This is a genomic window from Streptomyces sp. CY-1 (assembly GCF_047218265.1).
GTDB classification, from domain to species: domain Bacteria; phylum Actinomycetota; class Actinomycetes; order Streptomycetales; family Streptomycetaceae; genus Streptomyces; species Streptomyces niphimycinicus.
The window spans coordinates 9,592,651-9,647,008 of sequence record NZ_CP178393.1 but is presented as its reverse complement, the minus strand read 5'-3'; the positions used below and the strand labels follow the sequence as shown (position 1 = coordinate 9,647,008).

Sequence of the window (54,358 nt, the reverse complement as noted above, 5' to 3'; positions counted from 1 at the left end):
CACCACCCCGTCGTTGAACTTCAGGGCGTGGTCGACGGCGGCGGTGAGCCGGCGGTACTCGGGGATCGTGTAGTTGTTGGAGTCCTTGTTGCCGAACTGCTGGGTGGTCACATCGGCGATCCGGTTCACCTCGGGCCTGAGGTCGTTGACCAGCCGGGACACCCGGAGCTTGCCCGCCTCGTAGTCGTCGAAGGACACCTTGGACCTGCTGACGCCCGCGATGGTGCCTCCGGTGCCGATGACCGCGACCTTGGGGGTGGGCCTGGGGTGCGGCGGCTCCGCGGCACCGGCGAGGGAGGCCGTGGTCCCCAGGGCTACGGCCACCAGGGCGGTCACTACGGTGAAGCGGCGGGCGAGCTGAGCCATCGGGACGTCGTTTCATCGATGGGGTGGGTGATGTGTCGGCCCTTCTTCAGCCACCTTCCACGGTAACCACGGACGTCTCCGGCAGGCGAGGGCGGCGCAGCCGGGCCAGCAGCAGGGCCACATCGTCGTCCGGCGCCCCGTGCAGCGCGGCCAGCACCTGGTCGCAGATCCGCTCCAGCGGGCCCTGGTGGCGGCGCAGCAACTGGACCAGGGTGTGCAGTCCGACGTCGAGGGACTGATGGCGCTTTTCCACCAGGCCGTCGGTGAACAGGGCCAGCAGCGCCCCCTCGGCCAGCTCCCGCTCCACCGAGGCGAAGGGGACGCCGCCGACGCCCAGTGGCGCGCCGGTGGGGATGTCGATCAGCTCGGCCTCGCCGCCGGGCTGCACCAGCACCGGTGGCAGATGGCCGGCGGTGGACATCTCGCACCGCCCGGTGCGCGGATCGCAGACCGCGTAGAGGCAGGTGGCGATGGACTCCCCCAGGCTGGGCGTGATCTCGTCGAGATGGCACAGCACCTGGGCCGGGGGCAGATCGAGCCGGGAGAAGGCCCGGGTGGCGGTGCGCAACTGGCCCATGATCGCCGCGGCGTGGATGCCCTTGCCCATGACGTCGCCGACCACCAGCCCGACCCGGCCGTCCGGGAGCGGCAGCACATCGAACCAGTCGCCGCCGGCGGCGCTGACCGCGGGCAGATACCGGGAGGCGATCTCCAGGCCGTCCAGGTCGCGTGGCTGCTGGGAGAGCAAGCTGCGCTGGAGGGTGAGCGCGGCGTCGCGTTCGCGGGCGTAGAGCCGGGCGTTGTCGATGCACAGGGCGGCGCGGATGGCCAGTTCGCAGGCGAGGGTGAGGTCCTCCTCGTCGAACGGCCGGGGGTTGATGGTGCGGTGCAGGCTGAGGGTGCCGAGCACACTGCCGCGGGCGATCAGCGGGGCGGCGATGTACGAGTGCACGCCCTCGCGCAGCAGCACCCGGGCGGCGTCGTCGTTCCGGGCGATCCGGCGTACGTCCTGCTCGGTCACGTGCGGCACCAGGATCGGCCGCGCCTCGCGGACGCACTGGGTGATCAGCCGGGTGGGTTCGTAGCGGGCGATCTCGCCGACCGGGTCCGCCGCGTGGACGGCGTCGGTGGGGTAGCCGGCGGCGACGGCGAGCGCCCGGAAGCGGGCGGAGCCGTCGGCCCACACCCGGGGCGTGGCCTCGCGGTGCACCACGGAGTCCAGGACGTCGACGGCCGCGAGGTCGGCGAGCCGGGGCACGGTCACATCGGCGAGTTCCTGGGCGGTCTGCCGCAGATCCAGCGTGGTGCCGATGCGGACGCTGGCATCGGCGATCACGGCCAGCCGCTCGCGCGCCTCGGAGATCTCGCTGGTCTCCCGGTGGCGCCGGGAGATGTCCATGATGGAGACGGCGACGCCCAGGATCCGGCCGCTGGGGTCCTCCAGCCGGTAGTACGACTCCGACCAGGCGTGGTCATGGTCGGGGTCGGCGGGGGTCCGGCCGATGCTCTGCTGGTCCAGCAGCGGTTCGCCGGACTCCAGCACATGCCGCATGGCGGCCTCGATGGCCTCGACGTCGAGCCCGGGCAGCACCTCCCCGACGCGGTGGCCGCGCACCTGGGGCTCGGTGATGGAGTTCATCTGCTGGAGGGCCGGGTTGGCGCGCAGCCAGCGCAGCTCGGTGTCGAACACCGCGAGCCCCACGGGCGACTGTCCGATCAGGAAGCCGGATACGGCCAGATCGGTCTCCAGCCGCCGTACGGTCCCCTCGTCGGCGGCCAGCCCTAGCGCGTAGCCCTCGCCGTGGGCGTCGCGCAGGCCCATGGTGTGGAACTCCACCTTCAGGGTGGAGCCGTCCGGGCGGCGGACCGGGAAGACGCCGGCCCAGGTGTCACCGGCCCGTACGCGTGCGAACAGCTCCACGGCCGCCCGCCGGTCCTTCGGGTGGACCAGCAGCTTGTCCGCGCGGCGACCCAGCGCCTCGGCCGCGCGATAACCGAACAGTTGCTCGGCCTCCGGGCTCCACAGCGCGATCCGTCCCTCGACGTCCAGCGCCACGGCGGCGACCCGCAGCAGATCGAGCACACCTCCCGGGGCGGTCGCCATGCTGCCGATACCCGCCTCGTCCTCCTGGTCAACACGGTCATGCGTGGTCATACCGGCACCTCACCGGCTCGCCGTGCCCTCCTACTGTCATACCTCGCTCGGCGGGTCGCCGCACACGGGTATGACGCGGGCACGCTACGGATCCCGGTTCAGATGGTGAAGGGCCGCTGCCGGGCGAATGCGGAGTTCGGCGCACCCACCTGGAAGAGGTGGGGCGTCTGGTCGGGCGGCATCCGCTTGACGATCTCCCGGTGCAGTCCGCGGTAGCTGCCCGCGAAGGCACCTCCCCGCCAGACCTCGAGCAGGGTGGCGGTGAACAGGCCGTTGACGATCCCGTCGGCGGAGGTCTGGTTGTCCTGGCAGCCGGAGATCCGCAGCACGCTGGCGTCGATCTTGGCGCGGTCCTTGGCGGTACGGGTGTTCTGGATGCGGTCGTAGGCGTCCCGGTCGCGCCGGTAGACGGCGGACTGCACCGACTGGGGCATGGCCCGGATCCTGCGGCCGACCTCCGCGGGATCGGCGGTGCTGAACCGCCGGTCCAGCTCCTGGGCGCTGAGCATCTCGGGCAGCCGCCGGGCCACGGTGCCGCTGTGGCAACTGTCGGAGAGCAGCCAGATCCGCACCCCCCTGGCGAACTTCCCGAACAGCTCGAACAGCTCGTCGTCGACCAATTGCCGGTCGTGGAGCACCCAGGTCTCGTCGAGCCGGTCCCCGGTCTCGTCGTGGTTGAGGTCGGGCACCTGACCGCCGTGGCCCGAGTAGGTGAGGAAGAGGATGTCCCCCTCGGCCAGCCGCCCGGCCGCGGCCTCCAGGGTGGCGGTGACCGTCTCCGCGGTGGCGGCCGGGCCCAGCAGCGGGTCGGTCACATCGAACCCCGCGGCGTCGGCGATCCCGGCCATGTCGACGGCGTCCTGCTCACAGGCGCCCAGCTCACCGCTCCAGCCGTCGTACGCGGCGGGGTCGACCTGGTTGAGTCCGATGTGGACGGAGAGGCCGGTAGACATGGGGGCTCCTAGGGTCGAGGACGCGCGGCGGCTCACCACCGCTCGTCACTAAGCGATGATGCGCGGCCGCGCACCGCCATGCCCTGTTCTCCGGCCCATCCGGAGGAGGAGTCCGGTGGAGAGGAGCCCCGTCGAGGTGGCGCCCCGCCACCTTGGCGTCCCGTACACCCTTCGGCCCCGCCCCGGCCGTCACTCCCCGCGCGGCGCCGTCACTCCCCGCGCGGCCGGGCGTCCAGGGCCCGCAGCGCCATATCGGCGGCGCGCTCGAAGTAGCCGGGCTCCAGGACCGCCCCACGGGCCGAGACGCGCCAGTAGACCAGCCCGCCGAGCAGATCGAGCGCCAGCTCGCGGTCGAGGTCCCGCGGCAGCTCACCGCGCTCGGTCGCCCGGTCCAGCATGCCGATGGCGCGGGCGCGCCGCGGCTCGCCGATGCAGCGGGCCAGGGCCTGGAACAGCTCCTCGTCCCGCTGCGCCTCGGCGATCAGGTCCGGCAGGATCCGCGAGAACCGCGGATGGGTCAGCCAGTCGGCGACCGCGTGCAGTGCGGCCAGCACATCGCCGCGCAGGGATCCGGTGTCGGGCTCCTCGACCAGGGCGACGCTCAGCTCCGACACGACCGCGATGACCATCCGCTGCTTGGAAGGCCACCGCCGGTACAGGGCGCTCTTGCCCACTCCGGCCCGTTTGGCCACGGCCTCCATCGACAGCCGGCCGTATCCGTGCTCCGCCAGCTCGTCCAGAACGGCCTCGGCGATGGCGGCGGTCTTGTCCGCGCGCAGGGTGGCGGCGCCGCTCGGGGGGCGCCGGTTGGTGTCCGACATGGCTTCAAGGTTAACAGATGGACAGGACGATACCGTCTCGTTCTATGATGCACGAACGGGACGGTACCGTTCCGTCCGTTGGTTGTGGCATCACCCTGTGAGAAGGAAGTACGTCATGGATGACCGCATCAAGGTGTTCGAGCGGGCGAAGGAACTGCTGCTCGACCACGACATGATGGGATTCGCGGATCTGTGGGCCGTCGACGGCACCATGGAGTTCCCCTTCGCCCCGGCCGACCGGCCGCGGCTGCTGGAAGGGCGTGAGGCCGTACGCGAGTACGTGCGGGACTACGCCGACCACATCGATCTGCGCGCCGTCGCGCATCAGGTCATCCATCGCACCGAGGACCCGGAGGTGCTGATCGTGGAGTTCTCGATGGACGCCGTGGCCGTCTCGTCCGGCCGCCCGCTCCGCCCCTCGTACATCGCCGTCATCACCGTCCGGAACGGCGAGATCGCCTCGTACCGCGACTACTGGAACCCGCTGATGCTGAGCGAGGTCGGCTTCGGCGCCGAGGAGGACCGGACCAATGGCTGAACCCACCGTTCTGGTCCTCGGTGCCACCGGGAACACCGGCTCCAAGGTGCTGCGGATGGTGCGTGCGGAGGGCGCGCGGGCGCTGGCCGCCACCCGGCGGCCCGAGGCGGCGGCAGCGGCCGGGGTCGGCGAGGCCGTCCGGTTCGACTGGCACGACCCGGCCGGCCATGCGGCGGCGCTGGAGGGCGTGGAGCGGATCTATCTCGTCTCGCCCCTGGGGGTGGCCGAGCCGCGGCCCGTGGTCGAGCCGTTCCTGAACACCGCTGTCGCCCAGGGCGTACGACGGGTGGTGCTGCTGAGCTCCTCCGCGGTCGCCGACGCGCCCACGGGCCTCGGCGCGCTGCACGCGCTGGTGAAGGAGACCGTTCCGGAGTGGGCGGTGCTGCGGCCCTCGTGGTTCATGCAGAACTTCACCGGTGACCATGCGGTGGCCCATGCCATCCGCGGCGACGGCCAGATCGTCACCGCCACCGGGGACGGCAAGGTGGCCTTCGTCGACGCGACGGACATCGCCGCCGTCGCCACCCGCGCCCTGCTGGACGAGCGCCCGCACAACACGGACCACGTCATCACCGGCCCCGAGGCGCTCGGCTACGCGGAGGCGGCGCGCATCGTGGCAGAGGTCTCCGGACGGCCGGCCCGCCATGTCGCGGTGGAGCCCGGGGAGTTGCGGGAGAGGCTGACGGCGATGGGGATCCCGTCGGAGTTCGCCGCGGTGCTCGCCGGGCTCGACGAGGACATCCGGCACGGCGCGGAGGACCGGACGACCGACACCGTCCAGCGGGTCACCGGGCGCGCTCCGCGCTCCTTCCGCGCCTTCGCCGAGGCACACCGCGCCGCCTTCGCCCCGGCGCCCGCGGCCTAGGCCCGCCCCCCTGTCCGGCGGACCGTCACGGGTGTCCGGCGGACCGTCACGGGCCCGCGGCGCCCACCGCTGATGGCGAGGCGCCGAGGTCCACCGGACAGGGCCTGAGCAGGCCGGAGGAAGTCCGCTACGGTTCGGGCAGCGCCCCGAAGGGGCGCGGGGCTGTGTCGATATGCGGCTCCGCTGCGGCTGTGTCGATGTGCGGCTCCGCCGCGTGGCCAGCCACGACGACGCCGCAGTCGGCCGACAACGCATCGCGACACGCCCAGCGGAGCGCTCAGCGGAACAGCGCATCCGGGAGGCCGGGCCGGTCGATGGCCTCCTCCAGGGCGGCGCGCAGGGTACGGCTGTCGGTGAGCGGGCCGCCGGGCCGGATCAGCCAGACATGGCCCTGCCGGACGCAGCCGGGCCTGGGGCAGCGCAGCACCCGCCCCGGCCCCGCCGCGGCCACCGCGCGGCGGCGGGCGTACGCCGTCCCGGCCAGCCAGCCCTTCCACTCGGCCGCCGATCCGGGCGGCACGAGGAAGGACGCCACATGGCTGGCGGTGGCGAGCATCACCGGCCCCGCCGCATCGCGCCGCCGCAGCGCCTGGATCACCGCGGTGCCGATGTCGTCGCACATCCGCACCAGGTCGAAGACGGGGCCCACCGGCAGATCGGCGAGGCCGGTGCCGCTGGCCCACTGGAGCCGTACCCGCCCGGGGTCGTCGCTCGCGGCCAGCAGCCATTCGGCCGCGTCGGTCTCCACCGTGACCCGCATCCGGCGGTCTCCGCGCGCCCACGCGTTCATGAGGTGGCCACCAGCGGCAGGGTGAACCACACCTTCTTCCCGCGGGCTCCGGGGTCGGGCGGCTCGGTGCCCCAGTCGAGGGCCAGGTCCTCGACGATGGCCAGCCCTCGTCCGGACTCCTCGGTCGGCTCCGGCTTGCGGACGACCGGGATCACGGGCGAGCCGTCGGCCACTTCCACGCGCAGCTCACGGCCGAAGCGTTCCAGCGAGACGGTTATGGTGACGGTGTCGGCGGGGCCGGAGCTGCCGTGCTCCACGGCGTTGGCGAACAGCTCGTTGGTGGCGAGGACGACATGGTCCACGATCCCGCCGAGCCGCCAGTCGCGCAGATGCCCGGCGACCATCCGGCGTACGGCGGCGGCGCGGTCGGGAAGGGCGGGGAACTCCGCCCGGAAGAGCCGGCGGGTGTCCAGCGGGATCACCGTCCTCTCCCCTCCGGAACCGGGGACGGGGATCGCCGGGGCGGCCGGCGCGGTGACCGGATCGGCTCCCGGCGCGGTGACCGGATCGGTTCGGGGCCCGGTAAGCGGATCAGTTCGCGACCCGGTAACCGGATCGGTTCGCGGGCGGTCCGTGGAGACCGCGATGCCATGGCTCGCGCCCATCGTCTCGCTCTCCTCATCGGCCGACGCCGGCCTGTGCGACAGTCCTGGAAAGGATCGGCTCACGGTGTCGGTCCTCACGCTCCTCGTCGGTCTGTGGGCTGTGGTGGCATACGGGCCCATGGGGTGATTGATGCTCCGATGAGCGGGTAAGCGCATTCTGGCGACCGACCGCCTGGCATCTGAGCTGGTGACAGGTGGTGCGCACACCCCACCCGACCCGCCTGGACCGGCTGCCACGGACGGAGACGGCCCGGTCGCGGTGAGTGCCGGATACCGGCATGGTTCCTCCTTCGAAGGCAGCGCAAAGCGCCGTCGGTCGCCGTTCATGTAGACAAACGGTTGGACCGGCCGGTGGGCGAGAGGGCATGGGGGTTGTCCGGTTGTACGGGCGTAGTGGTTCGGGCTGTACGGTCCGGACGTGGCAAGCGTGAGCGACGACCGCGAGGGGCGGCTCGGCCCGGGGCAGCGGTCCGGTGTGGACGCCAAACGGGTCCTGGTGACCGGGGGCTCCCGGGGGCTGGGTGAACAGATCGTACGGCTACTGGCCGCCGGTGGGGCGCGATTGGCCACGTGTGCGCGGACGCCGGAGGATCTGCGGTCCCTCACGGCGTCCCTGAGCGCCGAGGGCCACGGGGAGTTGTTCACCCGTGCGCTGGACGTCACCGAGCCGGGATCGCTGGAGGAATTCGTCGAGGCGGCGGGGATACGTTTCAGCGGTCTTGACGGCGTGGTGGCCTGCGCCGGTGGCGCCCGCGGCCGCGGCATCGAGGACGCCGGTCCCCAGGACTGGTCGCTGACCTGGGAGATGAACGTGGGTCATACGGCACGGCTGGTGAAGGCCGCGGTGCCGCATCTGCGCCGCGCGGGCGGCGGCTCCGTGGTGGTGATCGCCTCCATCTCCGGCTGGAAGCCCGGACCCCAGGCGCAGTACGGGGCGGCCAAGGCGGCCCAGATCCATCTCGCGGCCTCGCTCGCCCGTGAGCTGGGCCCGGACGGGATCCGGGTGAACGCCGTCTCCCCGGGGTCCATGCTGATCCCCGGGAAGCGGTGGGACCGGATGCGCACCGAAGAGCCCGCGGCATACGCCCGGTTCGCGGCCGAGCTGCCGCGCGGTGAACTGGTCACCCCGCGGGAGGTCGCCCAGGTCGTGGCGTTCCTGCTCTCGGACGCCTCGAGCGGGGTCTCCGGTGCGCATCTGCCCGTCGACCGAGCCCAGAACGCCCCCACGCCGGGAGGGTATTGACCCCCCGGCGCTCCCCCGAGCGGAGGCGCTCCGGACACGTCACCGGCCGCTCACACGGAGCGGCCGGAGACTTCGCCGGGGCACCGGGCGGGGCGGAGCCCCGGGCCCGGAGCCTCAGGCGGCCACGCCGAGCACCGTCCGGGAGCGCTGTTCGAACTCCCGGACCATGGGCTCCCCGCGGTGCGGCCGCAGCCGGGTGCGGAAGTCGCGCAGCGCCTGGATCGAGCGCTCGCTGTGCACCCCGCTGAGCGTGTCCAGCGCCTCGCCCGCGGTGCCGACGGCCTCGTCCAGCCGGTTCTGCTGGAGATAGGACGTCGCCAGCACGGATCTGCTGATGGCCTGGCGCCGGCGCCGGTCGGCGTTGGCGCGCACGGATTCGGTGGCGGCGTGCTCGGCCTCGGTGGCGTTGCCCAGGTCGCGGAAGCACAGCGCGGCCTCGGCAGCCAGATAGTGGTGGTCGAGGAAGCGCACCCAGGGCGACTCCTGCTCGGGGCCCTGGCTGGCCTCCAGTTGGGCGTCGGCCGCGCGCAGCGACTTGGACGCCTCCCGGGGCTGGTCCAGGGCGGCGTAGCCCCGGGCGGCCATGGCGTGCAGCCGCATCAGCCCGAGCGGGCTTCCGGCGTGCTTGGCCGTGGCGACACCGACCCGGGCCAACTCGACCCCCGCCTCGGGCTGGCCCAGGTTGGTCGCCAGATGGGACAGGCCGGCCAGGATCTGACCGCCCAGGACCCGGTCGCCGCCCTCGGCGCACAGCCGCAGCGCCTGGGTCATATAGCGCTGGGCCAGGCCGTATTCGGCGTTGTCATAGCTGCTCCAGCCGGCCATGGCGGCCAGCTTGGCGGCGGCGGTGAACAACTGGCGCCGCTCCTGAGGGGGCGCGCCGCGCTGCTGGAGCATGGGGACGACCTCGGTCGACAGATAGAGGACGATGCTGGCGCGGACCTGGCCGCCGCCGAAGCGATTGTCCATCTCGTCGAACATGTTGATCGCCGCGTGGACCTGTTCGACGCGGCCGCCTTCGGTCGCGGCCGCGAGCCGGGCGGTGTCCTGGTTCTCGACCAGCCACAGCAGCCATTCGCGCTGCGGGGTCACCAGTGCGCCGGCGACGAAGGGCACCGCACCCAGCAGGCTGCGGCGGGATATGTCGGTGGAGCCGAGTTCGGCGAGCGTGTGCAAGGTTTCTGCTACGTCCTCCCGGTAGGCCAGCGCGCGGGCCACGACCGGGCGCTGTCGGTCGGAGATGAATCCCAGCTCGGCGGGGGCCACGGGCCTGCCGAGCCGGTGGGAGAGCACGGCGGCGATCAGCTCCGGCGTGGTGCCACGCGGCTGTCCGCCTTGCAGCCAGCGGGTGACGGACGCCTTGTCGTAGTTCGACTCGCGCCCCTGCCTACGGCCCAGTTCATTGACCCGCAGGGCCAATGAGGCGTAGGAGCACCCGGATTCCTTCAGAGCCGCGGCCAACCCGACGTTGGCCACGGCGCCTTGGCGCCCGCTTACCGGCTGTGCGTGATGCGTCACCGTGACCGTCCCCGTTCTGAGCCACGGCGGTCTGCGGGTTCCCCATCGCGCGGCGCCGACCATCTGGCCGGGCACCTCAACGACGTTGTGGACATGGGTAGTTGGGAGCCCTCGCCATAGAGGGTGAGATGGGTCACGTGCTCACTATGCGTGGTGAAGCCATCACCCCGCAACCTTCGTTCTGATAATTTCAAACCGATCGACTCGCTCTGTCAGTGTCATCCATCGCGTGGCACACTGTGCAGGCATATGACAGCCATTCCTCCGGGAGGCGGGACGTGAGCGAGGCACGGCCGGCCGGCGCCGCCCCCACCGTCTTGCGCAGAGTTCTCGGCAAGCGTCTGCGGCATCTGCGCGAGCGGGCGAAGGTGTCGTTCGAGGAAGCCGCGAAAGCCATCGAGGTCACCCCGTTGACCGTGCGCAGGATGGAAAAGGCGGAAGTCGGTCTCAAGATTCCGTACCTCAAGGAGCTGCTGCGGAACTACGGCGTCCGCGGCCCGGAGATGGAGGACTTCCTCACCCTGGCACGGGAGGCCAACCAGCCGGGCTGGTGGCATCAGTTCCGCGATGTGCTTCCGGACTGGTTCAGTGCTTACGTAAGTCTGGAGAGTGAGGCCACCGTCATTCGCGCGTACGAGCCCCACTACGTCCCCGGGCTGCTCCAGACTGAGGATTACGCCCGAGCGGTACTGCGCATGGGCTTTCCCCGGGACACCGAGGAGGAGCTGGAGCGCCGGATCGCCCTGCGCGTCCAGCGCCAGGACCTGCTCACCAAGCCGGACGCGCCGACCATCTGGGCCATCCTCGACGAAACGGTGCTGCGCCGCCCCGTGGGCGGCTCACAGGTGATGCGCGACCAGATCGACCACTTGATCGACACCTTGGAGATTCCCAAGGTCAGGCTGCAAATCATGCGGTTCGCGGCGGGGCCGCACCCCGGGGCCTTCGGCCCCTTCCACTACTTCCGCTTCGGATTCTCCGAACTGCCGGACGTCGTCTACACCGAGAGCCTCACCGGGGCGGTCTATGTGGACAAGCCGGCCGAAGTCGTCGCCTATCTCGAGGTCCTGGACCGGATGGCGGTCCAGGCCGAGCGGATCGGCGACTCCAGCACCATCCTGGCCGAACTGCGTAAGGAGCACTGAGATGCACGACCCCGTCTACAGCGGAATGCCGGCCACGGACCTGGGCACGGAGGGCTGGGAGAAGCCCTGGAGCGGGTCCAACGGCGGCACCTGCATCGAGGCCAAGCGACTGCCGGACGGGCGGGTCGCGCTGCGCCAGTCCACCGACCCGGCCGGACCCGCGCTGATCTACACCCGCTCGGAGGTGGCGTCCTTCCTGGAGGCGGCGAAGTCCGGCGAAGCGGACTTCCTCATCGCCTAAGCGCTCCGCTGGAAGTGTCACGATGCGTCGTCGGCCGACTGCGGCGTCGTCGTGGCTGGTCCCACGCGGCGGAGCCGCACATCGACACAGCCACGGCGGAGCCGCACATCGACACAGCCCCGCGCCCCTTCGGGGCGCTGCCCGAACCGTAGCGGACTTCCTCCGACCTGCTCAGCGGGGCCACGCACGGCTGGCCCCTCGAAAACCACTACGCCCGCACAACCGCACAACCCCGCACCGCACTCCCGCCCCTGCCGTCCCGCCACGCACACTGAAGACGCCGTGGCGGGCGGCGGCGTCGTCCCCCTCGCAGAGCTGAGAGCTATATGGGACCGACAGGATGCCGGAAATGAACCTCGACCATGCGGTGGCACAGCACCGCACACTGATCGTCGAGGGCTGCGACGGGGTCGGCAGGGACGCGCTGCTGGCCGGACTCGCCCGCCGGCACGGCTATACCGTCGCCCGCGCCTCCCCCGACCTCCCCCATGTGGACCCGGTCCGGCCGTACCGCGAACTCCTGCTGCACGGCGGGGCGCTCGCGGTCGACGCCGGACTGGTCGGCGAGCTCGTCTACGGACCGCTGCGCCGTGGCCACTCCCGGGTGACCTGGATTCAGGCGTTCGACTTCGCCGACGCGGTGGCCGAGCGCCATGGCGCCTTCGTCCATGTGACGGCCCCGGTCCAGGTGCTGGAGGACCGGCTCGCCGCGGGCGGCGCCTCGGCGGCGGCCCTCGCGGAGATCGGCGCCGCGGTGACCGGCTATGACCACGCCTTCTCCACTCTCGCCGAGCACGCCCCGGTGCTCACCATCGAGGAGCGGCCGGCCTCCGGCGGCGGCCCGGATCCGGATCCGGGCCGCGGCGAGGCGGCGCCCGAGCCGGTGTCCTCGTTCGCCCGGCCCCTCCCGCGCATCCGCTCCCCCGTGCCGTTCTGCGCCCAGCGTCGCTGAACTCCCCCGCACCGGGCTTACGTTGGTGCCCCGCGAACCCCACACGCACGGCAGGAGATGGCTCCATGACCGACCGCTCGTCCACCCCGGACCAGCAGGCCCTGAACAAGATCGACACCACGGTGCCGCATTCGGCCCGGATCTGGAACTACTGGATGGGCGGCAAGGACAACTACGAGATCGACCGGATCGCCGGTGACGAGTACCGCGAGGTCGCCCCGAACATCGAGACCATGGCCCGGGCCTCGCGCGCGTACCTCATCCGTACCGTCACCCATGTGGCGGGCGAGTGCGGGATCCGGCAGTTCCTGGACATCGGCACCGGGCTGCCCACCTATGACAACACCCACCAGGTCGCCCAGCGGGTGGCGCCCGAGGCCCGCATCGTCTACGTGGACAACGACCCCCTGGTGCTCCGGCACGCCCAGGCGCTGCTCACCAGCACCCGGGAAGGGGTGACCGACTACATCGACGCCGATCTGCACGAGCCCGAGCGGATCCTTCAGGCCGCGGCGAAGACGCTCGACTTCGACCGGCCCATCGCCCTGATGCTGATGGGCATCCTCGGCCATATCCAGAACTACGACGAGGCGGTGTCGGTCGTGCGGCGGCTCCAGGCCGCCTTACCGTCCGGCAGCTACTTCGTGCACTACGACAGCACCGACACCGACCAGGCGCTCAAGGAGGCACAGCAGGGCTACGACGACACCGGCGCCGTTCCCTATGTGCTGCGCAGCGTCGCGCAGATCAGCCGCTTCTACGAGGGTCTGGAGCTGATCGAGCCCGGTATCGTGTCGTGTCCGCTGTGGCGGCCGGGCCCCTCCGAGACGGACATCGAGACCACCGATGTCCATGGGGGCGTGGCCCGCAAGCCGTGACGGCCGTGACGACCAAACGAATGGTTCGGCCACCGGGGAGGTAACCCCCGCCCCCGTCGCGTCGTCAGACACGGCGCCGGGAAGCTAGGCGGAGGGACGGGTGGGTGTTCGAGGTCGGAGCCTGGAGAGTGCCCTCCGTCAAGCGGCTGCTGCGGGCGTCGATCGCCGGTGCGCCAGCCGTCGTACGGCAACGCCGCGGCCCCCAGGACGAGTCACCGGGGCGGCCGCGGCATCTGGCCATCATCATGGACGGCAACGGCCGCTGGGCCGCCCTGCGCGGCCTCTCCCGCACCCGGGGCCATCAGGCGGGGGTGCTGGCGCTGCCGCGGGTGGTGGACACGGCCCTGGAAGAGGGCATCGAACATCTGTCGCTGTTCTTCTTCTCCACCGAGAACTGGAACCGCCCGCGCGGTGAGGTGGCCGCCCTGATGCGGCTCACCGCCCAGTTGGCGGACGTCTTCCGGGGCTACGGCGAGCGGGGGGTGCGGCTGCGCTGGCTGGGCTCGGAGGCCCGGCTCCCCCGGGCCACGCTGGCCGCGCTGCGCCGCGCGGAGGCCGATACGTGCGACAACCGCGCGATGACGCTGGCCTTCTGCTTCAACCACGGCGGCCGGGAGGAGATCGCCCACGTCGCCACCGCTCTGGCCCGCGCCTCGGCGGACGGCGCGCTGGACCCCGGGCTCATCGACGAGGCCCTGTTCACCCGCCATCTGCCGCATGCCGATCTGCCGGACATCGACATGCTGGTGCGCACCTCCGGGGAGCAGCGCATCTCCAACTTCATGCTCTGGCGGGCGGCCTACGCGGAGCTCTTCTTCGTCGACACCCTGTGGCCCGACTTCACCGGTGAGGAGCTCCGCGCGCTGCTGGCCGCGTTCGCCTCCCGGAAGCGGCGCTTTGGCGCGGGCGTCGGCCCCGTCTGACGCGCCCGCCGCTCCGCAGTCGGCCGACGACGCATCGCGACACTTCCAGCGGAGCGCTCAGCGGATCTGGACGCCGGAGAGGGTGCGGGCGATGACCAGGCGCTGGATCTCGCTGGTGCCCTCGAAAATCGTGTAGATCGCGGCGTCGCGGTGCATCCGCTCGACCGGGTACTCGCGGGTGAAGCCGTTGCCGCCGAGGATCTGCACCGCCTGGGCGGTGACCTGCTTGGCCGTCTCGCTGGCGAACAGCTTGGACATGGAGCCCTCGGCCGAGTCGAAGGGCTTGCCGGTCACGGCCATCCACGAGGCGCGCCACACCATCAGACGGGCGGCGTCGATCCGCGTGCGCATGTCGGCGAGCTGGAAGGCGACGCCCTGGTTGTCGATGATGGGGCGGCCGAACTGCTGCCGGGTCTTGGCGTAGTCGAGCGCGACCTCGTACGCGGCGCGGGCGGTGCCGACCGCCATGGCGCCGACGGCCGGGCGGGACGCCTCGAAGGTGGCCATGGCGGCGTTCTTCAGACGCTCCCCGCCCGCCTTGGCCTTCTCCCGGGCGCGCGCGAGGCGTTCGTCCAGCTTCTCCTTGCCCCCGAGCAGGCAGTTGGCGGGCACCCGCACCTGGTCGAGGACCACCTCGGCGGTGTGCGAGGCGCGGATGCCGTGCTTCTTGAACTTCTGGCCCTGGGACAGACCGGGGGTGCCCGGCGGGACGATGAACGACGCATGGCCCTTGGAGCCGATTTCGGGGTCGACGACCGCGACCACCACATGGACATTGGCGATACCGCCGTTGGTGGCCCACGTCTTGGTGCCGTTGAGCACCCATTCGTCCTTGGCCTCGTCGTAGACGGCGCGGGTGCGCATCGAGCCGACGTCGGAGCCCGCGTCGGGCTCGGAGGAGCAGAAGGCGGCCACCTTCACGTCGTCCGCGTCGCCGTACATCTGCGGGATCCAGGTGCCGATCTGCTCCTCGGTGCCGTTGGCGAGGACGCCGACGGCGGCCAGGCCGGTGCCGACGATGGACAGCGCGATGCCCGCGTCGCCCCAGAACAGCTCTTCCATGGTCATGGGGATGCCGAGGCCGGTGGGGTCGAAGTACTGCTGGGCGTAGAAGTCCAGGGAGTACAGGCCGATCTTGGCGGCCTCCTGGATAATCGGCCAGGGGGTCTCCTCGCGCTCGTCCCATTCGGCGGCGGCCGGGCGCATGACGTCCGCGGCGAAGCCGTGGATCCAGTCGCGCACCGCCTTCTGATCGTCGTCGAGCTCGAACGAGAACTCCGCCATGACCCCTCCACGTGCTTATTACCTGCGGTAACCGCAGTCTGTTACCGACCAGTAGACGATGTCAACTCCCCCGGGCACGCGGGCCCCGCGACCCCCGCGGGTGTTACGTTGCGCAGAGCGCGGAGCGCGATCGCGCCGGGAAACGCGAGGCGCGAGAGCGCGAGTACGACATCGGGGGCGGGGAGGCAACGCATGCGGACCGGGACCAGCCAGCGGGACGACCAGCGGACGACGGCCCAGCAGCGGCGCAAGGAGCTGCTGGAGGCCGCGGACCGGGTGGTGCTGCGCGACGGACCAGAAGCCTCGATGAACGCCATCGCCGCCGAAGCGGGCATCACCAAGCCCATTCTCTACCGCCACTTCGGCGACAAGGGCGGCCTGTACCGCGCGCTCGCCAAGCGCCACACCGACGCCCTGCTCGCCTCGCTGCGCGCGGCCCTGGACGCGCCCGCCGAGGACCGCCGGCACCGCGTGGAGGCCACGCTGGACACCTATCTGGCGGCGATCGAGGCGCGGCCCCAGGTGTACCGCTTCCTGATGCATCCGGCCGACCACGGCCAGCAGGAGCCCGAGCAGGGCTTCGACGTCGGCCACCACTCCGCCCCGCTGCTGCGCAGGCTCGGCGAGGAGCTGGCCACGGTGATCGCCGAGCGGCTGGAGCTGGGACCCGGCGGCGACGAGGTGGCCCGGGTCTGGGGCCACGGGATCGTCGGGATGATGCACGCGGCCGGTGACTGGTGGCTGCGCGACCGCCCGTGCGAGCGCGGCCAGTTGGTGCACCATCTCACCGATCTGCTGTGGGGACGGCTGTCGCTGTCGGACGACCGGGTCGGCGCACCGGGCTTCTGAGCCCCCGGCTTCCGCTCGCACCCCGCCGCGATCCGGCCGGAGCGGCCCTACGCCCCGGAGCGGGCCTACGCCCCCGCGCCGCTCGACTCCGCCCAGGGCGCCCGGCGGACCGCCCGCAGCACCCTGCGCCGCCGCAGCCCGGAGAGCCGGTCGAGGAACAGCCCGCCGTCCAGGTGGTCGCATTCGTGCTGGAGACAGCGCGCGAAGAAGCCCGTGCCGTCGATCCGCACCGGCTCCCCGGTCATCGTCACACCCTCGATCACCGCACGGTCGTAGCGCGGGGTGCCCGCCTCGATGCCCGGCAGCGACAGACAGCCCTCCGGCCCGCGCACGCTCACCCCGTCGGCCGCGGCCAGCCGGGGGTTGACGACATGGCCCAGATGGCGGTGGTCCTCGTCGTCCGGGCAGTCGAAGACGAAGACCCTCAGCCCCACACCGATCTGATTGGCGGCGAGCCCCACCCCGTGCGCCGCGTACATCGTGGCGTACATGTCCTCGATCAGCCGGGCCAGCTCGGCGTCGAACGCCGTGACCTCCGCGCACGGCGCGCGCAGCCCCGGATCGCCGAGGAACCGCATGGGCCGCACCGCTCCGCGGCTGCCCGGTATCACGCCATGTCGCATGGCAGCCAAGCCTACGGGGCCGGGGAAGTGTCCCGCGCGGGTGACGGAATTCGGGACAGCCGCCGGATCTCGATAGGCTGCTACCCGACCGTGGCCTCCCGGCTGGCGATGCGGCGCGGAGGGGGCGTACCACCGGCGCCTCGGGGGGCAGGTGCGGCGCCGGTATGCGAGGAGGATCGAGAGACGATGGCAGGCAACTCAGAGCCGCTGTCGCCACGTGCCAAGCTGGCCGTGACGGCGGGCAGGGCCGCGGCGGCGGTGTCGAAGGCCGCGGGCCGCGGCAGCGGATCGGTGATCGGCGGCAAGGTGGCCCTGCGCCTCGACCCCGATCTGCTCAGCAGGCTGGCACAGCACCTGGACGTGATCCTGGTGTCGGCGACCAACGGCAAGACCACGACCACCCGGCTGATCGCCGAGGCGCTGCGGGCGGCCGGCCCGGTCGTCTCCAACGCGCTGGGCGCCAATATGCCGGCCGGTATCACCTCGGCCCTGGCCGGCGGCTCCGACGCCCGGTACGGCGTCATCGAGGTCGACGAGAAGTACCTCGCCGGTGTGGCGCGCGACACCGAGCCCAAGGCCATCGCGCTGCTCAACCTCTCCCGTGACCAGCTCGACCGCGCCGCCGAGACCCGGATGCTCGCCGAGAAGTGGCGCGAGGGCCTGACCGGCACCAAGGCGATCGTGATCGCCAACGCCGACGACCCGCTGATCGTCTGGGCCGCCTCCTCCAGCCCCAATGTGGTGTGGGTCGCCGCCGGGCAGGAGTGGAAGGACGACGCCTGGTCCTGCCCGTCCTGCGGCGGGGTGCTCCAGCGCCCGGGCGACGACTGGGTCTGCGCGGAGTGCGGCTTCCGCCGCCCGCTCCCGAGCTGGGCGCTGAACGGCGACTACGTCCTGGACCCGCACGGCGCGGCCTGGCCGATCCACCTCCAGCTTCCCGGCCGTGCCAACAAGGCCAACGCGGCCACCTCGGCCGCCGTCGCCGCCGCCTTCGGGGTGCCCCCGCAGGTCGCGCTGGAGCGGATGTACCAGGTCCAGGCCGTGGCCGGCCGGTATGACGTGGTCACCTTCCTGGAGCGCCAGATGCGGCTGCTGCTGGCGAAGAACCCGGCCGGCTGGCTGGAGACCTTCTCGCTGATCGACCCGCCGCCCACCCCGGTGATCCTCTCGGTGAACGCCCGCGGCGCCGACGGCACCGACACCTCCTGGCTGTGGGACGTGGACTACACCCGGCTCGCCGGGCACCCGATCTGCGTGATCGGCGACCGTAAGCTGGACCTCGCGGTGCGCCTGGAGGTCGCCGGGCTGGACTTCCGGGTCTGCGCCGACGCGGACGAGGCGGTGCGGATCTCACCGCCCGGCCGCATCGAGGTGATCGCCAACTACACCGCGTTCCAGGACCTGCGCCGCCGGGTCGGCAACTGACCCCCCGTACGAGAGGCACGAAGATGCGAAGCATGAGCCAGAACGGCCTGCGTCTGGTGTGGGTCTACCCCGACCTGCTGAGCACGTACGGCGACCAGGGCAACGTCCTGGTGGTGGAGCGCCGGGCGCGGCAGCGCGGGCTGGAGGTCTCCCGGCTGGACGTCCGCTCCGACCAGCAGATCCCCACCTCCGGGGACGTCTATCTGATCGGCGGCGGCGAGGACCGCCCGCAGCGGCTCGCCGCCGAGCGGCTGATCCGGGACGGCGGGCTGAGCCGCGCGGTCGCCAACGGGGCGATCGTCTTCTCGGTGTGCGCCGGGTACCAGATCCTCGGCCATGAGTTCATCAACGACCTCGGGCAGCGCCAGCAGGGTCTGGGGCTGCTGGACGTGGTCAGCACCCGTGGCGAGGGCGCCCGGTGCGTCGGGGACGTGCTGGCCGACATCGACGAGCGGCTCGGGCTGCCGCCGCTGACCGGCTTCGAGAACCACCAGGGCGTCACCCACCTCGGCCCGACCGCCCGTCCCTTCGCCCGGGTCCGGTTCGGCAACGGCAACGGCACGGGCGACGGCTTCGAGGGCGCCTACCACGACACCGTTTTCGGGACGTACATGCACGGCCCGGTGATGGCCCGCAACCCGCATATCGCGGACCATCTGCTGAAGCTGGCCCTCGATGTGAACGCGCTGCCGCCGGTCAACGACCAGTGGTACGAGGCGCTGCGCAACGAGCGGATCGCGGCGGCGTCCCAGCCCGCCTGAGCCACGGCCCGCTCGCCCGAGCGTCACCCGGACGCCGCTCGGGCGCCACTTCGCCGCCACTGGGGAGAAGGGTGCCCGCATGGCGGACATCCGACGGACGACAGCGCCCCCGCCGCCCGGCCGCTTGTAGGGTGGCGGGGTCCCGCCGGACGACGCGGTCCGGCCGTCGGCCCCCAGCTCAGACAGAGGTATGCGTGCCATGCGCATTGGTGTGCTCACGTCCGGCGGCGACTGCCCCGGCCTGAACGCGGTCATCAGGTCAATCGTCCACCGCGCCACCGTCGACCACGGCGATGAGGTGATCGGCTTCCACGACGGCTGGAAGGGTCTGCTGGAGGCCGACTACCGCAAGCTCGACCTGGACGCCGTGGGCGGCATCCTGGCCCTCGGCGGCACCATCCTCGGCTCCACCCGGGTGCGCCCCGAGCATCTGCGGGACGGCGTGGAGCGCGCCAAGGGGCATGTGGCGGAGCTCGGCCTGGACGCGGTCATCCCCATCGGCGGTGAGGGCACGCTGAAGGCTGCCCGGCTGCTCTCGGACGCCGGGCTGCCGATCGTCGGCGTGCCCAAGACCATCGACAACGACATCGCCTCCACCGATGTGACCTTCGGCTTCGACACCGCGGTCGGCGTCGCCACCGAGGCCCTGGACCGGCTCAAGACCACCGCCGAGTCCCATCAGCGGGTGCTGATCGTCGAGGTCATGGGGCGGCACACCGGCTGGATCGCGCTGCACTCGGGCATGGCCGCGGGCGCCCACGCCATCGTGGTCCCGGAGCGCCCGTTCGACATCGAGGAGCTCACCAAGACCGTCGGGGCGCGGTTCGAGGCGGGCAAGAAGTTCGCGATCGTGGTGGTGGCGGAGGGCGCCAAGCCGCTCGAGGGCACGATGGACTACGAGGCCGGCGGCAAGGACGTCTACGGCCATGAGCGCTTCGCGGGCATCGCCCGCCACCTCTCCGTCGAACTGGAGCGGCGGCTCGGCAAGGAGGCGCGGGCGGTCATCCTGGGCCATGTGCAGCGCGGTGGCACCCCGACCGCGTACGACAGGGTGCTGGCCACCCGCTTCGGCTGGCACGCCGTCGAGGCGGCCCACCTCGGCGCCTTCGGCACGATCACGGCGCTGCGCGGCACGGACATCGACCTGGTGCCGCTCGCGACGGCCGTGGAGCGGCTGAAGACGGTCCCCGCCGAGCGGTACGCCGAGGCCGAGTGCGTGCTGTGATCGATGCGGTTCTAGGCTGGTGCGAGCACATTTCGTGCGCACTGGGAGGAGCACCGGATGGATCACGGCGGGCACGGCATGATGATGGATTTGCCGCCGTTCACGCTGTCGCGCGGGTTGGAATTCGGCGGCGATCCGTTCTTCCTGGTCGGCTGTGTGCTGGCGCTCGGGCTGTACGGCTGGGGCGCCGCGCGGCTGTGGCGGCGCGGTGACGCCTGGCCGGTGGGACGCCTGGTCTCCTTCGTGCTCGGGGTGCTGACCATCGCGGTGGCGATGTGCACCAAGCTGAACGACTACGGCATGGTCATGTTCAGCGTCCATATGGTGCAGCACATGATCATCAGCATGGTCTCGCCGATCCTGCTGCTGCTGGGCGCGCCGGTCACGCTGACCCTGCGGGCCCTCCCGGCGGCCGGGCGCGGCCGCAAGGGGCCCCGGGAGCTGCTGGTCGCGCTGTTGCACAGCCGCTATATGCGGATCATCAGCCATCCGGCGTTCACGATCCCGCTGTTCATCGCGAGCCTGTACGCGCTGTACTTCACCTCGCTCTTCGACTTCCTGATGGAGAGCAAGGCCGGGCATATCGCGATGATGGTCCACTTCCTCGCGGTGGGCCTGGTCTTCTTCTGGCCGATCATGGGCGTGGACCCGGGCCCGCACCGGCCCGGCTATGTGATGCGGATGCTGGAGCTGTTCGCGGGCATGCCGTTCCACGCGTTCTTCGGCATCGCGCTGATGATGGCGTCCGAGCCCATGGTCGGCGTGTACGACCATCCGCCCGCCCGGCTCGGCATCGACGCGCTGTCGGACCAGACCTGGGCGGGCGGGATCGCCTGGGCCTTCAGCGAGATCCCGTCGGTGATCGTCCTGGTGGCGCTGGTCTACCAGTGGTACAAGTCCGAGCAGCGCCAGGCTCGGCGCATCGACCGCACCGCGGACCGGGACGGCGACCAGGAGCTGGCGGCGTACAACGCCTATCTGGCCTCGCTCCAGTCCCGGAGCCGGTGAGGGCGGGGCCCGCGGCCTGCTAGCGGCAGGGACCCCGACCGCGAGACCATGGACCCGGGCCTGAGCGGCCCGGGTCCTGGCGAAGGGGCGTCAGGACCGCCGTGAGGAGGTCGGGGATGCCCGGATCCGCGAAGACGATGACGGTGGCCACGGTGGGCGGCCTGGTGCTGGTGACGGCCTACACCGTGGCCCTGGGGGGAAACGGCTGGCTGTGGTTCACCTGGGTGGTGCTCGGACTGCTGACCGTGGGGGTCGTGGTGGCCCGGGGCTGAGCGGCGGGGCCGCCGCCATCCCTACGGAGCGGATCCCGAGGGCCTGCCCAGCAGCCACCGCCATAACGCCACCCACCACGGGACGCGCCCGGGAGCCGTCGCCTCGGACCCCTCGGTGGCCGCTTCCGGGGCCTCCTCGGGCAGCCATTGTGGCCGAGGGGCGAAGAGGGTCGCGGAGGGGTCCTCCATGCTCTCCGGCTCGGGGCGGCGGGGCATGAACTCCACCGGCAGCGCCACGAGATGGCGGGAGATCCAGGACGAGAGCCAGGTCAGCTCGGACTCGTCGACGGCCAGCCGCAGATCGGGCAGCCGCAGCAGCAGGGTGTCGATGGCGGTGTCCGTGATGGCGCGGCCGATGTCCTGCCCCGGGCATTCATGGGGGCCGCCGCTGAAGGCGAGATGGGACCGGTTGCCGTACATCGGCGCGGCGATGTCGGGGCGGATGGCCGGGTCGACGTTTCCGGCGGCCAGCCCCAGCAGCAGCATGTCCCCGGCCTTGATCCGCTGACCGCCCAGCTCGGTGTCGCCGGTGGCCCAGCGGCCTGGGATGACCGTGAGCGGGGGCTCGTTCCACAGCACATGCTCGATGGCGTCCGGCAAGGTCATATGGCCACCGGCCAGGGAGGCGCGGAAGCGCGGGTCGGTGAGGACCATGCGCAGCGTGTTGGCCATCAGGTTGGTGGTGGTCTCATTGCCGGTGAGCAGCACCAGCCGCAGATGCTGGACCACCTCCTCCTCGGTGAGGCCGGAGGGGTGGGCCAGCAGCCAGGACGCCAGATCCTCGCCGGGGTCGGCGCGTCTGCGGTCCACCAGGCTCTGGAGGGCGCCGGTGACATACGCGTCGCTGCGCAGGGCCGTCTCGGTGCCCTTCATCAGGTCCCGGGTGGCCTCGACCAGCCGCGGGCCGTACTCGTCGGGCATGCCCAGCAGTTGGGTGAGGACGAGCATGGGCAGTTGCTGGGCGAAGGCGGTGACCAGTTCGGCGCCCCCGTCGGCGCAGAAGTCGTTGACCAGTTGATGGGTGAAGCGGGTGACGTGGCGGCGGATCCCCCGGCGGTCCAGGCGCCCCATGGACTCGGTGAGCGCGGCCCGCAGCCGCTCGTGCTCGTCGCCGTCGGCGAAGGTGCACATGGGCTGCCATCCGACCACCGGCAGCAGCGGTGAGTCGGCGGTGATCCTCCCGTCCTTCCAGGCGTGCCAGTGGCGGGAGTCGCGGGAGAAGCGGGAGGGGGTGCGGGACACCTCCAGGTTCTCGCGGTAGCCCAGCAGCAGCCAGGCCGGTATGCCACCGTCGAGCACGATCGGGGCCACCGGGCCGTGCTCGGCGCGCAGCCGCTCGTACAGGCTCATCGGGTCCTTCTCGTTCTCGGGCCCGAGGAGGTCCACCAGGCCGGCGTCGGACGGCGCGGGGTGGACGGGGCACCGGGTGGGCGGCAGATCGGCCGTCCCGGTGCCGGGGTCGTCGGGATGAGAGGTCACGGTGTCTCCGGGGTCACGGTGTGGAGGGATTGCAGATGACTCACGAGGGTGAGGAGGGTGTCGCGGCTGGAGGCCCGGTCGCGGGCATCGCAGTCGATCATCGGTACGGAGTCGGGCAGATCCATGGCGGCGCGCAGCTCCGCCATGGGGTGGACGGGGGCCTCGGGGAACACATTGACCGCGACCACGAAGGGCACACCGCGCTCCTCCAGCCGCCCGACCGCGTCGAAGCTGACCTCCAGACGGCGGGTGTCGATCAGGACCACGGCACCGAGGGCGCCCTCGAAGAGGCCGTTCCACAGAAACCAGAACCGCTCCTGGCCGGGGGTGCCGAACAGATAGAGCACCAGCCGTTCGTTGAGGCTGATCCGGCCGAAGTCCATCGCGACGGTGGTCTCGGTCTTGCGCTCGATCCCGGCGATGTCGTCGACGCCGACCCCGGCCTGGGTCATGGTCTCCTCGGTGGTCAGCGGGCGGATCTCGCTCACCGAGCCGACCATGGTCGTCTTGCCGACCCCGAAGCCTCCGACGATCACCACCTTGACGGCGGCGGCCGCGGAGGCCGGGAGGGTGTCCTCGCTGCGCGGTCCGACGAATGCCCCGGCTTCCCCGGCCGCCGCGGCTTCCTCGGACACCTCAGAGTTTCTGTAGTCCATGCATCACCGCCTGGAGCAGTTCGGGGTCGGGCAGCACGGCTGCCGGGACCGGCGCCCTGGACTCCACCCGGCCGTCCCCCAGCAGCTCCGCGAGGATCACGGTGACGGTGGAGACGGGCAGGACCAGATACGCGGAGATCTCGGCCACCGAAAGGGGGAACGGGCACATTCGCAGCACGGCGGCGGCCTCGGGGGCCATCCCCGGCTCCGGTTCGGCGCGGGCCACGATCAGGCTGACGAGTTCGACGGGCCGCTGCCGGGGTTCGTGCGGGGCGCGGCCCCGGCTGACGGTGTAGAGCCGCTCGGGCCCGCCCTCCTCCCACGCCTTGCCGGGCTCGCTCATGTCACCCGTCCGTCGACGCGCGGCGGGCTGCTGAGGTGTTCGCCGAGCCGTGCGACCAGGTCTCTCATGCACTGGCCCATCAGCCCGGCGTCCACGCTGTCCTCGGCGAGCACCGCCAGATACGAGCTGACGCCGGCCGCCATCAGATAGAAGAAGCCGCCGTCGACCTCGATGACGACCAGCCGCATCCGCCCGTCCCCGTCGGGGAATTCGGCGGCGATAGCGCCGGAGAGGCTCTGAAGCCCGGCGCAGGCGGCGGCCAGCCGGTCGGCGGTGTCCTTGTCCGTACCGACCTGGGCCATGCACAGGCCGTCCGAGGACAGCAGGACCACGTGGCGGGTCTGCGGAACGCTGGACGCCAGGTCCCGGAGCATCCAGTCCATGTTGAACCGCGGTTGCGTCACTTGCCTACTCATCCTTGTCCGACGGGAGCGGGGGGTTCGAGGGATTCGAGGTGTTGGGGGTATCCGGGGTGCCGGGGGATTTCCGGGTGTCCGGCGCGGCCGTACCGGCGTCCGTCGCCGGGATCGGCTCGCCGTTGAGCCCCTTGGTGAAGGCGTCCAGCCAGATCCCCGGCTGTACGGGCGGCCCGGCCGGTGCGCGGGGCGCGGGGGGCGCCGCCGGGGGTCCGGAGTCGACCCTGATGGGCGGGGCGACCATGGGCATCCGGCGGCGGCGCTGCGGAAGTCCGGCGCCGTTCTGCCGGAAGCCGGGGCCGGGGCGGCCCTGCACGATCGGGCTGGTGCGGGTGGGCGAGGGCAGGGGCGTGGCCCGCTTGATGGGCTTGGGCGGGGGCAGTTTGGCCGCGCGGGCGATCGCGCCGCCGGGCGCGGGGGTGGGGCAGATGATGTCCTGCGGTACGACCAGCACCGCGCGCACCCCGCCGTACGCCGAGGGCCGCAGCGAGACCTGGAACCGGTACTTCACGGCGAGCCGGCCGACCACGGCCAGCCCGAGCCGCGGGGTCTCGCCCAGGTCGTTGAGGTCGAATCCGGTCGCCGCCTGGACCAGCACCGCGTCGGTGCGTCTGCGCGCCTCCTCCGACAGGCCCACCCCGGCGTCCTCGATCTCGATCGCGACCCCGGACTGGACCTCGATCGCGGTCAGATGCACCCGGGTCTTGGGCGGCGAGTAGCGGGTGGCGTTGTCCAGCAGTTCGGCGAGGGCGTGGATCAGCGGCTCCACCGAGGGCCCGACGATGGCGATGTCCGCCACCGAGTGCAGATCCACCCGCTCGTATTCGAGGATGCGGGACATGGCGCCGCGGCAGACGTTGAACAGCGGCACCTCCTTCTGCCACTGGCGGCCCGGGCGCTGGCCGCCCAGGACCGCGATGGAGTCCGCCAGCCGGCCGATGAGGGCGTTGCCGTGGTCCAGGTGGAGCAGGTCCTCGAAGACGTCCGGGTCGGCGCCGTGCTTGTCCTCCATCTCCCGCATGTCCTGGGCCTGTTGGTGGACGATGGCCTGCACCCGGCGGGCGATGTTGACGAAGGCCCGCTGTCCCGCGTCCCTCAGGTCCTCCTCGGCCCGTACGGCCTCCAGCACCGACCGCAGCAGCAGCTCGTGGGTGGCGTCGAAGTCCGGGTCGAGGCGGGGCGCGTGGTCGATGGCCCGCATCGCCTCGTCCACCATGGCGCCGCGCTGGAGCCGGGTCACCGCCACCGGCAGCAGCTCCCGGGCCAGCCGCCGGAGCGCCGCCTCCTGGTCCACCAGGCGCTGCCGCAGCCCGGTCTCCTGGGCCGTGAGCCGGGTGCGCAGCGTGGTGATCAGCCGGCCGCGGCGCATCGCCTCGGCCGCCGCCAGGGCCACCGCGAACGTCGCCGCCACCCCGCACCAGGCGACCGTGGCCCGCGCCCCGGAGGGGACCACGACGACGGCCAGCGCCGCGCAGAACGCCATCGCGGCGGGAGGGATGACCCATACGAGCGTGGAGGCGGGCCGTCGGCCTCCGGATGAGGTGCCGGCGAAAACCATGGACATCCTTAAAAACAGCGAAGAGAAAACGCGTACGAAATACGGGCGTTGAGCCAGCCCGCCATGGGCCCTGGAGCTTAGCGGTTTCATGGACGCGCGAATCGAATATGCCTTTTTCTTCGAAATGCATCACGGTGAATTCAGAGAGCGTGAAAAAGCGATCATCTTGTACTCACCGTTTGACCGTGAATGATCGCGTCACGGGCGAATCTGCTCGTGGCTAAGGAGTCTGGGCAACGTGGCGGCCGGGCCCGTAGCGTCCCGGCATGACCACTGGCAGTGCATGTGTGATCGGGGCGACGGGGCAGATCGGCCGGGCGGCGGTGCGCGCGCTCGCCGCCGAGGGATGGCGGGTGCGGGCCGCCTCGCGCGGCGGGGGCCGTGACGAGAGCTGGCCCGCCTCCGTGGTGAGCGTGGCGGTGGACCGGGACGACGACGCCGCGGTGGCCGCGCTGATCGGGGACGGCTGCGATGTGGTGCTGGACTGCGTCGCCTACGGGCAGGCGCACGCACAGCAGTTGCTGGGGCTCGCGGACCGCATCGGATCGGCGGTGGTGATGTCCACCGGGGCGGTGTACGAGGACGACCAGGGCCGGGGCTTCGGGACCCAGGACCAGCCGGACGGCGCCCCGCGCTATCCCATGCCGCTCCCCGAGTCCCAGCGCACCGTCCCGCCGGGCGAGGGCTACGGCGGCCGGAAGGTCGCGCTGGAGCGGGAGCTGCTGGCCGCCGGGGACCGGCTGCCGACGACCCTGCTGCGCGCGGGGGCGATCCACGGCCCGTACTGCCGTACACCCCGTGAGCTGTACTTCGTCAAACGGGCGCTGGACGGGCGGCCGGTGCGGATTCTGGCGTACGGCGGCCGCAGCCGGTTCCATCCGGTGCATGTCGACAACATCGCGGAGCTGGTGCGGCTGGCCGCCCACCGGCCCGGTTCACGGGTGCTCAACGCGGGCGATCCGCAGGCTCCGACGGTCGCCGACATCGCCACCGCCGTGGACGCGGTGCTGGGGGTGCGCGGTGAGCTGGTGCTGATCGACGGGGAGCCGCCGCATCCGCATATCGGCAGCACCCCCTGGAGCCTGGCCCATCCGCTCGTCTACGACATGTCCGCCGCCGAACGGGAGTTGGGCTACCGCCCGGTGACCGGCTACCTGGAATCGCTGCCGGCGACCGTCGCCTGGCTCGCCGACCGGCTGGCGGCCACCCCGGACTGGCGCACCGCCTTCCCCGACATGGCGGCCGCCTACGACCCGATGGCCGATCTGTTCGACTACGCGGCCGAGGACGCGTGGCTGCGGAGCGGCGGCCACACGCCCTGATCGCTCGGGGGAAACGGCGCCGGGCCCGTGCGGGGAACGCACGGGCCCGGCCCTTCACCACATACCGCTTCTCGTCGACTACTTGACGAGGGCGGCGGCCTCCTTGGCGGCCTTCGCGGCCTTGGCGGCCTTGGCGGACGCACCCGACTTCGCGGGCACCGGCGTGGCGTGCGGAGCGCAGGTCACGTCCTTGGCGTCCACCGTGCCCTTGAGCAGGTAGGCGTCCACCCGGTCGTTGACACACGGGTTGACCAGACCGGTGACCCCGTGCGAACCGGCGTCCTTCTCGGTGACCAGACGCGAACCCTTCAGCCGCTTGTGCAGCTCCACCGCGCCGTCGTACGGGGTCGCGGCGTCACGGGTGCTCTGCACGATCAGCGTCTCGGGCAGCCCCTTGGCGGCCCCCACCTCCAGCGGGGTGTGCTGCTTGGCACCCCAGGTGGCGCACGGCAGGTTCATCCAGGCGTTGGACCAGGTCAGGAAGGGGTAGTCGCGGTGGAGCCGGGTGTTGTCCCGGTCCCACTTCGCCCAACTGGTCGGCCACTTGGCGTCGGCGCACTCAACAGCGGTGTAGACGGCGTTGCTGTTCTCCGAGGCGATGTTGCCCGCGGTGTCGGACATGTCCGGGCCCGCGGCCTCGACCAGCGCCTTCTCATCACCGGCGAGGTAGTCGCTCCACACCTGGGCGACCGTGGCCCACGACGAGTCGTAGTACGGAGCGCTCTGGAAGAACGCGAGCAGCTCGGCCGGGCCCACGACCCCGCCGATGGGGCTCTTCTTGGCGGCCGCGCGCAGCGTCTCCCACTGCTTCTGGACCTTCGCGGGGGTGTCGCCGATGTGGTAGGCGGCGTCGTTCTTGGCGACCCATGCCTTCCAGTCGTTCCAGCGCATCTCGAAGGCGACGTCCTGGTCCAGGTTGGCCTGGTACCAGATCTTCTCCCGCGAGGGGTTGACCACGCTGTCCACGATCAGCCGGCGCACATGGGTCGGGAAGAGCGTCGCGTAGACGCCGCCGATGTAGGTGCCGTAGGACACGCCCAGGTAGTTGAGCTTCTTGTCGCCGAGCGCGGCCCGGATGACGTCGATGTCACGGGCGGTGTTGGGCGTCGTCATCTGCGGCAGCATCCAGCCGCTGCGCTCCTTGCAGCCCTCGGCGTACTCCCGGGCCAGCTTGCGCTGGACGCGCTTGTCCGCCTCGCTGTCGGGCACCGGGTCCAGCTTCGGGGCCTTGACGGACTCCTGCGGGTCCACGCAGGAGATGGCCGTGGAGTGACCCACCCCGCGCGGGTCGAAGCCGACGAAGTCGTACGCCTTCGAAGTCTTCGTCCACAGCGGGTTCTTGTTGGTGACCCGGGTCGGGAAGCGCAGCCCGGAGCCGCCGGGCCCGCCCGGGTTGTAGATCAGCGAACCCTGCCGCTCGGAGGCGGTGCCGGTGTTGCCGATCCGGTCCACCGCGAGCTTGATGGTGCGGCCGTTCGGCTTGGCGTAGTCGAGCGGGACGGTGACATAGCCGCACTGGATGGGCTTCGCGAGCCCCCAGTCGGCCGGGCAGTCCGCCCAGTCGATGCCCTGCTTCGCGGCCTTGGCCGCGGCCACCGCCACGCCACGCGCCTCGGCGGCCCCACCGGGCGTCCGCTCCGAGGCCCCAGCCGTGGGGGCGGCCAGCGCACCGGTTATCAGCGCCCCGGTGATCACACCACCGGCCACGCCGAAGAGTGCTGTGCGTCTCACGTAGTAATCCCCCTGCTTATGTTGCGCCGCCTGGAGCGGCGATGATCACAGAGTGTCAGGCAGGATTCTTCTGTCTTGCTTACCGCCGAGTACAGGGCAAACCGCCGTTTCTTTATCAAGACGTGAACATCAGCCCACGGCCGCGGCCGCCTCATCGAGGGCGCGACGGAGCTGGAGCGCGTCCGGGGCCACGGCGGTGGCCAGGGCGGCGGGGCCGGTCAGTGGCGTGAGAACGGCGGTCCCGGAGAGGGCGCGGGGAGCGAGGGGGCCGGTGGCGCAGGACGGGTCGTAGGGCGGGTCATCGGACGAGTCGTTGGACGGATCGTAGGACGGATCGACGACAAGGAGCTGGCCCACCGCGCGGTGACCGCCGAGCACCGCCCCACCGTCCCAGCCGGGGGCGCCGGGCCCGTACGACAGCTCCTGGTCGAGGAGGGGCCGCCCGGCGCGGTGGACGGTGAGGCGGGCCGTCAGATGGCCCGGGGATTCGCCGGTACGGCCCAGGATCTGCTCCTCGCGGAGCACCAGGCGGGCGGTGGGGGCGAGTTCGACCCGGGTGGTCATGCGCAGATCGCTGCCCTGGGCGGAGATCAGGGGCTCGGGCAGCCAGTGCAGGGTCGCGCCGTCGGCGACGGTCAGCCGGATCTCGTAGTGCGCGGACCGGCCCGTCCGCCCGGGCAGGGCGATGGTGGCCGCGGTGGAACCGATGTGCAGCCGGGCGCCCGGTCCGGCCGTCGCCTCCAGAGCGATGCGATCCCCGCCGAGGGGCGCGCTCATGGCCCCGACCACGGTGACCCGCGCCTCCCCACCCACGGCCCGCGTGCGGCGCAGGGCGAGCGGCCCGTCCCCGACGAGTACGGGCAACGCGGTACCGCCACGCCCGTCGGCCTCGGCGAGGATGCGGGCGGTGGCCTGTAGGGCGGTGGTTGGGGCGGCTGGGGCGGCTGGGGTGCGCGGGGCGCGCCCCGTGCCCGGGGCTTCGCGCGCCGAGCCGCGCCCGGACGTACGCGGCGCGGGGTGCGGCCGTGGCCCGCCCACCGTGGCCGGGCCACCCGCCCACGGCGGCTCCGCGCGGGCCGCCGCGTCCGGGGCGGACGTCATGCCGCCGCCGTCCAGGCGGCCAGGCGTGCGCGGACCCAGTCGGCGACGGGGCGGACGCCGTCCTCGGCGACCAGGGAGGTGAAGGCGACGGGGAGTTCACCGCGCTGGGCCTTGGCGTCGCGGGCCATGCGCTCCAGGTCGGAGCCGACGTACGGAGCGAGGTCGGTCTTGTTGACGACGAGCAGATCCGCGGTGGTCACGCCGGGGCCGCCCTTACGGGGGATGTCGTCGCCGCCCGCGACATCGATGACGAACACCTGCGCGTCGACCAGGCCCTTGGAGAAGGTGGCGGTGAGGTTGTCACCGCCGGACTCGACGAGGATCAGATCGAGCGGGCCCAGGGTCTCCTCGAGCTCCTCGACCGCCTCCAAATTAGCCGAGATGTCATCGCGGATCGCCGTGTGCGGGCAGGCTCCGGTCTCCACGGCGGTGATGCGCTCGGCGGGCAGTACGGCGTTGCGCAGCAGGAACTCGGCGTCCTCGCGCGTGTAGATGTCATTGGTGACGACGGCGATGGAGAGCTGGTCGCGCAGCGCCCGGCACAGCGCGGCGACGGTCGCGGTCTTGCCCGAGCCCACCGGCCCGCCGAGGCCGATGCGCAGCGCCCGGCGGGTGCCGTCGGGGCGGTGGGGGTCGGCGGCGCCGTAGGTGTGGCGCGGCGGGTAGGTGTCCGCGTGGTCGAGATGCATGACGGCTCCGGTGCTCCAACGGGGTGCGGGGGGATACGGGTCGCTCGGGTCGCTGCCTCGGTCACGGTCAGGAGGCGAAGAGGCGTACGGACCAGGTGGCGTGCTGTTCGGCGGCGATGTCGAGCAGGGGTGCGGAGGCGGCGGGCAGCGCGTACGGGCCCTCGTCGAGGGCGCGCCGCGCCGCGTTGGCGGCCCGCGCCGCGACCTGGTCGAGTTCGGGGGCGAGGCGGGCGAGGACGGCGGTGGCGTCGAAGGGGTCCAGGCTCAGCAGCCGTACGGCGGCGGTCGCGGGCCCGCTCACCGCCTCGTACCCGGCGGCGTACGCGGCGTCCCGCGGCCCGAGTCCGGCGGCGCGCGCGACGAGTCCGAGCACCACGGGCTGATGCGCCCCGCGCGGCCGGGCCGCGGCCAGGGCGTCCAGCTCGGGCGACGGCCAGGTGGCGCGGGCGGCACGCATCAACTGGCGGCCGAGCCGCCGGGCGGTGGTGCGCAGCGCGGAGGCGGGGGTACGGGCGTCCGCCGCCTCGTCCAGCACGAGCGGGTCGAGCCCGGCGGCGGCAGCGGCGGCGAGCCCGGCCGCGGTGAGCCCGGCAGTGTGCAACCGCCCCCGGCAGAACGCCTCCAGGGAGGCCGCATCACGGATCCGCCCCGCCGCGACGGCGCCTTCGGCGCCGCCGGAGTGGGCATGGCCTCCGGCGGGGAACCGACCATCGGCAAGGACGAGCAACGCGGCGACCCCACCACGGGCTCCGCCCCGGACTACACCGGGCACCTCACCCCGAACCCCGCCGGGGGTGTCGCCCCGAACCCCACCAGGCACCTCTCTCCGGGCCTCACTGGACGCTTCACCCTGAACCCCGCCAGGGACGTCGCCCCAGACCCCACCGGACGCTTCATTACGGACCCCACAGGATGCTTCGCCCCTGGCCTTTCCGCGGGCTCCGCCCTTCACTCCGCCAGGGGGCTCGCAGCCCTCACCACGGGCTTCACCCCAGACCCCACCGGGCGCATCACCACGGACCCCGCCGGGCGCATCACCACGGACCCCGCCGGGCACTTTGCCCCGGGCCCCACCGGACAGTTCACCCCCAACCCCACCGGGCAGTTCGCCGCGAACCCCACCACGGGCTTCGCCCTGAACCCCGCCACCAGCTTCGCCCTCAACCGCACCGGGGGCCACAGCCCCGGCCCCGGGCCGGCCACGCATGCCCCGTTGCCCCGCGCCCGCCGCTCGCCCGAGAGCTGCGCCTTCCGCCGTCTGACGGGCCTGATCCGGGCCGCCAAGCGGCGGAGTGGCGGGGGTCCAGGGGGCGGCGTCCCCTGGTTGCGGGAAGGGGCGGGGTGGGGGAGAGTCCGCCGACCGGCCACCCGTGGCCGCGCCGCCGCGGCCATCCCCGGGAGTGGGCGGCGGCGGGATCTCGTTCCTGGTCATGACGGTCCCGTCAGAAGAGGAAGTACCGCTGGGCCATGGGCAGTTCCCCCGCCGGGGCGGGTTCCACGGGCTCGCCGTCGATCGTCACCGTGAACGTATCGGGGTCGACCTCGACCCGCGGCAGGGCGTCGTTCTCCCGCATGTCCCCCTTCGTGACCCCTCGCGTGGAGCGGATGGGGGCGAACCGCTTGCCGAGCGCCAGCCGGTCCACCAGCCCGTCGTCCAGCGCCGCCTGGGTCACGAAGTTGACCGAGCCCGTGGCCGCCGCGCGGCCGAGCGCGCCGAACATGGGGCGCGGCAGGACCGGTTGCGGGGTCGGGATGGAGGCGTTGGCGTCGCCCATCTGCGCGTAGGCGATCTGTCCGCCCTTGATCACCAATTGCGGTTTGACGCCGAAGAACGCCGGGTCCCACAGCACCAGGTCGGCCAGCTTCCCCGGCTCCACCGAGCCGATCTCCCCGTCGAGGCCCTGGGCGACCGCCGGATTGATGGTGTATTTGGCGACATAGCGACGTGCCCGGTGGTTGTCGGCGCGGCCGTCCCCGGCCAACGCCCCGCGCCGCCGTTTCATCACATGCGCGGTCTGCCAGGTGCGCAGCACCACCTCGCCGATCCGTCCCATGGCCTGGGAGTCGGAGGAGATGATCGAGATCGCGCCGAGGTCGTGCAGTACGTCCTCGGCGGCGATGGTGCTGGGCCGGATGCGGGATTCGGCGAAGGCGAGGTCCTCGGGGACGGCCGGGTTGAGGTGGTGGCAGACCATCAGCATGTCGAGGTGTTCCTCGACGGTGTTGACGGTGTGCGGACGGGTCGGATTGGTGGAGCTGGGCAGCACATTCGGCTGGGAGACCACGGTGATGATGTCGGGTGCGTGCCCGCCGCCCGCGCCCTCGGTGTGATACGCGTGCACGGAGCGCCCGGCGATGGCGGCGAGGGTGTCGCCGACGAAGCCCGCCTCGTTGAGGGTGTCGGTGTGGATGGCGAGCTGGGCGCCGCTCTCCTCGCAGACGCCGAGGCAGGCGTCGATGGCGGCGGGGGTCGCCCCCCAGTCCTCATGGATCTTGAAGCCGAGGGCTCCGCCGCGCAGTTGGGACCACATCGCCTCGCGCGAGACGGTGTTGCCCTTGCCGAGCAGTCCGATGTTGACCGGATATCCCTCCAGCGCCTCGAACATCCGGGCGAGATGCCAGGGGCCGGGGGTGATGGTGGTGGCCTTGGTGCCCTCGGCGGGGCCGGTGCCGCCGCCGACGAGGGTGGTGATCCCGGAGCAGAGCGCCTGCTCGACGAGGGTCGGGGAGATGAAGTGGACATGGGCGTCGATGGCGCCCGCGGTGAGGATCCTGCCGTTGCCCGCGATGACCTCGGTCTCGGGCCCGATGACGAGGTCGGGGTGGACGCCGTCCATGGTGTCGGGGTTCCCGGCCTTGCCGATGCCGGTGATACGGCCGTCACGCAGGCCGATATCCGCCTTGACGACGCCCCAGTGGTCGAGGACGACCGCGCCGGTGATCACGGTGTCGGGGGTGCCCTCGGCGCGGGTGGCGCGGGACTGGCCCATGGATTCGCGGATCACCTTGCCGCCGCCGAAGACCGCCTCGTCCCCGGCCCGGCCGGGTCCGCCGCCGCGGTCCTCCTCGATCTCGATGAACAGGTCGGTGTCGGCGAGCCGGATACGGTCCCCGGTGGTGGGGCCGAAGAGATCGGCGTACGCCGCGCGGTGGAGCTCAGTCATCGAGCCGTCCTCCCGTCTCCCCGCGCAGCCCCGGCACGATCCGCTCCCCCGCGATCGGGATCAGGGCGACCTCGACGGGAATGCCGGGTTCGAAGCGCACGGCGGTGCCCGCGGCGATGTTCAGCCGCTTGCCGCGGGCGGCGGCGCGGTCGAAGTCGAGGCCGGGGTTGGCCTCGGCGAAGTGGTAGTGGGAGCCGATCTGGACGGGCCGGTCGGCGGCGTTGAGCACGGTGAGCCGGGTGACGGGCCGCCCCTCGTTGAGGGTCACCGGCTCATCGGCGTGGCGGATCTCTCCGGGGATCACGGATACGCCCTCCCGTCAGGCGATCGGCTGATGGACGGTGACCAGCTTGGTGCCGTCGGGGAAGGTGGCCTCGACCTGGACGTCGTGGAGCATCTCGGGGACGCCCTCCATGACCTCGTCGCGGGTGAGCACCTGGCGGCCGGAGGCCATCAGCTCGGCGACGCCGCGGCCGTCCCGGGCCCCCTCCAGGATGTGGGCGGTGATCAGCGCCGTCGCCTCGGGGTGGTTGAGGAGTACGCCCCGGGCCCGTCGCTTCTCGGCCACGTCGGCGGCCACATGGATGAGCAGACGTTCCTGCTCATGTGGGGTCAATCGCATGCTTCCCACCTCATCCCCCCCATCTTCGTACCGCCCGGCGGAAACCACCCGCTAGCACGTCCGGAGCGGCTCGCACCCGGACTGAGCAGGCTAGTTCCGTGGCGTTTCGTCAGCGTTAACTGATCAGTCCCCCATCGCCGCTGGTCAAGACGGTCGGACGGGCCTCGGACAGGCTCCGGCCCGGCACCCGATTTCCGCTCGGCGGACCTCTGTGTCCGCCTATCGCACTTGACGGCCCCGCCGCGTACCCCCGATTCTCATCACCGCACCACCATGATTCACCTGTTCCGCTCCAACCCCCCACATCACAACGGAGCCCAACTGTGAAGCGAATAGTGTCATTTCGCCGCGGTACCCTCGCGGCGGCAACCGGTGCCGCGCTCACCGCGGCCCTGCTGACCGGCGCCTCCGGCGCCGAGGCCACCAACAACAAGGCCGCGGCCCCCGACGTGGACGTCGCGGCGGTCAAGGCCGATCTGGGCGAACTTCAGTCCATCGCCGACGCCAACGGCGGCAACCGCGCCCATGGCCGGCCCGGCTACCAGAAGTCCGTGGACTTCATCAAGGGCAAGCTGGACGCGGCCGGATTCACCACCTCCGTCCAGGAGTTCACCTCCGGCGGCAAGAAGGGCTACAACCTCATCGCCGACTGGAAGGGCGGCTCCGAGGACAAGGTCGTGATGGCCGGATCGCATCTCGACTCGGTCGAGGCCGGCCCCGGCATCAACGACAACGGTTCCGGCTCGGCCGCGATCCTCGAGGTCGCGCTCGCCGTGGCCAAGGCCGACCTCCAGCCCACCAAGCATCTGCGGTTCGCCTGGTGGGGCGACGAGGAGGACGGCATGGTCGGCTCGACGCACTACGTCGACAGCCTGGCGGACGGCGACAAGTCGAAGATCGACTCCTATCTCAACTTCGACATGCTCGGCTCCCCCAACCCGGGCTACTTCGTCTATGACGACGACCCCGAGCTGGAGAAGGTCTTCACCGACTGGTACGGCGCGAAGAACATCTCCACCGACCCGGAGACCGAGGGCGACGGCCGCTCGGACCACGCCCCGTTCAAGGACGCGGGAGTGCGGGTCGGCGGTCTGTTCACCGGTGCCGAGGCCACCATGAGCCAGGAGCAGGCCGACAAGTGGGGCGGCAAGGCGGGCGAGGCGTTCGACCCGTGCTACCACTCCGCCTGTGACAAGACGTCGAACATCGACGACAAGGCGCTGGACCTGAACACCGACGCCATCGCCAACGCGATCTGGACGCTCAGCTCCTGACGAGCATCCCAGCACCCGACCGGCGCTGAGCCGGTCCCGTCCCGTCCGTCACTTCTCGCGGCCCGGACGCCGATCCCCGGCGTCCGGGCCGTTGTGTTCCGCCGCGATGCCGAAGCGCCGCCGTTCACCCGGAGCGGACGAGGTGGGGCGCGTCGCCGACACGGTACTGATCACCTGCTCCTCCGCGCGCTCCTCCGCGTCCGCCTCGATCTCCTCAAGCCGCCGCAGGTCAGCGGCGGACACCAGGGCGACAAGCGGCTTCCCGTGGCGCGTGACGACCACCCTCTCGCCGCCGTACACCACGCGGTTGATCAGCTCCGCGAGCTCTGCACGGGCTTGCGTCACCGGAATCTCGTAAGCCATGCTCCCATCATATCGGGATGTACATCCTGTACATTTTTTACGGAGCCAAGCCAACGACGCCCGACGACGCCGAGAGGTGACGCGATGGAACGATCGACCGCGCGCTATGTCCTGCCCGAATTCACCGAGCGCACCAGCTCGGGGACGCACACCATGGACCCGTACTCCAAGCTGCTCTCCGAGCGCATCGTCTTCCTCGGCACCCCCATCGACGACACCGCCGCCAACGATGTGATCGCGCAGCTCATCCATCTCGAGCACGCCGCGCCCGACCAGGACATCTCGCTCTACATCAACTCGCCCGGCGGCTCGTTCGGGGCCATGACGGCGGTCTACGACACCCTGCGCTTCATCTCCTGCGACATCGAGACGATCTGCCTGGGCCAGGCCGCCTCGGCCGCCGCCGTACTGCTGGCCGCCGGCACCCCGGGCAAGCGGCTGGCCCTGCCGGGCGCGCGGATCCTCATCCACCAGGCCGCGTTCGCCGAGCCGGTCGAGGGCACCACCTCCGATCTCGAGATCCAGGCGAATGAGCTGCGGCGCACCCAGGAGACGCTCGAGCAGATGCTGGTGCGGCACACCGGGCAGAGCGCCGAGCGGATCCGGGCCGATATCGACCGCGACAAGATCTTCGATGCCCAGGGCGCGGTGGCGTACGGGCTGGTGGACCAGGTCACCCAGAGCCGTAAGCGGCCGGGCGCGCCACTGCGGGCGAGGTGAGCGGGGTGCTGCCACCGGAGCTGCCCCCGCTGCCCGCGCTCACCCGCGCGGAGGGGGGCGTCGTGGACGGCTATCTGGACGTGGTCGATCTGCTGGGCCGGATCAACCCGGCGCGCGGCCGCGACACCTACGGCGGTCTGCGGGCCGCCCAGGCCCTGGTGGGGAAGGCCACCGCGCTGCGGGACGCGCTGGCGCTGATGCATGAGCGCGGGGAGAGCGAGCTGCACGCCGCGACCCTGGCCCGGGCGCTGCGGGTGCTGGACGGGGAGCGGCGCGCGGAGCGGGTCACGCTGCCCCCGGCGCTGCGCGCCTGAGACGCGCCCGCCGGAAGCGCGGGGCAGCCGCCCCTCGCGGACGCGGGGCCGTCGCCCGCCGGGAGCGCGGATCCGTCGCCCGTCGGTACCCGGAGCCGTCACCCGAACGGCGGAGTGGGATTCCGGCGGCCCGGGCGGGCCCGGCTTGCGGCCCGGAGGCGCCCCGGGTCCGCGCCCCGTCCGCCCCACCACGCCTCGGCGCGGCCATTCGCGCAGGTCACGGACGTGGGTGGGGCGGCAGGCATCACCCGAACGGCCCCGCCGTGACCACCGTCACACCGCGCCCTCTCGACTCGGAACCCGCGGCGCGGCTGCGTGACCATCCCAGGGGACGGACGACAGGACTCCGCCACCGCACCGGGGCGGAGTCGGCCCACGAAGGGTGGCGCGTGATGTCTGAGCACATACGTATCCCCAGGATGTTCTCGCGAGCGAGCGCCGTCTCAGCCCTCACCGTCGCCGCTGTGGGGGGCACCGTGGCGGCCCCGGGGTATCCACCGGAGGCCGAGGCCGCGACCGTCGCGGCCAAGGCGCTGCGGATCGCGGCGTCGAAGAAGGGCGCACCGTACAAGTACGGGGCCCAGGGGCCCAGGCGCTTCGACTGCTCCGGGCTGACGCTGTACGCCTACAAGCGGGCCGGGAAGCGGCTGCCGCGCACCGCGGCCGCGCAGTACAACCGGACCCGCCACATCAAGGCCGGTTCCCGCAAGGGCGGGGACCTGGTGTTCTTCCACTCCGGGAGCGGGGTCTACCACGTCGGCCTGTACGCGGGCGGCGGCCGGATCTGGCACGCCCCCAAGACCGGCACGGTGGTGCGGCTGGAGCGGATCTGGACCAAGAAGGTCTGGTACGGACATGTGCGCTGACCCCGCCGTAGGTGTCAGTGACCGTGGGTAGGTTGACGGGGCCGGGCCACACCGCCGTGGACCGGCCCCGTCGACCACCGGAGGCTTGTCATGGCGTATCTCAACCCGGTCCGGCACATCACCATCGACGCCCGTGACCCCCATGCCCTCGCGCGGTTCTGGTCCCGGCTGACCGGCTACCCCCTGGAGGACTCGGAGCCGGACGACGACGAGGTGCTGATCAGCTCGGGGCAAGCCGGGGTGCCGGGGCTGCTCTTCATCCGGGTCCCGGACTCCAAGACCGTCAAGAACCGCGTGCACCTGGACATCCAGCCCCCGTCGGGCACCCGGGACGCCGAGGTGGAGCGGCTGATCGGGCTCGGCGCCTCCGTAGTGGACGACCGGCGGACGGACGACGGCCTGGGGTGGGTGGTGATGGCCGACATCGAGGGCAATGAGTTCTGTGTGGAGCGCAGCGCCGTGGAACGCGGTCTGGTGCCGGCATGAACGGGCCTTCGCACGGCGAGCCGTTCCACGGTGAGCCCTTCCAGGCCGACCGGACCTACGACCAGGTGTATCTCCTCTTCGTCGACACCTCCGGCTATTCGACGATCGTCCGCTCGAACCCCAGGGACCGCGCCGCGCACGCCTTCGATCTGCTGCGCGAGCGGATGCGCGCCCGGATCGGGCAGCTCTCGGCGCAGCGGCGCTGTGCCCGCAGCGACTTATGGAGCTGGCGCGGCGACGGGGGCTTCTTCGCGGTCCATGACGACAGCGAGAGCGTGGCCCGCGATGTCGCGCTGGAGGCGGCCCGCACCTTTCTCACCCTGGACCTGCGCCATCTGCGCGACGAGTTCGCGCAGGCGGGGGTGGACGGGGAGCTGCATGTGCGGATGGCGTTGCACAAGGGGGCGATACGGCACACCGGCGAGGGCCGGACCGGCACCATCCACTCCCCCGACATCAATCTGGCCGCGCATCTGGAGAAGGCGACTCCGGCGGACTGCCTGGCGGTCTCGGAGGATGTGTACCGCACCGCGGGGCCGTATGCGGAGCTGTTCGCCCATGTAGGAAGCCATGAGGGCAAGGACGTCTATCTGATGGCGGGCGACGGCGGTCCGGGCGGAGCGGCCAAGGCGTGGCTGGCGGGCCGGGGGCTCGCGGAGGGCTCCCCGGTGCACGCGTATCCGGAGCGGCCGAGCCCCCAGGAGAAGGCGCGGCTGCTGGACGCGGCGGGCGAGGAGGTCCTCGACATGGGGACGGCGCTGCGCACCTCCTCCAACCGGCTGGTCACCACCGAGCGTCCGGCCCGCTTTCGTGACGCGATCCTCGGGCTGCTGCGCCGGGGCGGCACCTACCGCTGCTATCTGCTGGACCCGTCCTCGGACGCGGCGGCCACGCTCTCCCGCCAGTACCAGGAGGACATGACGCGGAAGATCAAGGATTCGCTGGAGCGGTTCGGCCGTTTCAAGGAGCGCTATGGGGCGGAGGCGGAGGGCCTGCACGTCTATCAGACGGACGAGTTCCCCGGCTTCTCGGCGCTCACCGTCGATATGCACCGGCCCAGCGGGCTGATCCTGTACTCCTCGTATCTGATGGGCACGAGCCGGTACGGGGTGATCGAGCGCGGCGACATGCCGCACTATCTGATCGGCCCGGCGGCCGGGCGGGTCTTCACCCGGATCCGTCAGCTCGCCGAGGCGCGGGCCTCGGAGGGGCAGGCCCAGCGGGTGCTGTGAGCGGGGTCAGCGGACCGGCACGGTCCACGGCAGGGCGATCCAGACGGTCTTGCCGCCGTCCGCGGTCGGGGTGACAAACACCTCGCCGCCCGACTCCGCGGCCAGACAGCGCACGATGACCATGCCGCGCCCGCTGTCCTGCTGGGTGGCCAGCGGCAGCCAGCGGGGCCACTTGGGGTGGCTGTCGGTGACCCCGATCTCCAGCCGCTGCTCGCGGTCGAGCCGCAGGTCCACGGTGAAGGTGGGCGACTGGCCCACGGTGTGCTCCACGGCGTTGGTCGCGAGCTCGGAGACGATCAGCCGCACGGTGTCGGCGGCCTCCCCTCCCTGCCCGAGCCCCCATTCGGCGAGCACGTCCGTGACATAGGCACGTGCCGCGGGAACCGACGCCGGTGCGCTCGGCAGAGTGACGGATGCTTCCTGATGGTCTGCCATGACGGCCTGTCCCTTTCCCGCCGGGGCGCGCCTGCGGACGCGTTGGAAGGTGGAGCTGCGAAGCCGGTGAGTCGTGGGCTGCCCTGACGGCTCTACGCGTCAGAGTGCCACCGATGGCCGCCGCAACGGGGGCGATCCACCGAGTTATGCATATATCTGTCGCCCAAAGCGGTGAACTCTGCTACGGAAAACCGGATTTGGAAGGCACACTGGGCCACTGGTGCGACACGCGCTGTGGGTGCCGCGCCGGCAAGGGGAAAGGCGGGAGGGAGAACTCATGCGGTACGGCCCGGCGGTGCGACGTCGCAAGCTCGGTGCGGAACTCCGCCGCCAGCGCGATCTGGCCGGACTCACCAGCGGCGAGGCCGCCCAGCGGCTGGGCTGGCATCAGTCGAAGGTGAGCCGGATCGAGACCGGCCGGAGCGGAGCCAAACCCTCGGATGTGGCGCGGCTGCTGGAGCTCTACGAGGTCGCCGACCCGGAGCTGCGCGCCCTGCTGGAGGCGCTGTGCCGCGGGGGCGCCTCGGATCCGGAGGGGTCGCGGCGCGGCTGGTGGTACGCGTACCGCGATCTACTGCCGCCCGCCTACCGGGACTTCATCAGCCTGGAGGCGGAGGCGTCGGACGCGTACACCCTGGAGACCACGGTGGTGCCCGGTCTGCTCCAGACCCCGGACTACGCCCGGGCGGTGACCCTCGCGGCGCTCCCGGATCTGCCGCGGCCCCAGGTGGACTCGCTGGTGGAGGTGCGGATCGCGCGGCAGTCGGTGCTGCACGGCGAGCGGCCGCTGCGACTGCACGCGGTGCTGGACGAGGCGGCGCTGCGGCGCGAGGTGGGCGGACCGGAGGTGATGGCAGCGCAATTGAGCCATCTGGCCAAACTGTGCGCATTGCCTCAGGTGCGACTTCAGGTGCTGCCATTCTCTATCGGAATGCCCATTGGTATGACAGGTCCTTTCATTATTTTCTCTTTTCCGCACATTAGTGACCTGGACGTAGTAGTTCTCGACCACCTGACGAGTAGCCTCTATCTGGAGCGGAAAGAAGACCTCCGGGCGTACAGCGCCGCGTTCGAAGTACTGCGGACCCGCGCCCTGACACCTGAGGAATCGTTGTCCTTCATCAACAAAATCGGGGGCGGCGCCTGAGGGGGCACCATGTCCAGTATGTCCGCCAAGTCCGTCCACTGGCTGCGCAGCAGCTACAGCGTCGGAATGAACAACTGCGTCGAGACGGCCCTGCTGGGGTCCGACCAGCTCGGCGTGCGCGATTCGAAGAACACGGCGGGCCCCGTCCTGCTGTTCACCCCGTCGACCTGGGTCTCCTTCCTCGAGGGGCTCAAGGACGACGGCCTCGGCTCCGGCACCTCCCGCTCGGCCGGAACCGGAAGCTGATCCGTCAGTGAAGTATCTGTTCCGCCTGTGAACGGCTGATCCGTTCACCCTCCCGGCAGTGAGCCATCAGGCGGTCGGCGCGGTCTTCACGATCACGTCGACCGCCCTGTCGACCTGCTCCTCCGTCAGATCCCCCCGCGCCGTCAGCCGCAGCCGCGAGATGCCGTCGGGGACGGACGGCGGGCGGAAGCACCCCACCAGCAGCCCGGCCGCGCGGCAGTCCGCTGCCCAGCGCACCGCCTGCTCCGGCGACGGGGCCCGCACCGACACCACCGACGCGTCCGGCCGCACCGCGGTCAGCCCGGCGGCGGTCAGCCGTCCGTACAGCCCCATGGCGACCGTACGGACGCGGGCGGCGCGCTCCGGCTCCCGGCGCAGCAGCCGCAGGCTCGCCAGGGCGGCGCCCACGGCCGCCGGGTTGAGCCCGGTGTCGAAGATGAACGTGCGTGCGGTGTTCACCAGATGCTCGATCACCCGGGCGGGCCCCAGCACCACCCCGCCCTGGCTGCCCAGCGACTTGGAGAGGGTGGCCGTGACCACCACATCCGGCGCGCCCGCGAGCCCGGCCCCGTGCACCGCGCCGCGCCCGCCCTCGCCGAGCACCCCCAGGCCGTGCGCCTCGTCCACCACCAGCGCCGCGCCATGGGCACGGCAGGCCCCGGCGAGGGCGGCCAGCGGGGCGGCGTCGCCGTCGACGGAGAAGACCGAGTCGCTGACGGCGAGGGCGCGCCGGGGCGCCGGGACCGCTCCGGTCCCCTCGGCGGCCTGCTCCCGCGCGTCCTCGTCGGCCGCGCCCAGCGCCTTGCGCACGGCGTCCGGGTCGGCGTGCGGAACGACGGCCACCTCGGCGCGGGAGAGCCGGCAGCCGTCGATGAGCGAGGCGTGATTGCCCGCGTCGGAGACGATCAGGGCGTCCCGGCCGCTCAGCGCGGAGACGGCGGCCAGATTGGCGGCGTAGCCGGAGGAGAACACCAGGGCCGCCTCGAAACCGCAGAAGTCGGCGAGTTCCCGCTCCAGTGTGGTGTGCAGCTCGGTCGAGCCGGTGACCAGCCGCGATCCGGTGGATCCCGCGCCCCAGCGCTCGGCCGCCGCGGCCGCGGCGGCCGTCACCTCCGGGTGGCGGGCCAGCCCCAGATAGTCGTTGCTCGCCAGATCGAGCAGCGGGGAGTCGGCGGGCCGGGGGCTGAGCCGGCGCACCAGCCCGGCCCGGTCGCGCCGCTCCCGCTGTGCGTCGATCCATGCGAACGCGTCGTCCGGGCGGTCCTGGGGCATCGGCTGCCTCGCCTTCCGTGGCCTCGTCAAGGGCACCGACTGTCGGGTCCGGATAGAACGTAGCCCCCTCCATGCCCGGTCATGGTGTGGCAATACCCACACCCCGATCCGCGCGTCTTGTACGGTCCCTCCTTGGCCGGGAGCGGTGGGGTAGGAAAGGATCGTCGCCATGGACCTGCTGAACACGCTGGTGGACAAGGGGTTGCGGCGCGAATCGCCGACCCGCGAAGAGGCGCTCGCCGTCCTGGCGACCTCCGATGACGAGCTGCTCGATGTGGTGGCCGCGGCGGGCAAGGTGCGCCGCGCCTGGTTCGGGCGGCGGGTGAAGCTCAACTATCTGGTCAACCTGAAGTCGGGGCTGTGCCCCGAGGACTGCTCCTACTGCTCGCAGCGGCTGGGCTCGAAGTCCGAGATCCTCAAGTACACCTGGCTCAAGCCGGAGCAGGCGGCCGCCGCGGCGGGCGCCGGGGTCGCGGGGGGCGCCAAGCGGGTGTGCCTGGTGGCCAGCGGGCGCGGTCCCACCGACCGCGACGTGGACCGGGTCTCGAAGACCATCGCCGCCATCAAGGAGGAGCACCAGGACGTCGAGATCTGCGCCTGTCTGGGGCTGCTGTCCGACGGCCAGGCGGCGCGGCTGAAGGACGCGGGGGCGAACGCGTACAACCACAACCTCAACACCTCCGAGGCGACCTACGGCGACATCACGACCACCCACACCTACGCCGACCGGGTCTCGACCGTGCAGCAGGCCCAGGCGGCGGGGATGTCCGCCTGCTCCGGGCTGATCGCGGGCATGGGCGAGTCGGACGAGGACCTGGTGGACGTGGTCTTCTCGCTGCGCGACCTGGACCCGGACTCGGTGCCGGTCAACTTCCTCATCCCGATCGAGGGCACCCCGCTGGCCGGGGACTGGAACCTCACCCCGCAGCGCTGTCTGCGGATCCTGGCGATGGTGCGGTTCGTCTGCCCGGACGTGGAGGTGCGGCTCGCGGGCGGCCGCGAGATCCATCTGCGGACGCTCCAGCCGCTGGCCCTGAACCTGGCGAACTCGATCTTCCTCGGCGACTATCTGACCACCGAGGGCCAGTCGGGCAAGGACGATCTGGCGATGATCGCCGACGCGGGCTTCGAGGTGGAGGGCACCGACACCACGACGCTGCCCAAGCACCGCGCGGACGCGCTGGCCGCCGCCGGTTCCGGCTGCGGTGGCCACGGCGGCGAGGGCGGTGGCTGCGGCCCGTGCGGTGACGCGGCGCCCGCCGACGCCGTACCCGCCCAGGCGGCGGCCGGAGTCACGGCCTCCACCCCGGCGGCCGCGGAGGGGTCCCACGCCGATCTGGTCGCGGTGCGCCGCCGCGGCGCGGGCACGGATCTGCCGCCCAATGCCTGAGCCGCTCACCCCGGCCGAGCTGCGGGCGCTGGACCGCGAGCACGTCTGGCATCCGTACGGCCCGATGCCCGGCCGCCAGGACCCCCTGGTCGTGGAGTCCGCGGCCGGGGTCCGGCTGCGGCTGGCCGAGCCGGTGGAGGGCGTCCGCGAGCTGGTGGACGGGATGTCGTCGTGGTGGTCCGCCATCCACGGCTACAACCACCCGGCGCTCAACGACGCCGCGCGGGGTCAGCTCGACCGGATGAGCCATGTGATGTTCGGCGGGCTCACCCATGAGCCCGCCGTCCGGCTGGCCACCCGGCTGGTGGAGATCACGCCGGAGCCGCTGCGCCATGTGTTCCTGGCCGACTCCGGTTCGGTGTCGGTCGAGGTCGCGGTGAAGATGTGCCTCCAGTACTGGCGCTCCCTCGGCCGCCCCGCCAAGCGGCGGCTGCTGACCTGGCGCGGCGGCTACCACGGCGACACCTGGCAGCCGATGGCGGTGTGCGACCCGGACGGCGGCATGCACCGGCTGTGGTCCGGAGTGCTGCCCGAGCAGATCTTCGCGGACGCGCCGCCGCCCGGTTTCGACGCGGACCCAGACCCGGCGTACGAGGCACACGTCCGCGAGCTGGTGGCCCGGCACGCCCATGAGCTGGCCGCGGTGATCGTGGAGCCGGTGGTGCAGGGCGCGGGCGGGATGCGTTTCCACTCCCCCGCGCTGCTGCGGGTGCTGCGCGAGGCGTGCGACGAGCACGATGTGCTGCTGGTGTTCGACGAGATCGCCACCGGCTTCGGCCGCTCGGGCACCCTCTTCGCCGCCGAGCACGCGGGGGTGTGCCCCGATGTGATGTGTCTGGGCAAGGCGCTGACCGGGGGTTATCTGACCCTGGCCGCCACGCTGTGCACCCCGCGGGTGGCGGACGGCATCTCGCGCGGCGAGGTGCCGGTGCTCGCGCACGGCCCGACGTTCATGGGCAATCCGCTGGCCACGGCCGTCGCCTGCGCCTCGATCGATCTGCTGCTCTCCTACGACTGGCGGCAGGAGGTCAAGCGGATCGAGACCGGGCTGCGCGACGGGCTCGCGGAGGCGGCCGAACTGCCGGGCGTCCGGGAGGTACGGGTGCTCGGCGCGATCGGCGTCGTCCAGCTCGACCGTCCGCTGGACGACGCGGGGATGGCGGCGGCGACACGGGCCGCGGTGCGCGAGGGCGTATGGCTGCGCCCGTTCCGCGATCTGCTGTACACCATGCCGCCGTACATCACGGGCGACCACGATCTGGCCCGGATCTGCACGGCGGTACGGACGGCCGCGACCGCGGCCGTCTGACCCGCCTGCCCCGCTCGCGGCCGGCCGCCCACCCACAGGAAGGGACCGGCCGCACACCGGGGCAGACCGGGAGCACAAACGAAAGCGAAAGGCAACGGAAACGAAGATGTCAGTACTGGTCGTCACCGGCACGGGCACCGAAATCGGAAAAACCGTCAGCACGGCGGCCGTCGCCGCCGCGGCGCTCGCCCGCGGCCGCTCGGTGGCGGTGCTCAAACCCGCCCAGACCGGTGTCGCGGAGGGCGAACCGGGCGACGCCGCGGAGGTGGCCCGGCTCGCCGGTGCGGTGACCGTGCTCGAACTCGCCCGCTACCCCGAGCCGCTGGCCCCCGCCACCGCCGCCCGCCGCGCCGGACGGCCGCCGGTGCGGCCGCACGAGGTGGCGGAGGCGGCCGAGAAGCTGGCCACCGAGCACGATCTGGTGCTGGTCGAGGGCGCGGGCGGGCTGCTCGTACGGTTCGATGAGACGGGGGCGACGCTCGCCGACGCGGCCCGGCTGCTCGGCGCACCCGTCCTCGTCGTCGCCCACGCGGGCCTCGGCACGCTCAACGCGACCACCCTGACCACCGAGGCGCTGCGCGCCCGCGGGCTGGAGTGCCCCGGCGTCGTCATCGGAAGCTGGCCCGCCGCCGCGGATCTCGCCTCCCGCTGCAATGTGGCCGATCTGCCGGATTCATCCGGCGTTCCGCTGCTGGGCGCCATCCCCCAGGGCGCCCCGGCCCTTCCGCCGGCCGACTTCCGCGCCCAGGCGCCCGGTTGGCTGGCGCCCCGGCTGGACGGGAGCTGGGACGCGTCGCGGCTGGCCGCGTAGCGACGCCCTCCGCGTGGGCAGAATCCCGGTATCGGTCCATCGCCCGCACCTGGGACAAATCGCCCGTACCTGGGACAAGGGGGAGCTCCCATGCCCGTATGCCGTCGCACACCCCCGCGTGACGCCGTCCACCACCCGCTCTTCGCCCGCTGCTACGCCAGAATGAGCCCGCTGGCCGACGAGCGGGCGGGGATCGGTGAGCTGCGCGGCGAACTGCTGGCCGGGCTGTCCGGCCGGGTCATCGAGATCGGCGCGGGCAACGGGCTGAACTTCCCCCACTACCCCGAAGCCGTCTCCGAGGTGGTCGCCATCGAACCCGAGCGCCATCTGCGGCGGCTGGCCACCCGGGCGGGGCTGCGGGCCGGGGTGCCGGTGGACGTGGTGCCGGGCGTCGCCGAGGCGCTGCCGGTCAAGAGCGAGGCGTTCGACGCGGCGGTGGCCTGTCTGGTGCTGTGCTCGGTGCGCGATGTGCGGCGGGCGCTCGCCGAGCTGCTGCGGGTGCTGCGGCCCGGCGGTGAGCTGCGCTTCCTCGAGCACGGCCGCGCCGAGGGGCGGGTCCTGGCGACGGCCCAGCGGGCGCTGGACCGCACGGTGTGGCCGCTGATGTTCGGCGGCTGCCATACGGCGCGCGAGGTGCGCTCCGAGATCGCGGCCGCGGGCTTCGAGCCGATCGGCCATCGCCGGCTGCGCATCCCCGAGCGGGGCCCGACGCTGCCGACGTCCCCGTGCGTACTGGGCGCCGCGCGCCGCCCGGAGTCGCCCACGCGTCCGTAACGCCGGGCATCACTTCGCGTCGGTCGTCGCATTCGTGTACGCCCGCGTCCGCGGGTGGGCGCATCGGCGGCCGGGTCCCTACCATCGAGGGCACGACGTTCCGATACGGGGAGGCATCGTGTCCACACCGGCGGCGACGAAGACGGACGGATTCGCGGAGGGCGGCGCCCGTGCGGCGGCCCGCGCCCGGTCCCTGACCAAGGCGTACGGCAGCGGCGAGACCGCCGTGCTCGCGCTGGACGCGGTGGACGTGGAGATCGAACGGGGCAGGTTCACCGCGGTGATGGGCCCGTCCGGATCCGGCAAGTCCACCCTGATGCACTGTCTGGCCGGTCTCGACACGGTCTCGTCGGGCCAGGCATGGCTGGGCGACACCGAGATCACCGGCCTGGGCGACAAGGAGCTGACCCAGCTCCGGCGCGACCGGATCGGCTTCATGTTCCAGTCGTTCAATCTGCTGCCCACGCTCAACGCGGCCGAGAACATCACCCTGCCCATGGACATCGCGGGCCATAAGCCCGACCGGGAGTGGGTGGACCGGGTCATCGACACCCTCGGGCTGCGGGACCGGCTGCGGCACCGGCCCGCCCAGCTCTCCGGCGGACAGCAGCAGCGGGTGGCCTGCGCCCGGGCGCTCGCCTCCCGCCCCGAGCTGATCTTCGCGGATGAGCCCACCGGCAACCTGGACTCACGGTCGGGCCTGGAGGTGCTGCGCTTTCTGCGGGAGGCCGTCGACGAGCTGGGCCAGACGGTCGTCATGGTCACCCACGACCCGAGCGCCGCCGCCCACTCCGATCTGGTGCTCTTCCTCGCCGACGGCCGGATCGTGGACCGGATGGAGCGGCCCACGGCCGAGGCGGTGCTGGAGCGGATGCATATCTTCACCACGGCCACGCACGGCGCCGAGCCGGAACCCGACCCGCTGAGCTGAGCCCCGGGCACCGGCCCCCGGGCCCCCGGCCTCGGCCGGTGCCCGATCGGCCGGACCGGTGAACGAGGGCGAGTGAGCGAGAGTGCGGACGAGGGGGCCGCGAACGGCGCCGATCTCGGATACGTTCGCCGTATCCGCGCTCAAGGAGGGCTCATGGCAAGGCCGTTCCGCTTCGGAGTCAATCTGCTCACCCTTGAATCGGCCGAGGCATGGCGGGCCAAGTGCCGCCACGCCGAGCAACTCGGCTATGACGTGCTGCTCATCCCCGACCACCTCGGCAACCCCGCCCCGTTCCCGGCGCTGGCCACCGCCGCCGAGGCGACCGAGCGCCCACGGCTGGGCACCTTCGTACTCAACGCCGGGTTCTGGAACCCCGCACTGCTCGCCCGGGAGGTGGCCACCTGCGACGCGCTGACCGACGGCCGGCTGGAGCTCGGCCTGGGCGCCGGCTATGTCAAGGCCGAGCACGACAGCGCCGGGCTGCCCTTCGGCTCACCCCGGGAGCGGGTGGACCACCTGGTGCATACCGTGGCCGAGTTGGAGCGTCTGCTGACCGATTCCGAGCACCGGCCGCGGCCCGTCCAGTCCCCGCGCCCGCCGCTGCTGCTCGGCGGCAACGGCGACCGGCTGCTGCGGCTGGCCGCGCGCCATGCGGACATCGCGGCCTTCACCGGGGCGGTGCAGGCCCCCGGCAAACCCCAGGGCGCTCTTCAGCTCATCAGCCCCGAGGCGCTGGAGGAGCGGGTGGGTGCCTTCCGCCGCTTCGCCGCCGAGGCGGGACGGGCGGAGCAGGGGGCCGATGAGCCGGGCGATGCGATCGAGCTGAACTACCTCATCCAGATGGCCGGGCCCAGCTCCGACCGGCGCGCCAAGGTGCGTGAGCTGGCCCCGTACGCACCGGGCCTCACCGAGGAGCAGATGCTCGAGCACCCCGCGCTGCTGCTGGGCGACGCCAAGGAGATGGCGGAGCAGTTGCGGGCCCACCGCAAGCGGTTCGGCTTCTCGTACTTCACCGTGCTGGAGCACAACATGGCGGCGCTCGCCCCGGTGATCGAGGAGCTGCACGGGAGCTGAACAGGCGGAATTCCCGTCGACGCCGCGGTCCGCCCGATGATGGGATGCGGCCATGAACGATCTTCGGATACGGGCCGCGGCCCCCGCCGACCTCGACACCGTGCTCGCCTTCTGGAAGGAGGCGGCGGAGGGCACCAGCATCAGCGACGACCGGGACGGAGTGGCCCGGCTGCTCGACCGCGACCCGGAGTCGCTGCTGCTGGCCGAGCGGGACGGGGAACTCGCCGGAACCGTGATCGCCGGTTTCGACGGCTGGCGCTGCCATCTGTACCGGCTGGCCGTCCACCCCGGGCACCGCCGCCGGGGCGTGGCGACGGCCCTGCTGGCGGCGGCCGAGCAGCGGTTCACGGCCCTGGGCGGGCGGCGCGGCGACGCGATGGTGCTCGATGAGAACGGGCTCGCCCACCGTGCGTGGGGCGCGGCGGGCTATGAGCGCCAGCCGCAGTGGAGCCGCTGGGTCAAGCCGCTGTCCCGCTGACCCGGCGCGGCGATCCCCGGCGCGGCGGCGCGGGGGCTGCGTTCCGCCGGTCCCTGGCGGATCATGGGACGGAGGTGAACCGATGACCGAAGTCCTCCTCCTGGCCGTGGCCCTCCTCCTGGCGGTGACCTGCGGCGCCTTCGTCGCGGCGGAGTTCTCGCTGACCACGGTCGAGCGCAGCGAGCTGGAACGGGCGGCCGAACGCGGGGAGCGCGGTGCGGCCGGGGCGCTGAAGGCCGTGCGGAGCCTCACCTACCAGCTCTCCGGCGCGCAGCTCGGCATCACCGTGACCAATCTGGTCGTCGGCATGCTGGCCGAGCCGTCCGTCGCGGCCCTGCTGGCCGGGCCGCTCACCGCGATCGGCGTACCCCAGTCGGCCGTACACTCGGCCGCGCTGGTGCTCGGCACCTTTCTGTCGACCGTCGTGCTGATGGTCGTGGGCGAGCTGGTGCCCAAGAACTGGGCCATCTCCCGGCCGCTGCCGGTCGCCAAGGCCGTGGCCACCCCGCAGCGCGTCTTCAGCTCCGTCTTCCGCCCGCTGATCAGCCATCTCAACAACACCGCCAACCGCACCGTGCGCCGGATGGGCCTGGAGCCCGCCGAGGAGCTGGCCTCCGCGCGCGGCCCGCAGGAGCTGATCGCCCTCGCCCGCCACTCCGCCAAGGAGGGCGCGCTGGAGAAGAACACCGCCGAACTGTTCGTCCGCACCCTGAACCTCGCCGAGCTCACCGCGCAGAACGTGATGACCCCGAGAGTGCGGGTGGTGGCGCTGGACATACGGGCCACCGCCGAGGACGTCGCCAACGCCACCCGCGCCACCGGGCTGTCCCGCTTCCCCGTCTACCAGAGCAGCCTGGACACGGTGACCGGCCTCGTCCACATCAAGGACGTCCTGGCGGTCCCCGCCGAGGAGCGGCCCCGCCGCCCGGTCTCCGATCTGATGCGCGAGGCGCTGTTCGTCCCGGAGTCACTCACCGTGGACCGGCTGCTGGACCGGCTCTCGGCGCAGCGCAGCATGGCCGTGGTCATCGACGAGTACGGCGGTACGGCCGGGGTCGTCACGCTGGAGGACATCGTCGAGGAGGTGGTCGGCGAGGTCCGCGACGAGCACGATCCGCAGGAGACCCCCCATCTGATGCCGATGGGCCGGGACGCGGAGGGCCATACGCTGTACGACGCGGACGGCGCGGCCCGCATGGATCAGCTCAAGCGCATCGGGCTGCGGGTGCCGCCGGGCCCGTACGACACCCTGGCCGGGCTGATCGCCACCGAGCTGGGCCGGATCCCCGCCGTCGGCGACACCGTCGAGCTGGAGGGCTGGTCCGTGGAGGTGCGCAAGGTGACGAGCCACCGGGCGGCCCGGGTCCGGCTGCGGTCGCCGCTGCGCGGGACCGGGAGCGATGGCGACGGCGGCGTGCCCGGTGCCGAGGGGGCGACGGGCCGATGACCGTCCTCCAGCTCCTGATCGGCCTGCTGACGCTGGTCCTCAACGCCTTCTTCGTGGGCGCGGAGTTCGCCCTGATCTCGGTGCGCCGCAGCCAGATCGATCCGCATGCCCAGCAGGGCGACCGGCGGGCGCGGTCCGTGCTGTGGGCCCTGGAGCACCTCTCCGCGCTGCTGGCCGCGGCCCAGCTCGGGATCACGCTGTGCACACTGGTGCTGGGCGCCGTGGCGGAACCGGCCATCGCGCATCTGCTGGAGCCGTTCTTCCATGTGGTGGGGCTGCCGCTGGGTCTGGTGCATCCGGTCTCGTTCGTGATCGCGCTGACCGTGGCCACCTATCTGCACATGCTGTTCGGCGAGATGGTGCCGAAGAACGTGGCGCTGGCCGAGCCGGTGCGCACCGTGCTGCTGCTCGGCCCGCCCCTGGTGGCCCTCGCCCGCACCCTGCGGCCGGTGATCTTCGGCGTGAACTCCCTGGCGAACGGGGTGCTGAAGCTGATGCGCGTGGAGCCCAAGGGCGAGGTCGCGGCGACCTTCTCCGATGCCGAGCTGGCCCGGATGGTCTCGGACTCCAGCGAGGCCGGACTGCTGGACGACCGGTCCACCGAGCGGCTGCGGGACGCGCTGGAGCTGGGCAGGCGACGGGTGCGGGATGTCGTCCTGCCCATGGATCAGGTGGTCAAGGCGCAGCTCGGGGTGACCCCCGAGGAGCTGGAAGAGCTGGCGGCGCGGACCGGTTTCTCACGGTTCCCGGTGGTCGACGACTCCGGGCGGATCCTGGGCTATCTGCATGTGAAGGACGCGCTGGACGCACGGCCCCGGGATGTGCCGTTCCGCCCCGATCAGCTACGCCCGATCCCCCGGGTGCGGTCGCATACACCGCTGGACGACGTGCTCACCGCGATGCGCGACAGCAGCACCCACCTTGCGGCGGTCATCGCCGCGGACGGACGGCTGGAGGGGCTGGTGACGATGGAGGACGTGCTGCGCGAGCTGGTCGCTTGATCACGTATGCGGGCGCGCGCTGTCATTCCCCGTCGCGTCCGGTCATTCCCCGTCGCGTCCGGTCGCTCCCCGTCGCGTCCGGTCGCTCCCCGTCGCGTCCGGTCACTCCTCGGTGCGTCTGGACTCATGGGCGATGATGCACTCCTGCCAGTGGGCCAGCGCCTCCTCCCGTCCGCCGCCGCCCTCCTCGGCCACCGCCACCAGCGCATGGGCGGCCATCGCGGCGAGCCGCACCGCGACCCGGCACGCGTCGCGCATCTCGAGCGGCTCCAGAAGGGCGGCGGCGCCCTCCCCGTCGTCGGCGAGCGCGGCGGCGACGATGGCCATGGTCGTGCGGTCGCATTCGAAGGCATCCACGTCGACCAGACTGCCCCGCCACACGGCACGCGGAACCCCGCGCGGTCCAAGCGGGCCAACCGGAGGGCATCGCCCGGACGGTCGCACGAGGCTCAGCGGCGGGGGCCGGGGGCGCTGCCCGGGCCGGTGCCGGGCCGGGTGCCCATCGGGTCGTAGCGGAAGATCACGTATTCGATCCGGCCGATGACCTTGGTGCGGTTCGTCCGCCGGTACAGCTCCGGTGGCCGGAAGATGTTGTCGTCGTAGATGTCCGCGCCGGGCTCCACATTCCAACTGGCGGTCGTCCCGTTCCGCGCCCCGCCCTCGAAGTAGATGTGGGTCATCGCCATGCGGCTCATCATGCTCGCGGTCGGCGGTCAACGCAGCCCGCACACCGGGATAGGATCGCCTGCGCCATGCAGACGAACATCACCTACAGCAGCTTTGTCGCGGTCGGCGACTCCTTCACCGAGGGCATGTCGGACCGGCTCCCGGACGGCACCTACCGAGGCTGGGCGGATCTGCTCGCCGGGCGGCTCGCGGCCCACAGCCCCGGCTTCCGATACGCCAACCTCGCGGTCCGCGGCAAGCTGATCGGGCAGATCGTCGAGGAGCAGACGGGCCCGGCGGCGGCCATGGGCGCCGATCTGGTGACCCTGGTCGGCGGGCTGAACGATGTGCTGCGGCCCAAATGCGATGTGGGCCGGGTGTGCGCCCTGCTGGAGGAGGCCGTCGAGCGGCTGGCGCCCACCTGCAAGCGGCTGGTGCTGATGCGCAGCCCGGGGCGGCGCGGGCCGGTGTTCGAGCGGTTCCAGCCACGGATGGAGCGGCTGTTCTCGGTCATCGACGAGCTGGGCGCACGCCATGACGCGACCGTCGTGGACCTGTTCGCCTCCCAGGCCGTAGGGGACCCCCGGATGTGGGACGAGGACCGGCTGCATCTGAACGCCGAGGGGCACCGGCGGGTCGCCGAGGCCATCTGGCAGGCGCTGGGCCATGAGCCGGAGTCCGACTGGAACGCGCCCCTGCCGCCCCCGGTGCCCGTCGGCTGGATAGCCCGCCGCACCTCGGATGTGCGGTTCGCCCGCCAGCACCTCGGGCCATGGATCGGCAGGCGGCTGACCGGCCGCTCCTCGGGCGACGGCCGCGCCCCCAAGCGCGCCGAACTGCTGCCGTACGAGGACTGATCCTCAGCGATCCGTAGCTGATCCGTAGCTCCATTCGCGGGACCGGTGCGCCGCCCGCGCCCCGGGCCCTGCGGAGGCGTCCCTCGGCCACCGGTCTGGCCTGCGAGGACGGCCAGTAGACTCTGTGCACGTGACTGGTAAGCCGCGCATTCCGAACGTCCTGGCCAACCGCTACGCCTCCGCGGAGCTGGCCGTCCTGTGGTCCCCCGAGTACAAGGTGACGCTCGAGCGGCGGCTGTGGCTCGCCGTGCTGCGCGCCCAGAAGGACCTGGGAATCGAAGTGCCGGACGCCGCCCTCGCCGACTACGAGCGGGTCCTGGAGACCGTCGACCTGGCCTCGATCGCCGAGCGCGAGAAGGTCACCCGCCACGATGTGAAGGCCCGGATCGAGGAGTTCAACGCCCTCGCCGGCCATGAGCACGTCCACAAGGGCATGACCTCCCGAGACCTCACCGAGAACGTGGAACAGCTCCAGATCCGGCTCTCCCTGGAGCTGGTACGGGACCGTACGGTCGCGGTGCTGGCCCGGCTCGGCAAGCTGGCCGCCGAGCACGCCGAGCTGGTGATGGCCGGCCGGTCGCACAATGTGGCGGCGCAGGCCACCACGCTCGGCAAGCGGTTCGCCACCGCGGCGGACGAGCTGCTGGTGGCGTACGGGCGGCTGGAGGACCTGCTGGGCCGCTATCCGCTGCGGGGCGTCAAGGGCCCGGTCGGCACCGCGCAGGACATGCTGGACCTGCTCGG

60 protein-coding genes (2 of these 60 running past the window's edge) are annotated in these 54,358 nt (G+C 72.0%); 34 read left to right on the top strand and 26 right to left on the bottom strand.

From position 1 onward, the window contains the following. The 4 genes from ACK1X7_RS41595 to ACK1X7_RS41580 form a co-directional block, all read right to left on the bottom strand. Nucleotides 1-366, bottom strand: partial view of an asparaginase gene (locus ACK1X7_RS41595; RefSeq protein ID WP_413116480.1) — the 5' portion only. It extends 762 nt beyond the left edge of the window; the window shows 366 of its 1,128 coding nt (coding positions 1-366); its start codon is at nt 364-366; its stop codon lies beyond the left edge, outside the window. Between the two features lie 46 nt (nt 367-412). Next, nucleotides 413-2,521, bottom strand: coding sequence for a SpoIIE family protein phosphatase (locus ACK1X7_RS41590; protein WP_385150100.1), 2,109 nt, complete (start codon nt 2,519-2,521; stop codon nt 413-415). 98 nt (nt 2,522-2,619) lie between these two features. Next, nucleotides 2,620-3,474: a caspase family protein gene (locus ACK1X7_RS41585; RefSeq protein ID WP_385150103.1), complete on the bottom strand. Its 855-nt coding sequence runs from the start codon at nt 3,472-3,474 to the stop codon at nt 2,620-2,622. 209 nt (nt 3,475-3,683) lie between these two features. Further along, nucleotides 3,684-4,295: a TetR/AcrR family transcriptional regulator gene (locus ACK1X7_RS41580; RefSeq protein WP_361511375.1), complete on the bottom strand. Its 612-nt coding sequence runs from the start codon at nt 4,293-4,295 to the stop codon at nt 3,684-3,686. Nucleotides 4,296-4,410: 115 nt separating this feature from the next. On the opposite strand from ACK1X7_RS41580, the gene ACK1X7_RS41575 reads away from it, so the two are divergent. Together ACK1X7_RS41575 and ACK1X7_RS41570 are read left to right on the top strand one after the other, a co-directional pair. Beyond that, the gene (locus tag ACK1X7_RS41575; protein ID WP_385150106.1) at nt 4,411-4,833 is read left to right on the top strand and encodes a nuclear transport factor 2 family protein; all 423 of its coding nucleotides are present in this window, start codon (nt 4,411-4,413) and stop codon (nt 4,831-4,833) included. Next, nucleotides 4,826-5,698: an NAD(P)H-binding protein gene (locus ACK1X7_RS41570; protein WP_413116479.1), complete on the top strand. Its 873-nt coding sequence runs from the start codon at nt 4,826-4,828 to the stop codon at nt 5,696-5,698. The genes ACK1X7_RS41575 and ACK1X7_RS41570 overlap by 8 nt, the downstream gene beginning before the upstream one ends. 277 nt (nt 5,699-5,975) lie before the next feature. Here the strand turns inward: ACK1X7_RS41570 and ACK1X7_RS41565 are convergent, their stop codons facing one another. Together ACK1X7_RS41565 and ACK1X7_RS41560 are read right to left on the bottom strand one after the other, a co-directional pair. Next, on the bottom strand, nt 5,976-6,488 hold the full coding sequence (locus tag ACK1X7_RS41565; protein ID WP_385150112.1) for a hypothetical protein: 513 nt from the start codon (nt 6,486-6,488) through the stop codon (nt 5,976-5,978). Beyond that, complete coding sequence (locus tag ACK1X7_RS41560) at nt 6,485-6,910, bottom strand: ATP-binding protein (RefSeq protein WP_398158979.1); 426 nt, start codon at nt 6,908-6,910, stop codon at nt 6,485-6,487. Before ACK1X7_RS41560 ends, ACK1X7_RS41565 begins: the two co-directional genes overlap by 4 nt. A 610-nt stretch (nt 6,911-7,520) precedes the next feature. On the opposite strand from ACK1X7_RS41560, the gene ACK1X7_RS41555 reads away from it, so the two are divergent. After that, nucleotides 7,521-8,336: an SDR family NAD(P)-dependent oxidoreductase gene (locus ACK1X7_RS41555; RefSeq protein WP_385150143.1), complete on the top strand. Its 816-nt coding sequence runs from the start codon at nt 7,521-7,523 to the stop codon at nt 8,334-8,336. A gap of 114 nt (nt 8,337-8,450) precedes the next feature. Here ACK1X7_RS41555 and ACK1X7_RS41550 read toward each other — a convergent pair whose 3' ends face one another. Continuing rightward, nucleotides 8,451-9,812 (bottom strand): hypothetical protein, encoded by a 1,362-nt coding sequence (locus tag ACK1X7_RS41550; RefSeq protein ID WP_385150117.1) that lies wholly within the window; start codon nt 9,810-9,812, stop codon nt 8,451-8,453. Between the two features lie 320 nt (nt 9,813-10,132). Here ACK1X7_RS41550 and ACK1X7_RS41545 point away from each other — a divergent pair, with 320 nt between their 5' ends. From ACK1X7_RS41545 to uppS, 5 genes are all read left to right on the top strand, one after another. Beyond that, nucleotides 10,133-10,999, top strand: a complete 867-nt coding sequence (locus tag ACK1X7_RS41545) for a helix-turn-helix domain-containing protein (RefSeq protein ID WP_413116478.1) — start codon at nt 10,133-10,135, stop codon at nt 10,997-10,999. Nucleotide 11,000: 1 nt separating this feature from the next. Further along, nucleotides 11,001-11,240: a DUF397 domain-containing protein gene (locus ACK1X7_RS41540; protein WP_014056733.1), complete on the top strand. Its 240-nt coding sequence runs from the start codon at nt 11,001-11,003 to the stop codon at nt 11,238-11,240. Nucleotides 11,241-11,589: 349 nt separating this feature from the next. Beyond that, nucleotides 11,590-12,192, top strand: a complete 603-nt coding sequence (locus ACK1X7_RS41535; RefSeq protein ID WP_398158978.1) for a hypothetical protein — start codon at nt 11,590-11,592, stop codon at nt 12,190-12,192. A 65-nt stretch (nt 12,193-12,257) separates the two neighbouring features. Next, the gene (locus ACK1X7_RS41530) at nt 12,258-13,070 is read left to right on the top strand and encodes an SAM-dependent methyltransferase (protein ID WP_385150125.1); all 813 of its coding nucleotides are present in this window, start codon (nt 12,258-12,260) and stop codon (nt 13,068-13,070) included. A gap of 104 nt (nt 13,071-13,174) precedes the next feature. Further along, nucleotides 13,175-13,993 carry a polyprenyl diphosphate synthase gene (uppS, locus tag ACK1X7_RS41525; protein ID WP_385150128.1) on the top strand — a complete coding sequence of 273 codons (819 nt, stop codon included), beginning with the start codon at nt 13,175-13,177 and terminating at the stop codon, nt 13,991-13,993. Nucleotides 13,994-14,050: 57 nt separating this feature from the next. On the opposite strand, the gene ACK1X7_RS41520 is transcribed toward uppS, so the two are convergent. Beyond that, nucleotides 14,051-15,277, bottom strand: a complete 1,227-nt coding sequence (locus ACK1X7_RS41520) for an acyl-CoA dehydrogenase family protein (protein ID WP_413116477.1) — start codon at nt 15,275-15,277, stop codon at nt 14,051-14,053. Nucleotides 15,278-15,469: 192 nt separating this feature from the next. Here ACK1X7_RS41520 and ACK1X7_RS41515 point away from each other — a divergent pair, with 192 nt between their 5' ends. Beyond that, entirely contained in the window at nt 15,470-16,126 is a 657-nt protein-coding gene (locus tag ACK1X7_RS41515) for a TetR family transcriptional regulator (protein ID WP_385150134.1), read from the top strand. Between the two features lie 65 nt (nt 16,127-16,191). On the opposite strand, the gene def is transcribed toward ACK1X7_RS41515, so the two are convergent. Continuing rightward, nucleotides 16,192-16,749, bottom strand: a complete 558-nt coding sequence (gene def, locus ACK1X7_RS41510; RefSeq protein WP_385150137.1) for a peptide deformylase — start codon at nt 16,747-16,749, stop codon at nt 16,192-16,194. 186 nt (nt 16,750-16,935) lie between these two features. Here def and ACK1X7_RS41505 point away from each other — a divergent pair, with 186 nt between their 5' ends. The 5 genes from ACK1X7_RS41505 (at nt 16,936) to ACK1X7_RS41485 (ending at nt 21,440) form a co-directional block, all read left to right on the top strand. Beyond that, nucleotides 16,936-18,174: a Mur ligase family protein gene (locus ACK1X7_RS41505; RefSeq protein WP_361504954.1), complete on the top strand. Its 1,239-nt coding sequence runs from the start codon at nt 16,936-16,938 to the stop codon at nt 18,172-18,174. Nucleotides 18,175-18,206: 32 nt separating this feature from the next. Further along, entirely contained in the window at nt 18,207-18,935 is a 729-nt protein-coding gene (locus ACK1X7_RS41500; RefSeq protein ID WP_385148898.1) for a type 1 glutamine amidotransferase, read from the top strand. Nucleotides 18,936-19,134: 199 nt separating this feature from the next. Further along, on the top strand, nt 19,135-20,160 hold the full coding sequence (locus ACK1X7_RS41495) for a 6-phosphofructokinase (protein WP_385148895.1): 1,026 nt from the start codon (nt 19,135-19,137) through the stop codon (nt 20,158-20,160). A 57-nt stretch (nt 20,161-20,217) separates the two neighbouring features. Next, nucleotides 20,218-21,168: a cytochrome c oxidase assembly protein gene (locus ACK1X7_RS41490; protein ID WP_385148892.1), complete on the top strand. Its 951-nt coding sequence runs from the start codon at nt 20,218-20,220 to the stop codon at nt 21,166-21,168. A gap of 116 nt (nt 21,169-21,284) precedes the next feature. After that, nucleotides 21,285-21,440 carry a hypothetical protein gene (locus tag ACK1X7_RS41485; RefSeq protein ID WP_385148889.1) on the top strand — a complete coding sequence of 52 codons (156 nt, stop codon included), beginning with the start codon at nt 21,285-21,287 and terminating at the stop codon, nt 21,438-21,440. 21 nt (nt 21,441-21,461) lie between these two features. Here ACK1X7_RS41485 and ACK1X7_RS41480 read toward each other — a convergent pair whose 3' ends face one another. The 5 genes from ACK1X7_RS41480 to ACK1X7_RS41460 are packed head-to-tail and all read right to left on the bottom strand — an operon-like array spanning nt 21,462 to nt 25,892. Next, nucleotides 21,462-22,919 (bottom strand): cytochrome P450, encoded by a 1,458-nt coding sequence (locus ACK1X7_RS41480; RefSeq protein ID WP_413116476.1) that lies wholly within the window; start codon nt 22,917-22,919, stop codon nt 21,462-21,464. Beyond that, the gene (locus tag ACK1X7_RS41475; protein ID WP_361509864.1) at nt 22,916-23,575 is read right to left on the bottom strand and encodes a GTP-binding protein; all 660 of its coding nucleotides are present in this window, start codon (nt 23,573-23,575) and stop codon (nt 22,916-22,918) included. The genes ACK1X7_RS41480 and ACK1X7_RS41475 overlap by 4 nt, the downstream gene beginning before the upstream one ends. Further along, nucleotides 23,556-23,918, bottom strand: coding sequence for a DUF742 domain-containing protein (locus tag ACK1X7_RS41470; RefSeq protein ID WP_382952009.1), 363 nt, complete (start codon nt 23,916-23,918; stop codon nt 23,556-23,558). Before ACK1X7_RS41470 ends, ACK1X7_RS41475 begins: the two co-directional genes overlap by 20 nt. Next, on the bottom strand, nt 23,915-24,334 hold the full coding sequence (locus ACK1X7_RS41465) for a roadblock/LC7 domain-containing protein (RefSeq protein ID WP_216344302.1): 420 nt from the start codon (nt 24,332-24,334) through the stop codon (nt 23,915-23,917). Before ACK1X7_RS41465 ends, ACK1X7_RS41470 begins: the two co-directional genes overlap by 4 nt. Continuing rightward, nucleotides 24,327-25,892 carry a sensor histidine kinase gene (locus ACK1X7_RS41460; RefSeq protein WP_413116475.1) on the bottom strand — a complete coding sequence of 522 codons (1,566 nt, stop codon included), beginning with the start codon at nt 25,890-25,892 and terminating at the stop codon, nt 24,327-24,329. The genes ACK1X7_RS41465 and ACK1X7_RS41460 overlap by 8 nt, the downstream gene beginning before the upstream one ends. Before the next feature lie 266 nt (nt 25,893-26,158). Here ACK1X7_RS41460 and ACK1X7_RS41455 point away from each other — a divergent pair, with 266 nt between their 5' ends. Further along, on the top strand, nt 26,159-27,214 hold the full coding sequence (locus ACK1X7_RS41455; RefSeq protein ID WP_385148879.1) for an NAD-dependent epimerase/dehydratase family protein: 1,056 nt from the start codon (nt 26,159-26,161) through the stop codon (nt 27,212-27,214). A gap of 78 nt (nt 27,215-27,292) precedes the next feature. On the opposite strand, the gene ACK1X7_RS41450 is transcribed toward ACK1X7_RS41455, so the two are convergent. From ACK1X7_RS41450 to ACK1X7_RS41420, 7 genes are all read right to left on the bottom strand, one after another. Further along, nucleotides 27,293-28,945 carry an alpha/beta hydrolase gene (locus ACK1X7_RS41450; RefSeq protein WP_390794072.1) on the bottom strand — a complete coding sequence of 551 codons (1,653 nt, stop codon included), beginning with the start codon at nt 28,943-28,945 and terminating at the stop codon, nt 27,293-27,295. Nucleotides 28,946-29,074: 129 nt separating this feature from the next. Continuing rightward, complete coding sequence (locus ACK1X7_RS41445) at nt 29,075-30,046, bottom strand: urease accessory protein UreD (RefSeq protein WP_385148873.1); 972 nt, start codon at nt 30,044-30,046, stop codon at nt 29,075-29,077. After that, on the bottom strand, nt 30,043-30,735 hold the full coding sequence (ureG, locus tag ACK1X7_RS41440; protein ID WP_385148870.1) for an urease accessory protein UreG: 693 nt from the start codon (nt 30,733-30,735) through the stop codon (nt 30,043-30,045). The genes ACK1X7_RS41445 and ureG overlap by 4 nt, the downstream gene beginning before the upstream one ends. Before the next feature lie 67 nt (nt 30,736-30,802). Next, a complete protein-coding gene (locus ACK1X7_RS41435) occupies nt 30,803-31,507 on the bottom strand; it encodes an urease accessory protein UreF (protein WP_413116474.1) in 705 nt (234 codons plus the stop codon). Nucleotides 31,508-32,177: 670 nt separating this feature from the next. Further along, complete coding sequence (locus ACK1X7_RS41430) at nt 32,178-33,899, bottom strand: urease subunit alpha (RefSeq protein ID WP_390794069.1); 1,722 nt, start codon at nt 33,897-33,899, stop codon at nt 32,178-32,180. Continuing rightward, entirely contained in the window at nt 33,892-34,203 is a 312-nt protein-coding gene (locus ACK1X7_RS41425; RefSeq protein WP_361505987.1) for an urease subunit beta, read from the bottom strand. Before ACK1X7_RS41425 ends, ACK1X7_RS41430 begins: the two co-directional genes overlap by 8 nt. A gap of 15 nt (nt 34,204-34,218) precedes the next feature. Next, the gene (locus tag ACK1X7_RS41420; protein ID WP_059145814.1) at nt 34,219-34,521 is read right to left on the bottom strand and encodes an urease subunit gamma; all 303 of its coding nucleotides are present in this window, start codon (nt 34,519-34,521) and stop codon (nt 34,219-34,221) included. A 323-nt stretch (nt 34,522-34,844) separates the two neighbouring features. On the opposite strand from ACK1X7_RS41420, the gene ACK1X7_RS41415 reads away from it, so the two are divergent. After that, nucleotides 34,845-35,795 carry a M28 family metallopeptidase gene (locus ACK1X7_RS41415; protein ID WP_216344296.1) on the top strand — a complete coding sequence of 317 codons (951 nt, stop codon included), beginning with the start codon at nt 34,845-34,847 and terminating at the stop codon, nt 35,793-35,795. A 48-nt stretch (nt 35,796-35,843) separates the two neighbouring features. Here ACK1X7_RS41415 and ACK1X7_RS41410 read toward each other — a convergent pair whose 3' ends face one another. Continuing rightward, nucleotides 35,844-36,158, bottom strand: coding sequence for a type II toxin-antitoxin system Phd/YefM family antitoxin (locus ACK1X7_RS41410; RefSeq protein WP_385113461.1), 315 nt, complete (start codon nt 36,156-36,158; stop codon nt 35,844-35,846). An 84-nt stretch (nt 36,159-36,242) separates the two neighbouring features. Here ACK1X7_RS41410 and ACK1X7_RS41405 point away from each other — a divergent pair, with 84 nt between their 5' ends. The 5 genes from ACK1X7_RS41405 (at nt 36,243) to ACK1X7_RS41385 (ending at nt 39,776) form a co-directional block, all read left to right on the top strand. Further along, entirely contained in the window at nt 36,243-36,878 is a 636-nt protein-coding gene (locus tag ACK1X7_RS41405; RefSeq protein WP_385148857.1) for an ATP-dependent Clp protease proteolytic subunit, read from the top strand. Between the two features lie 5 nt (nt 36,879-36,883). After that, nucleotides 36,884-37,192 (top strand): hypothetical protein, encoded by a 309-nt coding sequence (locus ACK1X7_RS41400; RefSeq protein WP_385148854.1) that lies wholly within the window; start codon nt 36,884-36,886, stop codon nt 37,190-37,192. Between the two features lie 392 nt (nt 37,193-37,584). Next, the gene (locus ACK1X7_RS41395; RefSeq protein WP_385148851.1) at nt 37,585-38,058 is read left to right on the top strand and encodes a C40 family peptidase; all 474 of its coding nucleotides are present in this window, start codon (nt 37,585-37,587) and stop codon (nt 38,056-38,058) included. Between the two features lie 90 nt (nt 38,059-38,148). Next, complete coding sequence (locus tag ACK1X7_RS41390) at nt 38,149-38,544, top strand: VOC family protein (RefSeq protein ID WP_385148848.1); 396 nt, start codon at nt 38,149-38,151, stop codon at nt 38,542-38,544. After that, entirely contained in the window at nt 38,541-39,776 is a 1,236-nt protein-coding gene (locus tag ACK1X7_RS41385) for a hypothetical protein (protein ID WP_385148845.1), read from the top strand. The genes ACK1X7_RS41390 and ACK1X7_RS41385 overlap by 4 nt, the downstream gene beginning before the upstream one ends. Nucleotides 39,777-39,782: 6 nt before the next feature. Here ACK1X7_RS41385 and ACK1X7_RS41380 read toward each other — a convergent pair whose 3' ends face one another. After that, nucleotides 39,783-40,211, bottom strand: coding sequence for an ATP-binding protein (locus ACK1X7_RS41380; protein ID WP_137968629.1), 429 nt, complete (start codon nt 40,209-40,211; stop codon nt 39,783-39,785). Nucleotides 40,212-40,488: 277 nt separating this feature from the next. Here ACK1X7_RS41380 and ACK1X7_RS41375 point away from each other — a divergent pair, with 277 nt between their 5' ends. Together ACK1X7_RS41375 and ACK1X7_RS41370 are read left to right on the top strand one after the other, a co-directional pair. Further along, nucleotides 40,489-41,358, top strand: a complete 870-nt coding sequence (locus tag ACK1X7_RS41375) for a helix-turn-helix domain-containing protein (RefSeq protein WP_385148842.1) — start codon at nt 40,489-40,491, stop codon at nt 41,356-41,358. A gap of 9 nt (nt 41,359-41,367) precedes the next feature. After that, entirely contained in the window at nt 41,368-41,604 is a 237-nt protein-coding gene (locus ACK1X7_RS41370; protein WP_216347811.1) for a DUF397 domain-containing protein, read from the top strand. Nucleotides 41,605-41,670: 66 nt separating this feature from the next. Here ACK1X7_RS41370 and ACK1X7_RS41365 read toward each other — a convergent pair whose 3' ends face one another. Next, entirely contained in the window at nt 41,671-42,876 is a 1,206-nt protein-coding gene (locus ACK1X7_RS41365; RefSeq protein WP_390794067.1) for an 8-amino-7-oxononanoate synthase, read from the bottom strand. Nucleotides 42,877-43,045: 169 nt separating this feature from the next. Here ACK1X7_RS41365 and bioB point away from each other — a divergent pair, with 169 nt between their 5' ends. The 9 genes from bioB (at nt 43,046) to ACK1X7_RS41320 (ending at nt 52,091) form a co-directional block, all read left to right on the top strand. Next, the gene (bioB, locus tag ACK1X7_RS41360; protein WP_216348001.1) at nt 43,046-44,266 is read left to right on the top strand and encodes a biotin synthase BioB; all 1,221 of its coding nucleotides are present in this window, start codon (nt 43,046-43,048) and stop codon (nt 44,264-44,266) included. Continuing rightward, nucleotides 44,259-45,575: an adenosylmethionine--8-amino-7-oxononanoate transaminase gene (locus tag ACK1X7_RS41355; protein ID WP_413116473.1), complete on the top strand. Its 1,317-nt coding sequence runs from the start codon at nt 44,259-44,261 to the stop codon at nt 45,573-45,575. The genes bioB and ACK1X7_RS41355 overlap by 8 nt, the downstream gene beginning before the upstream one ends. A 106-nt stretch (nt 45,576-45,681) precedes the next feature. Then, nucleotides 45,682-46,386, top strand: coding sequence for a dethiobiotin synthase (gene bioD, locus ACK1X7_RS41350; protein ID WP_390794064.1), 705 nt, complete (start codon nt 45,682-45,684; stop codon nt 46,384-46,386). A gap of 90 nt (nt 46,387-46,476) precedes the next feature. Continuing rightward, nucleotides 46,477-47,160, top strand: a complete 684-nt coding sequence (locus ACK1X7_RS41345; protein WP_385153123.1) for a class I SAM-dependent methyltransferase — start codon at nt 46,477-46,479, stop codon at nt 47,158-47,160. A gap of 118 nt (nt 47,161-47,278) precedes the next feature. Then, complete coding sequence (locus ACK1X7_RS41340) at nt 47,279-48,091, top strand: ABC transporter ATP-binding protein (protein WP_385153126.1); 813 nt, start codon at nt 47,279-47,281, stop codon at nt 48,089-48,091. 153 nt (nt 48,092-48,244) lie between these two features. Next, nucleotides 48,245-49,165, top strand: coding sequence for an LLM class F420-dependent oxidoreductase (locus ACK1X7_RS41335; protein WP_385153129.1), 921 nt, complete (start codon nt 48,245-48,247; stop codon nt 49,163-49,165). A gap of 52 nt (nt 49,166-49,217) precedes the next feature. Then, nucleotides 49,218-49,643, top strand: coding sequence for a GNAT family N-acetyltransferase (locus ACK1X7_RS41330; RefSeq protein ID WP_385153132.1), 426 nt, complete (start codon nt 49,218-49,220; stop codon nt 49,641-49,643). Nucleotides 49,644-49,725: 82 nt separating this feature from the next. Next, nucleotides 49,726-51,090 (top strand): hemolysin family protein, encoded by a 1,365-nt coding sequence (locus ACK1X7_RS41325; RefSeq protein WP_413116472.1) that lies wholly within the window; start codon nt 49,726-49,728, stop codon nt 51,088-51,090. Further along, complete coding sequence (locus ACK1X7_RS41320) at nt 51,087-52,091, top strand: hemolysin family protein (RefSeq protein WP_385153138.1); 1,005 nt, start codon at nt 51,087-51,089, stop codon at nt 52,089-52,091. Before ACK1X7_RS41325 ends, ACK1X7_RS41320 begins: the two co-directional genes overlap by 4 nt. Before the next feature lie 102 nt (nt 52,092-52,193). Here ACK1X7_RS41320 and ACK1X7_RS41315 read toward each other — a convergent pair whose 3' ends face one another. Continuing rightward, a complete protein-coding gene (locus ACK1X7_RS41315; protein WP_014056689.1) occupies nt 52,194-52,418 on the bottom strand; it encodes a hypothetical protein in 225 nt (74 codons plus the stop codon). A gap of 122 nt (nt 52,419-52,540) precedes the next feature. Then, nucleotides 52,541-52,777, bottom strand: a complete 237-nt coding sequence (locus ACK1X7_RS41310) for a hypothetical protein (protein ID WP_361502984.1) — start codon at nt 52,775-52,777, stop codon at nt 52,541-52,543. A gap of 66 nt (nt 52,778-52,843) precedes the next feature. On the opposite strand from ACK1X7_RS41310, the gene ACK1X7_RS41305 reads away from it, so the two are divergent. Further along, complete coding sequence (locus ACK1X7_RS41305; protein WP_216344468.1) at nt 52,844-53,614, top strand: SGNH/GDSL hydrolase family protein; 771 nt, start codon at nt 52,844-52,846, stop codon at nt 53,612-53,614. Nucleotides 53,615-53,744: 130 nt separating this feature from the next. Further along, nucleotides 53,745-54,358, top strand: partial view of an adenylosuccinate lyase gene (purB, locus tag ACK1X7_RS41300; protein ID WP_385139576.1) — the 5' end (the start) only. The gene runs 820 nt beyond the window's last position; 614 of the gene's 1,434 nt are visible here — the first part of the coding sequence; the start codon lies at nt 53,745-53,747; its stop codon lies off the right edge, out of view.

Coding starts and splice junctions, on each gene's coding strand:
- ACK1X7_RS41590 (WP_385150100.1), bottom strand. CDS start 2,521: ATGACCACGCATGACCGTGTTGACCAGGAGGACGAGGCGGGTATCGGC.
- ACK1X7_RS41585 (WP_385150103.1), bottom strand. CDS start 3,474: ATGTCTACCGGCCTCTCCGTCCACATCGGACTCAACCAGGTCGACCCC.
- ACK1X7_RS41580 (WP_361511375.1), bottom strand. CDS start 4,295: ATGTCGGACACCAACCGGCGCCCCCCGAGCGGCGCCGCCACCCTGCGC.
- ACK1X7_RS41575 (WP_385150106.1), top strand. CDS start 4,411: ATGGATGACCGCATCAAGGTGTTCGAGCGGGCGAAGGAACTGCTGCTC.
- ACK1X7_RS41570 (WP_413116479.1), top strand. CDS start 4,826: ATGGCTGAACCCACCGTTCTGGTCCTCGGTGCCACCGGGAACACCGGC.
- ACK1X7_RS41565 (WP_385150112.1), bottom strand. CDS start 6,488: ATGAACGCGTGGGCGCGCGGAGACCGCCGGATGCGGGTCACGGTGGAG.
- ACK1X7_RS41540 (WP_014056733.1), top strand. CDS start 11,001: ATGCACGACCCCGTCTACAGCGGAATGCCGGCCACGGACCTGGGCACG.
- ACK1X7_RS41535 (WP_398158978.1), top strand. CDS start 11,590: ATGAACCTCGACCATGCGGTGGCACAGCACCGCACACTGATCGTCGAG.
- ACK1X7_RS41530 (WP_385150125.1), top strand. CDS start 12,258: ATGACCGACCGCTCGTCCACCCCGGACCAGCAGGCCCTGAACAAGATC.
- ACK1X7_RS41520 (WP_413116477.1), bottom strand. CDS start 15,277: ATGGCGGAGTTCTCGTTCGAGCTCGACGACGATCAGAAGGCGGTGCGC.
- ACK1X7_RS41515 (WP_385150134.1), top strand. CDS start 15,470: ATGCGGACCGGGACCAGCCAGCGGGACGACCAGCGGACGACGGCCCAG.
- def (WP_385150137.1), bottom strand. CDS start 16,749: ATGCGACATGGCGTGATACCGGGCAGCCGCGGAGCGGTGCGGCCCATG.
- ACK1X7_RS41505 (WP_361504954.1), top strand. CDS start 16,936: ATGGCAGGCAACTCAGAGCCGCTGTCGCCACGTGCCAAGCTGGCCGTG.
- ACK1X7_RS41500 (WP_385148898.1), top strand. CDS start 18,207: ATGAGCCAGAACGGCCTGCGTCTGGTGTGGGTCTACCCCGACCTGCTG.
- ACK1X7_RS41495 (WP_385148895.1), top strand. CDS start 19,135: ATGCGCATTGGTGTGCTCACGTCCGGCGGCGACTGCCCCGGCCTGAAC.
- ACK1X7_RS41490 (WP_385148892.1), top strand. CDS start 20,218: ATGGATCACGGCGGGCACGGCATGATGATGGATTTGCCGCCGTTCACG.
- ACK1X7_RS41485 (WP_385148889.1), top strand. CDS start 21,285: ATGCCCGGATCCGCGAAGACGATGACGGTGGCCACGGTGGGCGGCCTG.
- ACK1X7_RS41475 (WP_361509864.1), bottom strand. CDS start 23,575: ATGGACTACAGAAACTCTGAGGTGTCCGAGGAAGCCGCGGCGGCCGGG.
- ACK1X7_RS41470 (WP_382952009.1), bottom strand. CDS start 23,918: ATGAGCGAGCCCGGCAAGGCGTGGGAGGAGGGCGGGCCCGAGCGGCTC.
- ACK1X7_RS41465 (WP_216344302.1), bottom strand. CDS start 24,334: ATGAGTAGGCAAGTGACGCAACCGCGGTTCAACATGGACTGGATGCTC.
- ACK1X7_RS41460 (WP_413116475.1), bottom strand. CDS start 25,892: ATGGTTTTCGCCGGCACCTCATCCGGAGGCCGACGGCCCGCCTCCACG.
- ACK1X7_RS41455 (WP_385148879.1), top strand. CDS start 26,159: ATGACCACTGGCAGTGCATGTGTGATCGGGGCGACGGGGCAGATCGGC.
- ACK1X7_RS41445 (WP_385148873.1), bottom strand. CDS start 30,046: ATGACGTCCGCCCCGGACGCGGCGGCCCGCGCGGAGCCGCCGTGGGCG.
- ureG (WP_385148870.1), bottom strand. CDS start 30,735: ATGCATCTCGACCACGCGGACACCTACCCGCCGCGCCACACCTACGGC.
- ACK1X7_RS41430 (WP_390794069.1), bottom strand. CDS start 33,899: ATGACTGAGCTCCACCGCGCGGCGTACGCCGATCTCTTCGGCCCCACC.
- ACK1X7_RS41420 (WP_059145814.1), bottom strand. CDS start 34,521: ATGCGATTGACCCCACATGAGCAGGAACGTCTGCTCATCCATGTGGCC.
- ACK1X7_RS41410 (WP_385113461.1), bottom strand. CDS start 36,158: ATGGCTTACGAGATTCCGGTGACGCAAGCCCGTGCAGAGCTCGCGGAG.
- ACK1X7_RS41405 (WP_385148857.1), top strand. CDS start 36,243: ATGGAACGATCGACCGCGCGCTATGTCCTGCCCGAATTCACCGAGCGC.
- ACK1X7_RS41395 (WP_385148851.1), top strand. CDS start 37,585: ATGTCTGAGCACATACGTATCCCCAGGATGTTCTCGCGAGCGAGCGCC.
- ACK1X7_RS41390 (WP_385148848.1), top strand. CDS start 38,149: ATGGCGTATCTCAACCCGGTCCGGCACATCACCATCGACGCCCGTGAC.
- ACK1X7_RS41385 (WP_385148845.1), top strand. CDS start 38,541: ATGAACGGGCCTTCGCACGGCGAGCCGTTCCACGGTGAGCCCTTCCAG.
- ACK1X7_RS41380 (WP_137968629.1), bottom strand. CDS start 40,211: ATGGCAGACCATCAGGAAGCATCCGTCACTCTGCCGAGCGCACCGGCG.
- ACK1X7_RS41375 (WP_385148842.1), top strand. CDS start 40,489: ATGCGGTACGGCCCGGCGGTGCGACGTCGCAAGCTCGGTGCGGAACTC.
- ACK1X7_RS41370 (WP_216347811.1), top strand. CDS start 41,368: ATGTCCAGTATGTCCGCCAAGTCCGTCCACTGGCTGCGCAGCAGCTAC.
- ACK1X7_RS41365 (WP_390794067.1), bottom strand. CDS start 42,876: ATGCCCCAGGACCGCCCGGACGACGCGTTCGCATGGATCGACGCACAG.
- bioB (WP_216348001.1), top strand. CDS start 43,046: ATGGACCTGCTGAACACGCTGGTGGACAAGGGGTTGCGGCGCGAATCG.
- ACK1X7_RS41355 (WP_413116473.1), top strand. CDS start 44,259: ATGCCTGAGCCGCTCACCCCGGCCGAGCTGCGGGCGCTGGACCGCGAG.
- bioD (WP_390794064.1), top strand. CDS start 45,682: ATGTCAGTACTGGTCGTCACCGGCACGGGCACCGAAATCGGAAAAACC.
- ACK1X7_RS41345 (WP_385153123.1), top strand. CDS start 46,477: ATGCCCGTATGCCGTCGCACACCCCCGCGTGACGCCGTCCACCACCCG.
- ACK1X7_RS41335 (WP_385153129.1), top strand. CDS start 48,245: ATGGCAAGGCCGTTCCGCTTCGGAGTCAATCTGCTCACCCTTGAATCG.
- ACK1X7_RS41330 (WP_385153132.1), top strand. CDS start 49,218: ATGAACGATCTTCGGATACGGGCCGCGGCCCCCGCCGACCTCGACACC.
- ACK1X7_RS41325 (WP_413116472.1), top strand. CDS start 49,726: ATGACCGAAGTCCTCCTCCTGGCCGTGGCCCTCCTCCTGGCGGTGACC.
- ACK1X7_RS41320 (WP_385153138.1), top strand. CDS start 51,087: ATGACCGTCCTCCAGCTCCTGATCGGCCTGCTGACGCTGGTCCTCAAC.
- ACK1X7_RS41315 (WP_014056689.1), bottom strand. CDS start 52,418: ATGGCCATCGTCGCCGCCGCGCTCGCCGACGACGGGGAGGGCGCCGCC.
- ACK1X7_RS41310 (WP_361502984.1), bottom strand. CDS start 52,777: ATGGCGATGACCCACATCTACTTCGAGGGCGGGGCGCGGAACGGGACG.
- ACK1X7_RS41305 (WP_216344468.1), top strand. CDS start 52,844: ATGCAGACGAACATCACCTACAGCAGCTTTGTCGCGGTCGGCGACTCC.